This window comes from Streptomyces bambusae (assembly GCF_019400985.1).
Classification (GTDB): Bacteria; Actinomycetota; Actinomycetes; order Streptomycetales; family Streptomycetaceae; genus Streptomyces; species Streptomyces bambusae_A.
Genome location: NZ_WTFF01000010.1, coordinates 1 through 53,788 on the forward strand (window position 1 = coordinate 1; position 53,788 = coordinate 53,788).

Annotated in this window: 61 protein-coding genes, 1 tRNA gene, 3 pseudogenes and 1 riboswitch (1 of these 66 cut by a window edge); of the genes and pseudogenes, 43 read left to right on the forward strand and 22 right to left on the reverse strand. The window is 70.4% G+C overall.

The features are described from left to right. Positions 1-297 precede the first annotated feature (297 nt). Entirely contained in the window at positions 298-843 is a 546-nt protein-coding gene (locus GPJ59_RS03060; protein WP_219664765.1) for a sugar transferase, read from the forward strand. Between the two features lie 109 nt (positions 844-952). Further along, a complete protein-coding gene (locus tag GPJ59_RS03065; protein ID WP_219664766.1) occupies positions 953-3,223 on the forward strand; it encodes a (Fe-S)-binding protein in 2,271 nt (756 codons plus the stop codon). 97 nt (positions 3,224-3,320) lie between these two features. On the opposite strand, the gene GPJ59_RS03070 is transcribed toward GPJ59_RS03065, so the two are convergent. Further along, a complete protein-coding gene (locus tag GPJ59_RS03070; protein WP_219664767.1) occupies positions 3,321-3,788 on the reverse strand; it encodes a hypothetical protein in 468 nt (155 codons plus the stop codon). A 245-nt stretch (positions 3,789-4,033) separates the two neighbouring features. Here GPJ59_RS03070 and GPJ59_RS03075 point away from each other — a divergent pair, with 245 nt between their 5' ends. Then, on the forward strand, positions 4,034-4,975 hold the full coding sequence (locus tag GPJ59_RS03075; protein ID WP_219664768.1) for a Yip1 family protein: 942 nt from the start codon (positions 4,034-4,036) through the stop codon (positions 4,973-4,975). A 247-nt stretch (positions 4,976-5,222) separates the two neighbouring features. After that, positions 5,223-6,656: a recombinase family protein gene (locus GPJ59_RS03080; RefSeq protein ID WP_219664769.1), complete on the forward strand. Its 1,434-nt coding sequence runs from the start codon at positions 5,223-5,225 to the stop codon at positions 6,654-6,656. Positions 6,657-6,898: 242 nt separating this feature from the next. Here the strand turns inward: GPJ59_RS03080 and GPJ59_RS03085 are convergent, their stop codons facing one another. Then, positions 6,899-7,411 (reverse strand): phosphoribosyltransferase, encoded by a 513-nt coding sequence (locus tag GPJ59_RS03085; RefSeq protein ID WP_219664770.1) that lies wholly within the window; start codon positions 7,409-7,411, stop codon positions 6,899-6,901. After that, complete coding sequence (gene dcd, locus GPJ59_RS03090; RefSeq protein ID WP_219664771.1) at positions 7,408-7,995, reverse strand: dCTP deaminase; 588 nt, start codon at positions 7,993-7,995, stop codon at positions 7,408-7,410. The genes GPJ59_RS03085 and dcd overlap by 4 nt, the downstream gene beginning before the upstream one ends. A gap of 474 nt (positions 7,996-8,469) precedes the next feature. Between dcd and GPJ59_RS03095 the strand changes: the two genes are divergently transcribed. The 3 genes from GPJ59_RS03095 (at position 8,470) to GPJ59_RS03105 (ending at position 9,942) form a co-directional block, all read left to right on the forward strand. Beyond that, positions 8,470-8,540, forward strand: a tRNA-Gly gene (locus GPJ59_RS03095). Between the two features lie 401 nt (positions 8,541-8,941). After that, entirely contained in the window at positions 8,942-9,241 is a 300-nt protein-coding gene (locus tag GPJ59_RS03100; RefSeq protein ID WP_219664772.1) for a hypothetical protein, read from the forward strand. After that, entirely contained in the window at positions 9,238-9,942 is a 705-nt protein-coding gene (locus GPJ59_RS03105; RefSeq protein WP_308120098.1) for a restriction endonuclease, read from the forward strand. Before GPJ59_RS03100 ends, GPJ59_RS03105 begins: the two co-directional genes overlap by 4 nt. A gap of 112 nt (positions 9,943-10,054) precedes the next feature. Here the strand turns inward: GPJ59_RS03105 and GPJ59_RS03110 are convergent, their stop codons facing one another. From GPJ59_RS03110 to GPJ59_RS03125, 4 genes and pseudogenes are all read right to left on the reverse strand, one after another. Beyond that, the gene (locus tag GPJ59_RS03110) at positions 10,055-10,498 is read right to left on the reverse strand and encodes a hypothetical protein (RefSeq protein WP_219664773.1); all 444 of its coding nucleotides are present in this window, start codon (positions 10,496-10,498) and stop codon (positions 10,055-10,057) included. A gap of 29 nt (positions 10,499-10,527) precedes the next feature. After that, positions 10,528-10,677 carry a restriction endonuclease fold toxin-2 domain-containing protein gene (locus GPJ59_RS03115; RefSeq protein WP_258023779.1) on the reverse strand — a complete coding sequence of 50 codons (150 nt, stop codon included), beginning with the start codon at positions 10,675-10,677 and terminating at the stop codon, positions 10,528-10,530. A 164-nt stretch (positions 10,678-10,841) separates the two neighbouring features. After that, a complete protein-coding gene (locus GPJ59_RS03120) occupies positions 10,842-11,396 on the reverse strand; it encodes a flavoprotein (RefSeq protein WP_219664774.1) in 555 nt (184 codons plus the stop codon). After that, positions 11,393-11,872: pseudogene (locus tag GPJ59_RS03125) on the reverse strand (helix-turn-helix domain-containing protein); the annotation flags it as partial. The gene GPJ59_RS03120 and the pseudogene GPJ59_RS03125, both read right to left, overlap by 4 nt. Positions 11,873-12,180: 308 nt before the next feature. On the opposite strand from GPJ59_RS03125, the pseudogene GPJ59_RS37025 reads away from it, so the two are divergent. Then, positions 12,181-12,429: pseudogene (locus tag GPJ59_RS37025) on the forward strand (dCTP deaminase domain-containing protein); the annotation flags it as partial. Between the two features lie 50 nt (positions 12,430-12,479). Here the strand turns inward: GPJ59_RS37025 and GPJ59_RS03130 are convergent. Continuing rightward, positions 12,480-13,394 (reverse strand): LysR family transcriptional regulator, encoded by a 915-nt coding sequence (locus tag GPJ59_RS03130; RefSeq protein WP_219664775.1) that lies wholly within the window; start codon positions 13,392-13,394, stop codon positions 12,480-12,482. A gap of 71 nt (positions 13,395-13,465) precedes the next feature. Between GPJ59_RS03130 and GPJ59_RS03135 the strand changes: the two genes are divergently transcribed. The 4 genes from GPJ59_RS03135 to GPJ59_RS03150 all read left to right on the forward strand — a co-directional run bounded on the left by GPJ59_RS03135 (position 13,466) and on the right by GPJ59_RS03150 (position 16,457). Continuing rightward, positions 13,466-14,119: a maleylpyruvate isomerase family mycothiol-dependent enzyme gene (locus GPJ59_RS03135; RefSeq protein WP_219664776.1), complete on the forward strand. Its 654-nt coding sequence runs from the start codon at positions 13,466-13,468 to the stop codon at positions 14,117-14,119. A gap of 95 nt (positions 14,120-14,214) precedes the next feature. Next, a complete protein-coding gene (locus tag GPJ59_RS03140) occupies positions 14,215-14,706 on the forward strand; it encodes a DUF1772 domain-containing protein (protein WP_219664777.1) in 492 nt (163 codons plus the stop codon). 255 nt (positions 14,707-14,961) lie between these two features. Next, positions 14,962-15,165, forward strand: coding sequence for a hypothetical protein (locus GPJ59_RS03145; RefSeq protein WP_219664778.1), 204 nt, complete (start codon positions 14,962-14,964; stop codon positions 15,163-15,165). Positions 15,166-15,575: 410 nt separating this feature from the next. Beyond that, complete coding sequence (locus tag GPJ59_RS03150) at positions 15,576-16,457, forward strand: hypothetical protein (protein ID WP_219664779.1); 882 nt, start codon at positions 15,576-15,578, stop codon at positions 16,455-16,457. 283 nt (positions 16,458-16,740) lie between these two features. On the opposite strand, the gene GPJ59_RS37030 is transcribed toward GPJ59_RS03150, so the two are convergent. The 3 genes from GPJ59_RS37030 to GPJ59_RS03160 are packed head-to-tail and all read right to left on the reverse strand — an operon-like array spanning position 16,741 to position 18,044. Next, complete coding sequence (locus GPJ59_RS37030) at positions 16,741-17,118, reverse strand: ABC transporter permease (protein WP_308120099.1); 378 nt, start codon at positions 17,116-17,118, stop codon at positions 16,741-16,743. Next, complete coding sequence (locus GPJ59_RS37035; RefSeq protein WP_258023781.1) at positions 17,016-17,885, reverse strand: ABC transporter permease; 870 nt, start codon at positions 17,883-17,885, stop codon at positions 17,016-17,018. The genes GPJ59_RS37030 and GPJ59_RS37035 overlap by 103 nt, the downstream gene beginning before the upstream one ends. Before the next feature lie 9 nt (positions 17,886-17,894). Next, positions 17,895-18,044, reverse strand: coding sequence for a hypothetical protein (locus GPJ59_RS03160; protein ID WP_219664780.1), 150 nt, complete (start codon positions 18,042-18,044; stop codon positions 17,895-17,897). A 122-nt stretch (positions 18,045-18,166) separates the two neighbouring features. Here GPJ59_RS03160 and GPJ59_RS37040 point away from each other — a divergent pair, with 122 nt between their 5' ends. The 3 genes and pseudogenes from GPJ59_RS37040 to GPJ59_RS03170 all read left to right on the forward strand — a co-directional run bounded on the left by GPJ59_RS37040 (position 18,167) and on the right by GPJ59_RS03170 (position 19,471). Continuing rightward, on the forward strand, positions 18,167-18,364 hold the full coding sequence (locus tag GPJ59_RS37040; protein WP_258023792.1) for a histidine kinase dimerization/phosphoacceptor domain-containing protein: 198 nt from the start codon (positions 18,167-18,169) through the stop codon (positions 18,362-18,364). Positions 18,365-18,491: 127 nt separating this feature from the next. Next, positions 18,492-18,776, forward strand: coding sequence for a sensor histidine kinase (locus GPJ59_RS37045; protein WP_258023793.1), 285 nt, complete (start codon positions 18,492-18,494; stop codon positions 18,774-18,776). 9 nt (positions 18,777-18,785) lie between these two features. Beyond that, positions 18,786-19,471 (forward strand): annotated as a pseudogene (locus tag GPJ59_RS03170) (response regulator). A 130-nt stretch (positions 19,472-19,601) separates the two neighbouring features. Here GPJ59_RS03170 and GPJ59_RS03175 read toward each other — a convergent pair. Next, positions 19,602-20,612: a quinone oxidoreductase family protein gene (locus GPJ59_RS03175; RefSeq protein ID WP_219664781.1), complete on the reverse strand. Its 1,011-nt coding sequence runs from the start codon at positions 20,610-20,612 to the stop codon at positions 19,602-19,604. Between the two features lie 519 nt (positions 20,613-21,131). Between GPJ59_RS03175 and GPJ59_RS03180 the strand changes: the two genes are divergently transcribed. The 7 genes from GPJ59_RS03180 to GPJ59_RS03210 all read left to right on the forward strand — a co-directional run bounded on the left by GPJ59_RS03180 (position 21,132) and on the right by GPJ59_RS03210 (position 26,224). Next, the gene (locus GPJ59_RS03180) at positions 21,132-21,353 is read left to right on the forward strand and encodes a CarD family transcriptional regulator (RefSeq protein WP_219664782.1); all 222 of its coding nucleotides are present in this window, start codon (positions 21,132-21,134) and stop codon (positions 21,351-21,353) included. A gap of 110 nt (positions 21,354-21,463) precedes the next feature. Then, complete coding sequence (locus tag GPJ59_RS37050) at positions 21,464-22,039, forward strand: serine/threonine-protein phosphatase (RefSeq protein WP_258023794.1); 576 nt, start codon at positions 21,464-21,466, stop codon at positions 22,037-22,039. 430 nt (positions 22,040-22,469) lie between these two features. Further along, positions 22,470-22,673: a cold-shock protein gene (locus GPJ59_RS03190; RefSeq protein ID WP_219664783.1), complete on the forward strand. Its 204-nt coding sequence runs from the start codon at positions 22,470-22,472 to the stop codon at positions 22,671-22,673. 459 nt (positions 22,674-23,132) lie between these two features. Further along, positions 23,133-23,423 carry a CBS domain-containing protein gene (locus GPJ59_RS03195; RefSeq protein ID WP_308120101.1) on the forward strand — a complete coding sequence of 97 codons (291 nt, stop codon included), beginning with the start codon at positions 23,133-23,135 and terminating at the stop codon, positions 23,421-23,423. A gap of 603 nt (positions 23,424-24,026) precedes the next feature. Further along, positions 24,027-24,365 (forward strand): helix-turn-helix domain-containing protein, encoded by a 339-nt coding sequence (locus GPJ59_RS03200; protein WP_219664784.1) that lies wholly within the window; start codon positions 24,027-24,029, stop codon positions 24,363-24,365. 532 nt (positions 24,366-24,897) lie between these two features. Further along, a complete protein-coding gene (locus GPJ59_RS03205) occupies positions 24,898-25,662 on the forward strand; it encodes a hypothetical protein (RefSeq protein ID WP_219664785.1) in 765 nt (254 codons plus the stop codon). A 64-nt stretch (positions 25,663-25,726) separates the two neighbouring features. Beyond that, positions 25,727-26,224, forward strand: a complete 498-nt coding sequence (locus GPJ59_RS03210) for a hypothetical protein (RefSeq protein WP_219664786.1) — start codon at positions 25,727-25,729, stop codon at positions 26,222-26,224. Between the two features lie 369 nt (positions 26,225-26,593). On the opposite strand, the gene GPJ59_RS03215 is transcribed toward GPJ59_RS03210, so the two are convergent. After that, positions 26,594-27,220 carry a LysE family translocator gene (locus tag GPJ59_RS03215; protein WP_219664787.1) on the reverse strand — a complete coding sequence of 209 codons (627 nt, stop codon included), beginning with the start codon at positions 27,218-27,220 and terminating at the stop codon, positions 26,594-26,596. Beyond that, a complete protein-coding gene (locus GPJ59_RS03220; RefSeq protein ID WP_219664788.1) occupies positions 27,217-28,764 on the reverse strand; it encodes a DUF885 family protein in 1,548 nt (515 codons plus the stop codon). The genes GPJ59_RS03215 and GPJ59_RS03220 overlap by 4 nt, the downstream gene beginning before the upstream one ends. A 53-nt stretch (positions 28,765-28,817) precedes the next feature. Here GPJ59_RS03220 and GPJ59_RS03225 point away from each other — a divergent pair, with 53 nt between their 5' ends. Further along, positions 28,818-30,302, forward strand: a complete 1,485-nt coding sequence (locus GPJ59_RS03225) for an aminotransferase-like domain-containing protein (protein WP_219664789.1) — start codon at positions 28,818-28,820, stop codon at positions 30,300-30,302. A 262-nt stretch (positions 30,303-30,564) separates the two neighbouring features. Here the strand turns inward: GPJ59_RS03225 and GPJ59_RS03230 are convergent, their stop codons facing one another. Beyond that, positions 30,565-31,041 carry a cupin domain-containing protein gene (locus GPJ59_RS03230; protein ID WP_219664790.1) on the reverse strand — a complete coding sequence of 159 codons (477 nt, stop codon included), beginning with the start codon at positions 31,039-31,041 and terminating at the stop codon, positions 30,565-30,567. A gap of 259 nt (positions 31,042-31,300) precedes the next feature. Then, a riboswitch (cobalamin riboswitch) is annotated at positions 31,301-31,487 on the forward strand. Between the two features lie 228 nt (positions 31,488-31,715). On the opposite strand from GPJ59_RS03230, the gene GPJ59_RS03235 reads away from it, so the two are divergent. From GPJ59_RS03235 to GPJ59_RS37055, 8 genes are read left to right on the forward strand one after another with little or no spacing between them, the layout of a single operon-like run. Continuing rightward, positions 31,716-32,951, forward strand: a complete 1,236-nt coding sequence (locus tag GPJ59_RS03235; RefSeq protein WP_258023783.1) for an ABC transporter substrate-binding protein — start codon at positions 31,716-31,718, stop codon at positions 32,949-32,951. Next, on the forward strand, positions 32,948-34,051 hold the full coding sequence (locus GPJ59_RS03240) for a FecCD family ABC transporter permease (RefSeq protein WP_258023784.1): 1,104 nt from the start codon (positions 32,948-32,950) through the stop codon (positions 34,049-34,051). The genes GPJ59_RS03235 and GPJ59_RS03240 overlap by 4 nt, the downstream gene beginning before the upstream one ends. Beyond that, positions 34,048-35,118 carry an ABC transporter ATP-binding protein gene (locus GPJ59_RS03245; protein ID WP_219664791.1) on the forward strand — a complete coding sequence of 357 codons (1,071 nt, stop codon included), beginning with the start codon at positions 34,048-34,050 and terminating at the stop codon, positions 35,116-35,118. The genes GPJ59_RS03240 and GPJ59_RS03245 overlap by 4 nt, the downstream gene beginning before the upstream one ends. Further along, the gene (locus GPJ59_RS03250) at positions 35,112-35,861 is read left to right on the forward strand and encodes a (2Fe-2S)-binding protein (protein ID WP_219664792.1); all 750 of its coding nucleotides are present in this window, start codon (positions 35,112-35,114) and stop codon (positions 35,859-35,861) included. The genes GPJ59_RS03245 and GPJ59_RS03250 overlap by 7 nt, the downstream gene beginning before the upstream one ends. Next, positions 35,858-36,418: a DUF7676 family protein gene (locus tag GPJ59_RS03255; protein WP_219664795.1), complete on the forward strand. Its 561-nt coding sequence runs from the start codon at positions 35,858-35,860 to the stop codon at positions 36,416-36,418. The genes GPJ59_RS03250 and GPJ59_RS03255 overlap by 4 nt, the downstream gene beginning before the upstream one ends. Before the next feature lie 45 nt (positions 36,419-36,463). Further along, positions 36,464-36,733: a hypothetical protein gene (locus tag GPJ59_RS03260; RefSeq protein ID WP_219664796.1), complete on the forward strand. Its 270-nt coding sequence runs from the start codon at positions 36,464-36,466 to the stop codon at positions 36,731-36,733. Then, the gene (locus GPJ59_RS03265; RefSeq protein WP_219664798.1) at positions 36,730-37,071 is read left to right on the forward strand and encodes a hypothetical protein; all 342 of its coding nucleotides are present in this window, start codon (positions 36,730-36,732) and stop codon (positions 37,069-37,071) included. Before GPJ59_RS03260 ends, GPJ59_RS03265 begins: the two co-directional genes overlap by 4 nt. Beyond that, entirely contained in the window at positions 37,068-37,199 is a 132-nt protein-coding gene (locus GPJ59_RS37055) for a hypothetical protein (protein WP_258023785.1), read from the forward strand. Before GPJ59_RS03265 ends, GPJ59_RS37055 begins: the two co-directional genes overlap by 4 nt. Positions 37,200-37,245: 46 nt before the next feature. Here GPJ59_RS37055 and GPJ59_RS03270 read toward each other — a convergent pair whose 3' ends face one another. From GPJ59_RS03270 to GPJ59_RS03280, 3 genes are all read right to left on the reverse strand, one after another. Continuing rightward, entirely contained in the window at positions 37,246-37,644 is a 399-nt protein-coding gene (locus GPJ59_RS03270; protein ID WP_258023786.1) for a VOC family protein, read from the reverse strand. Positions 37,645-37,704: 60 nt separating this feature from the next. Further along, a complete protein-coding gene (locus GPJ59_RS03275) occupies positions 37,705-38,592 on the reverse strand; it encodes a ketopantoate reductase family protein (protein ID WP_258023787.1) in 888 nt (295 codons plus the stop codon). 145 nt (positions 38,593-38,737) lie between these two features. After that, positions 38,738-39,922: an MFS transporter gene (locus tag GPJ59_RS03280; RefSeq protein WP_308120102.1), complete on the reverse strand. Its 1,185-nt coding sequence runs from the start codon at positions 39,920-39,922 to the stop codon at positions 38,738-38,740. 46 nt (positions 39,923-39,968) lie between these two features. Here GPJ59_RS03280 and pdxR point away from each other — a divergent pair, with 46 nt between their 5' ends. From pdxR to ligD, 5 genes are all read left to right on the forward strand, one after another. Beyond that, positions 39,969-41,378: a MocR-like pyridoxine biosynthesis transcription factor PdxR gene (gene pdxR / locus GPJ59_RS03285; protein WP_219664799.1), complete on the forward strand. Its 1,410-nt coding sequence runs from the start codon at positions 39,969-39,971 to the stop codon at positions 41,376-41,378. Positions 41,379-41,581: 203 nt separating this feature from the next. Beyond that, positions 41,582-41,851: a hypothetical protein gene (locus tag GPJ59_RS03290; protein ID WP_219664800.1), complete on the forward strand. Its 270-nt coding sequence runs from the start codon at positions 41,582-41,584 to the stop codon at positions 41,849-41,851. A 198-nt stretch (positions 41,852-42,049) separates the two neighbouring features. Continuing rightward, positions 42,050-42,559 (forward strand): Hsp20/alpha crystallin family protein, encoded by a 510-nt coding sequence (locus tag GPJ59_RS03295; protein WP_219664801.1) that lies wholly within the window; start codon positions 42,050-42,052, stop codon positions 42,557-42,559. A 67-nt stretch (positions 42,560-42,626) separates the two neighbouring features. After that, entirely contained in the window at positions 42,627-43,277 is a 651-nt protein-coding gene (locus tag GPJ59_RS03300; protein WP_219664802.1) for a DNA polymerase ligase N-terminal domain-containing protein, read from the forward strand. Next, the gene (ligD, locus tag GPJ59_RS03305) at positions 43,274-44,227 is read left to right on the forward strand and encodes a non-homologous end-joining DNA ligase (RefSeq protein WP_219664805.1); all 954 of its coding nucleotides are present in this window, start codon (positions 43,274-43,276) and stop codon (positions 44,225-44,227) included. Before GPJ59_RS03300 ends, ligD begins: the two co-directional genes overlap by 4 nt. On the opposite strand, the gene GPJ59_RS03310 is transcribed toward ligD, so the two are convergent. The 3 genes from GPJ59_RS03310 to GPJ59_RS03320 all read right to left on the reverse strand — a co-directional run bounded on the left by GPJ59_RS03310 (position 44,148) and on the right by GPJ59_RS03320 (position 46,296). Further along, on the reverse strand, positions 44,148-44,435 hold the full coding sequence (locus GPJ59_RS03310; RefSeq protein WP_219664808.1) for a DUF6213 family protein: 288 nt from the start codon (positions 44,433-44,435) through the stop codon (positions 44,148-44,150). The two genes, ligD and GPJ59_RS03310, sit on opposite strands and share 80 nt — an antisense overlap. A gap of 241 nt (positions 44,436-44,676) precedes the next feature. Beyond that, positions 44,677-45,480, reverse strand: coding sequence for a GNAT family N-acetyltransferase (locus GPJ59_RS03315; RefSeq protein ID WP_219664810.1), 804 nt, complete (start codon positions 45,478-45,480; stop codon positions 44,677-44,679). A gap of 183 nt (positions 45,481-45,663) precedes the next feature. Continuing rightward, the gene (locus tag GPJ59_RS03320) at positions 45,664-46,296 is read right to left on the reverse strand and encodes a YitT family protein (protein ID WP_219664812.1); all 633 of its coding nucleotides are present in this window, start codon (positions 46,294-46,296) and stop codon (positions 45,664-45,666) included. Positions 46,297-46,388: 92 nt separating this feature from the next. On the opposite strand from GPJ59_RS03320, the gene GPJ59_RS03325 reads away from it, so the two are divergent. From GPJ59_RS03325 to GPJ59_RS03355, 7 genes are all read left to right on the forward strand, one after another. Beyond that, positions 46,389-46,874: an Lrp/AsnC family transcriptional regulator gene (locus GPJ59_RS03325; protein WP_219664814.1), complete on the forward strand. Its 486-nt coding sequence runs from the start codon at positions 46,389-46,391 to the stop codon at positions 46,872-46,874. 176 nt (positions 46,875-47,050) lie between these two features. Next, on the forward strand, positions 47,051-47,875 hold the full coding sequence (locus GPJ59_RS03330) for an alpha/beta fold hydrolase (RefSeq protein ID WP_258023788.1): 825 nt from the start codon (positions 47,051-47,053) through the stop codon (positions 47,873-47,875). Positions 47,876-48,205: 330 nt separating this feature from the next. Then, complete coding sequence (locus GPJ59_RS03335) at positions 48,206-48,631, forward strand: hypothetical protein (RefSeq protein WP_219664815.1); 426 nt, start codon at positions 48,206-48,208, stop codon at positions 48,629-48,631. Between the two features lie 134 nt (positions 48,632-48,765). Further along, a complete protein-coding gene (locus GPJ59_RS03340; protein WP_219664817.1) occupies positions 48,766-50,796 on the forward strand; it encodes an APC family permease in 2,031 nt (676 codons plus the stop codon). Continuing rightward, positions 50,793-50,939, forward strand: a complete 147-nt coding sequence (locus GPJ59_RS03345; protein WP_219664820.1) for a hypothetical protein — start codon at positions 50,793-50,795, stop codon at positions 50,937-50,939. Before GPJ59_RS03340 ends, GPJ59_RS03345 begins: the two co-directional genes overlap by 4 nt. Positions 50,940-51,231: 292 nt before the next feature. Then, entirely contained in the window at positions 51,232-51,564 is a 333-nt protein-coding gene (locus tag GPJ59_RS03350) for a hypothetical protein (protein ID WP_219664822.1), read from the forward strand. A gap of 369 nt (positions 51,565-51,933) precedes the next feature. Next, entirely contained in the window at positions 51,934-53,163 is a 1,230-nt protein-coding gene (locus GPJ59_RS03355; RefSeq protein ID WP_219664825.1) for a peptidase M6, read from the forward strand. Between the two features lie 135 nt (positions 53,164-53,298). Here the strand turns inward: GPJ59_RS03355 and GPJ59_RS03360 are convergent, their stop codons facing one another. Then, a protein-coding gene (locus GPJ59_RS03360; protein WP_258023789.1) for an RNA-guided endonuclease InsQ/TnpB family protein crosses the window boundary here: on the reverse strand, positions 53,299-53,788 show its 3' portion. The gene runs 242 nt beyond the window's last position; 490 of the gene's 732 nt are visible here — the last part of the coding sequence; the start codon falls outside the window, past its right edge; it ends in the stop codon at positions 53,299-53,301.

The following is a 53,788-nucleotide window of genomic DNA, read 5'->3' on the forward strand; positions in this document are numbered from 1 at the left end:
AAGAGAAAGGACGCAAACCGGAGCCGCCCCGGTTCTGGGGGCCGGGGGAGTGTGAAAAAGAACCGCCCCAAGCCCCCGCCCCTAAACCCCGGGGGGGGCTGGATTGTGTGCGGCCCGTCAGGCCCCTACAGCCCCGCCGGCGTTTGAGGCGCGGGGGTCCGGGGGCGGAGCCCCCGGTTTCGGGAAGGGGCGGGTAGGGGAACAGCTCCGCGCAGCGGGGGCGGGGGACCCGCCGGGCGGGGGATGTGCGCCGCGCGGCACCCCCGGCCAGGGGCAGCGCGGGGGCACCCTGCCGTCATGCACGCCCCGACGCTCCCACCACTCCCCGCCCCCCTGCGGCAGGCCTGGGCCGAGCACGGCTCGGCGAAACGGTCCCTCGACCTCGTCGGCGCCCTGGCGCTGCTCGCCCTGCTCTCCCTGCCCCTGGCCCTGCTCGCGCTGGCCCTCGTACCGAGCGGCCACCCCTTCGTCCGCGAGCTCCGCCTCGGGCGAGCCGGCCGGCCGTTCCGTACCTGGCGCTTCCGGGCCGAGGGCGACCGGGTCGCGGCGGCTCTCGACCTGTGCGCCCTGGCCGGACTGCCGCAGCTGCTCAACGTGGTGCGGGGCGAGATGTCCCTGGTCGGCCCCTGCCCCCAGGCCCGTACGGAGCACCCCGAGCGGCTCCTCGTACGACCCGGCATGACGGGCCTGTGGCAGGTCAGCGCCCGCTCGGACCTACCCTGGGAGGAGATGTCCCTGCTGGACCGGCACTACGTCGAGAGCCACTGGCTCGGCATGGACCTGGCCATCCTCGCCCAGACACCGCGCGCAGCGCTCCGACTGAGGCGGGGAAGGCAGGCCTGAGCGACACAGATCACCGCCTGCACCGCTACAGTGCGGCCGTATAAATGGGTAACCTCAGGCTTGACTCAATAAGTTACCGCTTAGTAATGGCCCGCCCGAGGAGCCCCTCATGCAACTCGCCGCGATCATTGTGTCGCTGACCCTGACCGTGGTCGGCGTTGCACTCTTCGCCCGAGCCATCGCACAGATCTACCGGTTCGTGCAGATCGGCCAGCCCGTACCCGCGGGCAGCCGCACCGACAACTGGAAGGCCCGCACGGTCACCCTGGTCCGGGAATTCCTCGGCCACACGCGGATGAACCGCTGGGGCATCGTCGGCTTCGCGCACTGGTTCGTGGCGATCGGCTTCCTGACCCTGCCGCCGACCCTGGCGCAGGCGTACGGCCAGCTCTTCCAGGCGGACTGGACGCTGCCGGTCATCGGCAGCTTCCTGCCGTTCGAGATGTACATCGAGTTCATCGGCGTGATGACGATCCTGGGCATCCTCGTCCTGATCGCGATCCGCCTGCTGAGCCTGCCCTCCCGGGCCGGCCGCAAGTCCCGCTTCGCCGGCTCCAAGGCCTGGCAGGCGTACTTCGTCGAGTACGTCATCCTCACCATCGGACTCGCCATCTACGTGCTGCGCGGCCTGGAAGGCGCGATCCACCACGTGGACTCGTACGAGGCCGCGTACTTCGCCTCGTACCCGCTGGTCGTGGCCTTCGAGGGGCTGTCCGTCAGCACCCTGCAGAACCTGCTCTACTTCACCGCCATGGTGAAGATCAGCGTCTCCCTGATCTGGATGATCACGGTCGCGCTCAACACCAACATGGGTGTCGCCTGGCACCGCTTCCTCGGCTTCCCGAACATCTGGTTCAAGCGCAACGCCGACGGCGCCAGCGCCCTGGGCGCGCTCCAGCCGATGACCTCGGGCGGCAAGGAGATCGACTTCGAGGATCCGGGCGAGGACGACGTCTTCGGCGTCTCCCAGGTCGAGCAGTTCTCCTGGAAGGGCATCCTCGACTTCTCCACCTGCACCGAGTGCGGCCGCTGCCAGTCGCAGTGCCCCGCCTGGAACACCGGCAAGCCGCTCTCGCCGAAGCTCCTGATCATGTCGCTGCGCGACCACGCGCACGCCAAGGCCCCGTACCTGCTGGCCGGCGGCGGCAAGACCATGGAGGGCGAGGAGAAGGCCTCCGAGGAGCAGCTGAAGGACGTGCCCGCGGCCGCGCTGGCCGAGGCCGAGCGCCCGCTGATCGGCACCGCCGAGGAGAACGGCGTCATCGACCCGGACGTGCTGTGGTCCTGCACCACCTGCGGTGCGTGCGTGGAGCAGTGCCCGGTCGACATCGAGCACATCGACCACATCGTCGACATGCGCCGCTACCAGGTGATGATCGAGAGCGCGTTCCCGTCCGAGGCGGGCACGATGCTCAAGAACCTGGAGAAGAAGGGCAACCCCTGGGGCCTGGCCAAGAAGCAGCGCGTCGAGTGGACCAAGGAGGTCGACTTCGAGGTCCCGATCGTCGGCAAGGACGTCGAGGACCTCACCGAGGTCGACTACCTCTACTGGGTCGGCTGCGCCGGCGCCCTGGAGGACCGGGCCAAGAAGACCACCAAGGCCTTCGCCGAGCTGCTGCACATGGCGGGCGTCAAGTTCGCGATCATGGGCGGCGAGGAGAAGTGCACCGGTGACTCGCCGCGCCGCCTGGGCAACGAGCCGCTGTTCCAGCAGCTGGGCCAGGAGAACGTCGCGATGCTGAACATGGCGTTCGGCGAGGACGAGGACGACGAGTCGACTCGTAAGCCGAAGTCGGCGAAGAAGATCGTCTCGACCTGCCCGCACTGCTTCAACACCATCGCCAACGAGTACCCGCAGCTCGGCGGCGAGTACGAGGTCATCCACCACACGCAGCTGCTCCAGCACCTCATCGACGAGGGCAAGCTGGTCCCGGTGACCCCGGTGGACGGTCTGATCACGTACCACGACCCCTGCTACCTGGGCCGCCACAACAAGGTCTACACGCCGCCGCGCGAGATCATGGACGCCGTCCCGGGCCTGCGCCAGCAGGAGATGCACCGCCACAAGGAGCGCGGCTTCTGCTGCGGCGCCGGTGGTGCGCGGATGTGGATGGAGGAGCGGATCGGCAAGCGCATCAACAACGAGCGCGTGGACGAGGCCCTGTCCCTCAACCCGGACATCGTCTCCACCGCCTGCCCGTTCTGCCTCGTCATGCTGACCGACTCGGTCAACGGCAAGAAGAACGACGGCCAGGCCAAGGAGTCCGTGCAGGTCGTGGACGTGGCCCAGCTGCTGCTGGAGTCCGTCAAGACCCCGCCGCCGGCCGAGCCGGCCGCGGACGCGGAGCCGAGCGAGCCGGAGCCGGCGCCGGCGAAGTGACGCCGGCCGCCTACGTGCGGCGCGCCTGACGGCGCAGCGAACGGCCGGTCCTGCCCCCCGTGGCAAGACCGGCCGTTCGCCGTTCACAGGTCCCCGGTCAGGCCCGGCCGGCCTTCCCGGGGACGTTCTCGGGGAGGGCGCTCTTCGGGACGGTGTACTGCCCGACCAACCGGCCGCCGAAGTCGTACACCCAGCTGTCACCACCGCGCTTGCCGTCGACCACGACGAACTTCACGCGCCGGCCGTCCTGGACGAGTCGGTAGGTCCAGCCGGTGTCGTAGGCGCTGGGGTGCCTGAGATCGAGGACGGCGAGGGTGACGAGACGGTTGCCGTTCGGCGCGGAGATCTCGACACGCTTGCCGTTCGGGCCGTCCACGAGCTTGGCGAGCCGCCCCTCCCCGACGGCGACGAGCACGGAGCTCTCCGCGGCCTTCTTCTTCGTGACGGTCGGGGAATCGGCGAACGCGGCGCCCGCGGGGAGGGCAAGGGCGATGGTGGCCGCACCGGTGACGGTGACGGTGACGGCGGCGGCTCGAAGGAGGGTGTTCCGGCGGGGGGCACGCATGTCGTGGCACTTCCTCGTGGTCTTCGGGGGCGGCTGCAACGCAACGCATCCGAAGCTACGAGCCCGATATGTGGATATCTCGTCGAGTACGTAACAGCCACCCATAGACCCCCGCACAACCCTGCAAACCGGACATGCACTGCCCTCCCCGGCATCCCCTAAGGGATGTCACAGGTCAGCCGCAAAGGGCGCATCTTCCGGCCGCCCGTCCACGACCGCCCGCCGGACCAGGTACGTTCGATCACGTGGCTGGATTCAGGATCGGACGCGGACGGGACGACAACCGCGGTCCTCAACACCCCCCGCGGCAGCAGCCGTACGGTCAGCAGCAACCGCCGCAGGCGCCGTACGGCCAGCAGCCCTACCCCCCGGCGGGCCCGCCCCCGCAGCAGCAGTGGCCCCAACAGGGCCCCGGCGACCACGGCGAGCCGGAGTACTTCGACCCGCACGGGGCCCCGCCGTACGGCCACGGGCACGGGCACGGCGGCCACGGGGCGCAGCCCCCGTACCCGTACCCTCAGCACCCGGCCGACGGCAGCGCGTACGCGAACAACCCGGGCCACACACAGGCCTTCGCCTTCGGCGAGGACCCGTACAGCCAGGGCGCGACGTACCACGCCGGCGCCGCCGCGGCCGCGCCCGTAGGCCCCCGGCTGCCCTGGAAGGCGCTGCTGCGCGGCATCGTGCTGCAGCCGGGGCCGACGTTCCTCCAGATGCGCGACTACGCCGTCTGGGGCCCCGCGCTGATCGTCACCTTCCTCTACGGGCTGCTGGCCGTCTTCGGCCTGGACGAAGCCCGCAAGGACGTGATCAACGCGACCCTGTCCCAGGCCGTCCCGATCGTCCTGAGCGCCGGAGCCGCCTTCGTCATCTGCGGGCTGCTCCTCGGCGGCGTCACCCACACGCTGGCCCGCCAACTGGGCGGCGACGGCTCCTGGCAGCCGACCGTGGGCCTGTCCATGCTGGTCATGTCGGTCACCGACGCGCCCCGCCTGCTGTTCGCCCTCTTCCTGGGCGGCGACAACATGCTGGTCCAGGCCCTCGGCTGGGCCACCTGGGTCGCGGCCGGCGCCCTCTTCACGTCCTTGATCAGCAAGTCCCACGACCTGCCGTGGCCCAAGGCCCTCGGCGCGTCGGCGATCCAGCTGATCGCCCTGCTGTCGATCATCAAGCTGGGCACGCTGTAACACCGGCACGCGCCGGGGGCACGGCAGTCCGTACGACGAACAGCACACACGACGAGGAGGGGCCGGCGTCCGTTTCCGCCGGCCCCTCCTCGCGTTCTCGCCTTCTCGCGTCCTCGGTCAGGCGTCGAGAACCTGGCCCTCCCGCTTGACCACGGGGGGATTGACGGATCTTAAAAATGGACTGAATGACGGTAGTAACCTGCTGCGGTACAGACGGACCAGGCCGCAGGCAGGGGAGGCCCCGATCATGGCGCGCAAGGTGGGCATCTACACGCGGATCTCGCGTGACGACGAGGGCGAGGCCCTGGGCGTCGCCCGCCAGCGGACGGACTGCGAGCGCCTGGCGGACCTGCGGACCTGGCAGCCGGTGAAGGTCTACGAGGACAACGACGTCTCGGCGTTCAAGCGCAACGTCGTCCGCGAAGAGTTCGAGCTGATGCTCAAGGACCTGAAGGCCGGCCTGATCGACGGAGTCGTGTCGTACGACCTCGACCGCCTGGCCCGCCAGCCCCGCGACCTTGAGCGCCTGATCGAGATCTTCGACGACCGTCCGCGGCTGGAGTTCGCGACGGTCACCAACGACGTGAACCTCGGCACGGCCGACGGACGCACGATGGCCCGGATCATGGTGGCGTTCGCCAACAAGTCGTCGCACGACACGTCGCGGCGCATCAAGCGCAAGCACCTGGAGCTGGCACAGCAGGGCAAGAGCAACGGCGGTCCGGCACCGTACGGGTGGCGGAAGGACGACCGCGACAAGGTGGACCCCGAGGCGGCAGTGCACATTCGCGCGGCACAGAAGGAAGTGCTTGCCGGGGTCCGCATCGGCACCGTCCGCACGCGGTGGCAGGAAGAGGGACTGGGCAACCCTCGCGCCGGCACCAAGCGCATGGCCCACCATCACGTCGAGCACATCCTGACCAACCCGAGGTTGGTGGGATACCGGACGTACCACGGCGAGATCCTGCACGGCGAGGACGGCAAGCCCGTCAGGGGCGAGTGGGAGACGATCAACACCCCCGAGGAGTGGGAAGCCGTCTGCGCGGCCATCGCCGAGCGTAAGCAGAGCAAGGCCGGCCAGACCCTCGCACGCAAGTACCTGCTCTCCGGCATCGCCCGCTGCGGCCTGTGCAAGAGCAAGATCCGGGGCCAGGTCAACCACAAGTGGAAGCCGGGGTCCAAGGGCGCGCAGTACACCTACCAGTGCTCCAAGGTGAACGGCGGTTGCGGCAAGGTCGGCCGCGTCGGCGAGCCCGTGGACAAGCTCATCGCACGCCTCGTACTCCAGGAGCAACGCGAGAAGGCCGCCACGACGGCCGTGCCGACCGAGGAACGCTGGCCCCGGGAAGCGGAGTTGGAATCACTCCTCCTTGACATCGCCCAGCTCATCGAGGCCGAGAAGACCAAGACGATCACCGTCTCCACGCTCCTGCAACTGCTGCCCGACAAGGAGCGCGAGCGGGACGCCCTGAAACTGGAACGAGCCCGCTTCTACAAGGAGCAGAAGCAGGCGGAGGCCAAGGGCAGCACGGCCGACCTGTCCGAAGCAGAGTTCTTCGACCTCCCCATCGAACGACAGCGAGAGATCGTGCTGCACAGCCTGACGGCTGTGATCGTCCACCCCGCAGGACGAGGCAAGCGGAAGTTCGACCCCGACTTGATCGACCCTGTCTGGCGTTGACTGAGAGAGCCCCGGTGATTCACTGGGGCCTCATCCGCTGGTGGGCAAAGATGCCGCGCGTCCTCCACCAGATCGCTCACGCCCTCCAAGGGCCCAGAACGCGCACTGCCCCGCCGTCGTGACATGCCGGCAGGGCAGTGAGGCATGGCGCAGGCAGGGACACCAACCGGTGAGCAGCCCGGCACGGGGGCACCTCCCGCAGAACCTCGGCACGGAAGGCCACAGGGCCCATACGCCAAGGGCTACAGTGCTTCCAGGTTCGGCTTGGCCGGCTCGCCCGACTTACTTACTGGAGGCAAGACGGACCAGGGGAAGTTGATCCAGTCGTCGGTCTTCTTCCACACGTACTCGCACTTCACGAGCGAGTGGGACTTCTCGTAGATGACCGCGGAGCGGACCTCGGCCACGTGGCCGAGGCAGAAGTCGTGCACGAGCTTCAGCGTCTTGCCCGTGTCGGCGACGTCGTCGGCGATCAGGACCTTCTTGTCGCTGAAGTCGATCGCGTCGGGCACCGGCGCGAGCATGACGGGCATTTCCAGGGTGGTGCCGACGCCCGTGTAGAACTCCACGTTCACGAGGTGGATGTTCTTGCAGTCCAGCGCGTAGGCGAGGCCGCCCGCGACGAAGACACCGCCGCGCGCGATGCTCAGGATGATGTCCGGCTCGAAGCCGTCGTCGGCGATCGTCTGGGCCAGCTCGCGCACGGCTCGGCCGAAGCCCTCGTAGTCGAGGTTCTCGCGTACTACGTCACTCATGCCGGTCGCCTCACCTGGGTGCGGTGGAAGTTCTGGAAGGAGCGCGAGGCGGTCGGCCCGCGCTGGCCCTGGTACCGGGACCCGTAGCGCTCACTGCCGTACGGGAACTCCGCGGGCGAGCTGAGCCGGAACATGCACAGCTGCCCGATCTTCATCCCGGGCCACAGCTTGATCGGGAGCGTCGCGAGGTTCGACAGCTCCAGGGTCACGTGGCCGGAGAACCCCGGATCGATGAATCCGGCAGTCGAATGGGTCACGAGCCCCAGCCGCCCGAGACTGGACTTCCCCTCCAGTCTGGAGGCGATGTCCTCGGGCAGCGAGATGACCTCGTACGTCGAGGCGAGCACGAACTCGCCGGGGTGCAGGATGAAGGCCTCGTCCCCGTCGGGCTCGACCATCCTGGTGAGGTCGGGCTGCTCGATGGCGGGGTCGATGTGGGCATAGCGGTGGTTCTCGAAGACCCGGAAATACCGGTCGAGCCGCACGTCGATGCTGGAGGGCTGCACCATCGACTCCTCGAACGGGTCGATGCGTACCCGTCCGCTGTCGATCTCGGCCCGGATGTCCTTGTCTGAGAGAAGCACGTCCCGAGGATACGCAGAGCGCGCCGGGCACCCCCAATCGAGCACCCGGGCGCGCCCGCCCTCCGCTACTCCCCGCTACTCTCCGCTACCGCTTCAGCGCTGTCACGGGCACGGCGTGGCGCAGCCGCGCACACCGGGGACAGCGGATGAGCCGCCCGGGGCCGAGGCGGCCGGGGCCGAGCTGCTGCATCGGAAACGAAGAGGTGCTGAAGACGTGCCCTTCGGCACAACGGACGACGGTGTGCTCCATCGAGTCCCTTTCCCCACGAGCCGTACTGCGACGAATCGCCACATTAGGGGATGATCGGGACCCGCTCCAGCCGCCGCTCCGCACCCCCACGGTACGCCCCAACCCACCACCGCACAGCCCCTCGTACCCCTCGGACAACACGAGAGCCCCTGGGCGGATTCACCAGGGGCCAGCAATGGGGTACAGTGTGCAACGATGCGGAATCCAGACAACTGGCCCGCTGTGCGGATGTAGTTTAATGGTAGAACATGAGCTTCCCAAGCTTATAGCGCGGGTTCGATTCCCGTCATCCGCTCTCGAACGAAGCCCCAGGTCAGCGACCTGGGGCTTGTTTGTTGTCTAGACCTCTCCAGCCTTGCCCTGCCCTCCGTGTGCCCCAACTCGCGGGAATGCCCTACCCAGAGGGCCTTCGGCGCACCACTTGCACCAGGTCAGCCCCAGGCCACCTCGCATCATGAGACGCATTTTCAGTGACCTGCGTCACAACCGACTGCTGTGGGGCAAATTCGCAGTCGCCGTGCGCCGACCGCCAGCGGGCGGAGGGGCGGCGCCTGATCCATGCCCGCCGATGGGGCGCAGCACGGCCAGCCGGAGGTCGCGAACGGTGATCGCAGGGTGACGCATTGTCAGTGCGCGGTGCTTTCATGGACCAGTTGCGCAGGGAGGCGTGACGCGACTGATGAGGGGGACGCAGCAGTGCCCGTGATCGAGGAGTACGTGAAGGCGGACGGCACCGTGGTCAGGAGGCACACCCGCCTCCCCGCGGGTGCGCGCCGGGAGACGGTGATCCTGGGGATGATCGTGGCCGGAGTGTTCATCTTCGGCAGCGGCAACACGGCTGCCACCGGCACGCAGCAGGGCCATGAGCTGTTACCTCAGCCCCAGGCGACCACGGTGTACCCGATCAAGTGGCCGGGGTGGGACAAGCCGGCGGTGCGACCGACACCGACGGTCTCGTACCCGATCGTCTTCCCCAGCTCGGGGAGCGGGCGGTGAGCCGCCGTCCGGCCCGACGCCGCTCGGGCGCCGGGCGCCGTCCACGGCGGCACAAGGGCGCGGTGCCGGTCGAGCTGTGGATGCTCGTGCTGATCGCGGCGATGGTCTTGAGTCTGGTGCTGGCGGTGCTGTCGTGGCTGGCCGCGCATCCCTGGGTCGTCGCTCTCCTCCTCCTGGCAGCAGCTGGTGCGGGCGCTGTGTGGCTGCATCGGCGACAGGAGGCCGCGCGGTGGGACCGGGTCCGGGCTCAGGGGCTCCGGTACGCGGTCGAGCAGCTCGACGGCCTTCACCACCGCCAGTTCGAGTTCGCCGTCCGCGACCTGATGCGCCGCGACGGATGCGGTGACGCCCAGCAGGTCGGCGGGCGCGGCGACAACGGGGCGGACGTGAAGGCGACCGACCCCTTCGACCGGCTCTGGGTGATCCAGTGCAAGCACCGCAAGGCCGGCTGGTCGGGCTCCGCCGTGGGCACCCCCGATCTTCAAGTGCTCAACGGCACCGGCCGCCAGATACACGGCGGCGACGTCCTGGTCATGCTCACCAACGGCCGCTTCTCCGCACCGGCCCTCGACTTCGCCAAGTCCCAGCACCTGCACCTGGTCGACCGCAAGCTCCTCGCCCAATGGGCGAGCGGCTCCCGCCCTCTCTGGGAACTCCTCCGCGCCGTCCCGCCACCCCGAAAGCCCACATCACTGTCCTGACCCTGCGAGAACGGCCCGGCCCTGGACCACAGCCGGTAGGGATGCGCCGGTGGGGTGGGTGCAGCATGTGCTGCACCCACCCCACCGTGGAATGTCGTTGCGACCCGTGGGTTCAGTCCAGCCCAAGGGCTTCGAGGTGAGCGAGGAAGGCCGCGACCAAGCGAGGGCGCGTGACGTCGGGGACAGGCTCGTCCAGGGCGTCTTCCTCAATGCCCCACTCGGTGTTGAAGGTAATAGCCTTGTCCTGAGGCACGACCTGGTCCCGGAGCCAGACGACGAAGTTCGCGGCTTCTTGTGCGGTGCAGTTCTTCACCGCCACTCCCTCCGGGGATAGAAGTGCGAAACCCTCCAACTCCTCTTCGTCGAAGGTGACCCCAAACTGCAGGCTGGTGTTGCGGACTGGGCCTGTGTTGCCTTCGTCGAGCTGCAGGAAGGCTTCAGGGTCTCGTGCAAGCAGGTAGGACCTGAAGCTGTCGAAGGTGAGTCCCCACGTTTCTCCGTCAATGGGTGTGAAGACGTACATCGTGCGGAGTTCGGCAAGGTCGGAGGGGTTCACGCGGGTGCTCCTTGGCGTAGAGAAGCGGATCAGGGGACGTAGCGGGCGTAGCCCTTGACGCCGTATGCGGCCATCATGACGCGCCAGTAGGAGACGGAGTCGGGATTGTTGGTGTCCACTTCGACTCCGCGCATCTCGGTGTTTCGGGGGTCGAGAAGGGCCGCTGCGTACTTGGTCACCGTCCACGACCTCACGACCCGACCCGGCACTCCCTACGCCCAGGAGATCACCGACGGCCTCACACCCGAGGTCCGCGCGCTCGCTACGCGCTTGATCACCAAGGTCTGACTCTGCTGTATCCCTTTGGGGCGGGCGCCCTTCGAAGCCAGCCCCAAAGGGATCGTCACTGCCGGCGTGCCGCTACCGCGGTGACGGGAGCCAAGAGATCGATGGCTTCCTCCCAGGGATAGCGCTCGGCCCCGCCGCCGGACTTCGGCCGGTGGGGTTCATAGTTGCCGACCAGGACGCCCATTTCGCGGAGTTCGGCGAGGCTGCGTTGGTACGCCCGGTGGGAGGCCAGCGCCGTGTTCACGTACGGCATCACCACCGTGGGGATGCCCATGCCCGGCGCCTCGCACAGGATGCCGAGGGCCAGGTTGTCCGCGAATCCGGCCGCCCACTTGTTGACCGTGTTGAAGGTGGCCGGTGCGACGGCGATGGCGTCGGCCGGCGGGAACGGCCGTGCCTCGCCGGGTGAGCGCCACGCCGAGCGGATCGGGTAGCCGGTCTGGGCCTCGACAGCAGCGACGTCCAGGAAGCCGAGGCCCTGCGGGGTGGCGATCACGCCGACGTCCCAACCGCGGTCCTGCGCGGCAGTGATCAGCCTGCCGATGTCGCCGGCGACTCCGGCGGCGCACACGACGACGTACAGGAAGGGCTTGGACTGCGGGTCGGTCACGCGGGTACTCCCAGTCGGCGGCTGAAGTGGTGGAGCTCTGGCAGCGTACGACGACGGTCCCGGGCGGCCATGTCCGCGACCAGCTCGCGGACGGCGGGACGGCGTACGTCCTGGGCGGCGCAGGTCTCGGCGATCCGCAGCGCCTGGTAGCCGTCCGCGAGTCGGCCCTGCTGGGCGTAGGCGCGGGCGGTCTCGATCCAGAGGGCGGCTCTGCGCTCGGGGACAGGGATGTGGCGGCGCATGAGCGGGCGGGCTGCATCGAGGGCGATGCCCGCGTCGCCGAAGGACACCGCCGCGCTGATCTGGTGCAGTGCGACGTTGGTCGGGCTGAAATTGGCCCAGGCATCGGGCTGGTCCAGGGCGACGTACTGCGCCACGTCCTTGGCCTCGGCCACGAACTCGCTGGTGGCTGCTCGGTCGCCGGCTCGGCTCGCGGCGGTGACTCCGCGCAGCAGGAGCAGACCGAGGACGGCGAGATGGTGAGCCCTGTAAGACCCGCGCTTGGCGGATCAGCTCACCGATGCGGTGCGCCTCGCCCCGTGTGTCGGCCATCTGCGCCACGGCCCCTTCTGCCGAGACCGATCCTGCCTGCCCAACCGAGCCTAGCCGCAAGGAACTTGGACGCTATGCACAACGTGCATACGCAATGCAGGAGCCGCACAGGACATCGCGGAGGCCGTCCATGAGCCGGTTGCCTGGTCGCACCGCACCCCTCCAGGAGGCCGCCCGCGGGCCCGCAGCCCTCCGCCTACTGGCGCGACCTCGACAGCTCGGCGGTGACTTCGTGATCCTCACCGGACCGGCGATCGCCGCCGCCCGCGACGGGGGCCACATCACCATCGACCCGTACGACCCCGTCCGTCTCTCCCCCAACGCCTACGACTGGCGCCTCGGCAGCACCCTCCGCGTCTGCCAGGGCGACTTGGACGCCGCCGCCCCCACCGCCTTCCGCGAACTCACCCTCCCCGACGAGGGCTACGTTCTGGAGCCGGTCCACCTCTACCTCGGCCACACGCTGGAGCGGACCGGCTCCTCCCGGCGCCCGCGCCGCCATTCGAGTGCTATAACGGCCCACACATTGCTTCAGGTTGGGCCCAGACCCGTACGCAGCAGGTCCAGGAAGACGGTGGCGGCGGGGCTGGAGGGGCCGTCCGTCCGCCAGGCCAGAGCGACCCGGCCGCGTAGCCGCGGCTCGGTGATCTGCAGCGTCCGCAGCCCGAAGGCCGACGCCGTACCGGCGGGGAGGGCCGGGACCACCGCGACGCCGAGACCGCGGGCGGCGAGCTGGGCGAGGAACAGCGGAGCGGCCGCCTCAAAGGCGATGCGGGGCTGGAACCCGGCCCGCGCGCACGCGCGGTCGAGCACCCCGCGCAGCCCTGTGCCGCGCGGCAGGCTGATCAGCGGGCGATCGCGGAGCTCGGCCAGCGGAATGGTGGTGCGGTCCGGGGGTGTGAGGGCGGGGTCGTCCGGGGCGACGGCTGCGACCAGGGGTTCGTCGACCAGGACCTGGAGGGAGATGCCTGGCGGGGGTTCCTCGGCCGCGAGGCCGATCACGGCGATGTCGAGTTCCCCTCGGTGCAGTGCGGTGAGCATCCGCTCCGAGGTGTCCTCGGTCAGGGCGATCTCCACGCGGGGGTGGTCCTCGTGGAAGCCGGCCAGGAGCCCGGCCAGGTCGAACCGGTGGGCTGCCGCGGCCGCGCCCGAGACGAGGCCGAGGGTGACGTGTCCGCGCAGCAGACCGGTGAACTCGTCCGCGGTCTGACGTACCGCTTCGACGGCGGTGAGCGCGGCCCGCGCGTACGGCAGGACGGCCTCGCCCACCTCGGTCAGGGTCACCGACCGGCCGGAGCGGTCGAGCAGCGGGTGCCCGAGTTCCTTTTCCAGCTGGCGGACTTGGGCACTCACCCCCGGCTGCGCCAGGTGCAGACGGGCGGCGGCTCGGGTGAAGTTGGCTTCCTCCGCGACGGTGACGAAGTACCGCAGCTGCCGAATGTCCATAACTGATCATTCTAGTTGCGAGACATGCAAACTCTTGGACTTATGGCGGGGCTACCGGGAGCCTTGAGGCCATGGGGAACACGACGGGCCGGAGACCAGCGGCGGACATCAGAGCCGCGATCGCAGCCGAACGCCGGGAGCTGGCGGCCGTACTGGACGGCCTGTCACCGGAAGAGTGGGAGGCGCCGACCCTGTGCGGGGGGTGGCGGGTACGGGAAGTCGCGGCCCACATGTCGATGGGGTTTCGGTACTCGTTTTCCAAGATGGCGTGGGAACTGATCAGGGCGCGAGGCAATCTCCACCGGATGACCGATCGATGCGCCCGTGAAGACGCGGCCACCCACTCGACGCGTGAGCTCGCCGCATTGCTGAGTGACAACGCGGATCACCCCTGGAAGCCGCCGGTCGGCGGGATCGAGGCGGCCTTGGGCCACGACGTGATCCATGGCCTGGACATCACCGTCGCGCTGGGCCTCGAGCGCCGCGTTCCCGAGGATCGCGTGCGCATCCTCCTGGAGAGCGTCGACACGAGGACCCTCAAGTTCTTCGGAGCCGACCTAAGCGGCATCGAACTCCGCGCCTACGACCTCGACTGGTCCTTCGGTACCGGAACGCCCCTGTCCGGCGCCGCACAGGATCTCCTCCTTCTCGCATACGGCCGACGGCTCCCACCGGGACACCTACGCGGTGCACCGGGCGATCGCTTCCTCGCGGCGCAGGCGTGACGGCGGCGATCCCCGCCCCCCTCGCTCAGGGCCGTCGACCGGACCTGGCCCCACAAGCACCCATGTAATGGAGCCATGCAATGGAGCCGACGAACATGCGCATCCGACTCCTCCAAGGGCTCGCCCTGCTCGCCACCGGCCTCCTCGCCGGCGCATTCGGCTACGGCGCGGCCAACCTCGTCCCCACCTTCAACGCGGTACCGCTCGACATGCGGCTGTCGTTCCACGCCGAGCTGATGAAGATGAACGGCATCACCATGCAGGCCGCGATGGCGGTGTCGACGCTGAGCTCCCTCGCTCTCGCGACCCTGACGCGCGGCCGCGCCCGGCTGATCGCGGGTACGGCAGGTCTGCTGACCCTCGCTTCTTTCCTGACAACTCGGCTCGGGAATGTGCCGATCAACGGCCGGATCAAGGAGTGGGCGCTCACCTCGGCACCGGTCGACCAGGCGGAGATCCTGCGGCGCTGGGAACTCTTCAACAACCTGCGCACGCTCACCGCCCTCACCGCGTTCGCTCTGCTGATCAGCCTCTCCCTGAGGCAACCGCCGGCCGGCCGGAAGCAGCTGCAGGCCACCCCCGCCTGAAGACGATCAGGGGGCTCGGCCGTGCCACAACGTGCCAGTAGGGGCGGTGAACAGCGGTGTACAAGAGGCCGGACCGGGCGCGCAGGACGGGACCGATAGGGAACGTTCTCGCAGGTCAGAGGCCACATGAAGGCCCAAGTGCCGGGTGATTCCCAAGCTTATGGCGCGGGTTCGATTCCCGTCATCCGCTCGTGAACGAAGGCCCAGGTCAGCGACCTGGGCCTTCGTTATTGTCTAGGCCTCTCGAAGGCTGTCGTGCCCTCCACGTGCCCCATCTCGCAGGAATGCCCAGTTCGTTCCACTCTCCTCGGCACCCGCCTCCAGGACGCGCCCGACGCCCTCCGCAAGCGCCTCGACTCCCTCGCCGCCGGCGAGCGGGGACTCGGCCGCCTCCGCGAGGCCGAGCTACGAGACCGCGCCCAGCAGCTCGCGCGGCGGAGCCGGCGGCAGGGACGATGACACGAGTGTGCCGGCATCGTGCGGCGGCACGTTCGTCATGTTGGGCAGCTCGGCTGGACTGGTCCGGTTACGGTCCGGGTCGGCGCCTCGTTCGAGGCGGTGGGGGCGTTGCACAGTGCGCGGGATCACCGGTGAGCCTGCCCCTTCGGGCCTGGTCATCGCACCCCGTCGAGTGGTCACACGCGCACCGAACTGGTTGATCGTTTCGGCGGGTGACGGCGTACGGCCACATGGGTGAGCCGGCGGTGATCTTGTTCCAGCCTCTCTTGGCGGAGGGCTACAAACCCTGGTGCGGCCCTGGTCCGGGGCTGTCATTCGATGCCGGATTCCGTGTGCCGCTGCCCGCACCCGCCCCCGGGACAAGGCTGCGGCATGCGCTCCGCCCTTTTCGATGCCAGGAACGGTTCACCATGAAGATCACGACAGCGCGGCGCCTGCTCGCCGCCGCCGCACTCGCCCTCGCCACCGCCGCGGGTGCCACGACGCCCGGACAGGCGGTGCCCGCCGCACCCGCACAGCCGGCGGCCGGCACAGCCGCAGCGTCTCTTCCCGGCTACCAGGTGTTCAACGGCGGGCCGGCCACCACGGACAACTTCGCCCGGATGTATATGGCCTGCCCGGAAGGGAAGGTCGTCGTCGGCGGCGGCGGCGAGGCCCAGGGGCCCGACGGCCTGCTCCTCGGCAGCTTCCCCAGCTACGACGGTGGCACGTACCGGTGGAACGTCGTGGCACGCCAGGACGGGCAGAGCCAGGTGACCACGACCGGGCACATCATCTGCGTCGACAGCGCCGCCCTGCCCGGATACCAGATCGTCAGCCAGCCCTCCGCCAATGTGTCCAACGGAGGCTCGCGCGAGGTCTCCTGCCCGTCGGGGAAGGTGGTCGTGGGCGGCGGAGCAGAGGCCCTGGGGCCGAGCGCGACGCTCCGCTACAGCGTCCCCATCCCGGCCGGGAGGGTCCCGTACTACATGTGGACGGCGAGCGGACGGTCGCTCTCCGAGAGCAGCGTCGGCCTCGCCGTCACCGCGATCTGCGCAGACCCCGTGCCTGGATACGAAATCATCACGGCGCCCAGCGCGGAAACCCCCAACCCCAACCGCCTCACCGTGACCTGTCCCCAGGGGAAGGCCATCCTGAGCGGAGGCCCCGGCGGTTACAACAGCGCCGTCGTCAGCGCCAGCCGTCCTGAATTCATCAGCTCCGACGCCGGCTACCGCTGGATGACGTCCGTCCGCGAACCCTCCCGCTCGACCGCCATCAGCAGCGCGAGCGCGATCTGCGCGAGCGTCTGACCCCGCCCGTTCCCGCCCCCCCGAGGTGCAAGCCGGTCATAGGAGGCCGTGCCACAACGTGCCAGTAGGGGCGGCGAACAGCGGTCACCAAGGAGGCGGACGGGCAGCCGGAACGGGGCCCGACCCCGACGTCTGCACAGGTCAGAGGCCATGTGCCCGCCCAAGTGCCGGGTGATTCCCAAGCTTGTAGCGCGGGTTCGATTCCCGTCATCCGCTCTTCTACGAAGCCCCAGGTCAGCGACCTGGGGCTTCGCCGTTGTCCCGCCGTCCTGAGGGCGGCGGGTCACTCGTTGTGCAGCACCTCGGCGATGGTGAGTCGCGCTGCCGACCTCGCCGGGATCAGCGCGCCCAGCACGGCGATCGCGACACCCGCCAGGAGCAGAGCGGACAGCTGAGGCAGGTGCCAGACCTGCTTCATGGACTCCGGGAACGAGACCACTCCGACGTGGTCCACGACCAGCCGGTGAGCGGCGATCCCCAAGGGGATCCCCAGCAGCCCGCCGGCCACGCCCAGGGCCGCGACGGACGACACGGTCATCAGCACGACCTGGCGCGGTGTCATCCCGATCGACTTGAGCATGCCCAGGTCTCGGCGTCGCTCCCGGATGTTGAGCAGGACGGTGTTGAAGACGCCGAGCGCGGCGACGACGGTGAGCAGCACGGTGAAGACCGACGCGAAGCCGACCACGGTCGTGGCGGCGGTGTTGTACGAGTGATGCAGGGCGGCACGGAGGGCCGGATCGGTCGCCCTGACCGCTTCGAGGTAGCGCTGGGCGTCGGCGCCGTGGGCGAGCCGGCCTGCACGTCGACCCGGGCGGCCCCGTCGCCCTTGCCCGCGTTCCCGTAGGCGACCATGGTGCCGGTCAGGCCGGTCGTCAGGGTCACGGTGGTGACCCCGAGGACGATGGCGGCCATGGTGAGCAGGGAGCGGCCCGGCCGGGCTAACGGCTGGCCGAGACCGAGACTCATGGCACGCGGCAGCCGAGTCCCACCGAGTCCGCGCTGGATGCGCAGTCCGCGCCCGTTCCGCGGAGCGCTGCCCGCTGTGATCGCCTGGACCGCGGACAGCCGGTGCGCGCGGACGGCGGGGATCAGGGCGGCGACGGCGACGAGGGCGGGCATGCCCACCAGGCAGACGGCGGACGGCCACCAGCTGACGCCGATGGAGGCACTGCCCGTTTCGATGCCGGAGAAGGCCACCCGCAGGATGGGGCCGGCCACCGCGTCGCCGATCAGGGTGCCGAGGGCGCAGCCGATGACCGCGGGGAAGGAGACCATCGTCAGGTAGACCGCCACCACCTGGTTCGGGGTGAAACCCAGCGACTTGAGCACGCCGATGTACCGGTGCCCGGAGACGACCGCCCCGCTGACGACATTGCCGACGATCAGTACGGAGACCAGGAGGCCGAGGAAGCCGAAGAGGGTCATGAACGGCAGCTAGGCGTCGGCCTGTGCGGAGAAGGCCCGCTTGAGGGTGAGGTAGGACTGCGCGGTGGTCAGCGAACCGGCGGGCAGTTCGGCGGTGGCCGTGGTGAGGCCGGCACGCACGTCCTGATCGGTCGCGGCGTTCGTGAAGCGGTACAGCATCTGGGCGGTGGCCGGGTGCAGTTGGGCGGGAGCGTGAGAGCGCTGCGCGGACGGCGGTCAACGCCGAGCGGGCCAGGATCGCAGCCGAGCTCCATGACATCGTCAGCCACAACGTGAGCCTGATGGTGGTCCAGGCCGGGGCCGCCCGCGAGGTCCTGGCCACCCTGCCGGAGGAGGCCGAGGCGGCAATGAGCGCTGTGGAGAGCGCCGGGCGGACCGCGATGACCGAGTTGCGTCACCTGCTCGGCCTGCTCGCGCCCGCGCAGAGCGGCGACGACGACGCACCGTACGCCAGGACCTGGCACCCCAGCCCAGCCTGAGTCGGCTCAGCCCGCTGATCGACCGGATCGCCTTCGCCGGCCTGCCCGTGGAAGTGCGGATCTCCGGAGCCCCCGCCCGCTGCCGACCGGGATCGATGTCACCGCCTACCGGATCGTCCAAGAGGCGCTGACCAACGCCCTCAAGCACGGCGACGGAGCGAAAGCCGAGGTGACCGTGCGATGCGCGGACCACTACCTGCGCGTCGAAGTCCTCAACAGCGGACCGAGCGTCCTGGCGGGGTCCGCGACCGGGCACCGCAGCCGTCCGGCCCCTGTCCAGACCCACGGAGCGGGACGCGGACTGCTCGGCCTGCGAGAGCGGGTCGCCGTGTACGGCGGCGACCTGGACGCCCGGCGCCGCCTGGGCGGCGGCTACCGCGTCCGCGCCCGGATCCCACTGGACCGGCCATGACGGCCCCCGATGGCCCCCGCGCCCCGCGTCGTGATCGCTGACGACCAGGAGCTGGTCCGCGCCGGTTTCCGCCTGATTCTGACCGCACGCGGCATCGACGTGGTCGGCGAGGCCGCGGACGGAGCCGAGGCCGTCGAAGCCGTACGCCGCCTGCGGCCCGACGTCTCCTCATGGACATCCGCATGCCGAACATGGACGGCCTGGAGGCTGCCCGCCATGTCCTCGCCCAGACCCCGGGCTGCCGAGTGATCATGCTGACCACCTTCGACCTCGACGCCTACGTCTACGCGGCCCTCGCCGCCGGCGCCAGCGGCTTCCTGCTCAAGGACGTCACCCCCGCGCACCTCGCCGCCGCCGTACGCCTGGTCGACACCGGCGACGCACTGCTCGCCCCCTCGATCACCCGCCGCCTGGTGGAGCGCCATACCTCCGGTGCCGCACGCGGCGCTCCGGGCTCGACGCCCCCTGCCGTCCACCGCGACCTCGCCGTACTGACACCGCGCGAACGCGAAGTGCTGACCCTCATGGGCAAGGGCCTGTCCAACACCGAACTCGCCCAGGAACTGACACTGAGCGAAGCGACGGTGAAGACCCATGTGGCCCGGATCTTCGCCAAGCTGACCCTGCGCGACCGGGCCCAGGCCGTCGTCCTCGCCTACGAGACGGGGCTCGTCACCCCCGGCGAATCCGCCTGACCTCGGTCTCCGGCCGCTCCGCCGCCTTCCCGTGCCCCATCCGTGCCCATCACGGCGGTGAACAGCGGGTCACCGACGGCACTCAGGAACGACAACTCAGTCTCCAAGATCCCGACCTCGTCACCCGCGATCAGCTCTGCGGCTCCTCGCGGCGTCCCACAGCGGCCGCACCGGGTATGACGAGCAGCTTGCCGGTGGTACGCCGACCCTCCAGATCGCTGTGGGCCTGAGCGGCCTCGGACAATGCGTAGCGGCCCGTTACGGTGATCTCAAGCGCCTTGGAGCGCACCCACTCGAACACATCGGCGGCCCGTCGGAGCAGTTCGGACCGATCGGCGATGAAGTCCCCGAGGCTGGGCCGGATCAGGGTCAGCGATCCGCCGTGGGCGAGCCGAATCGGATCGAACGGCGGCACGGCACCACTTGCCGCGCCGAAGAGTACGAGATGGCCGCGGGCTCGCAGGCTGGCGAGGCTCGCGTCGAAGGTGTGCGCGCCGACGCCGTCGAAGACAACCGGCAGTCCCTGACCGCCGTTGAGCCGCCTCACCTCGGCTGCGAGGTCGTCGACCGCGGAGGAAAGGATCACCTCGGCGGCCCCGGCACGCTTCGCCAGCTCGGCCTTCGCCGTGGTCGACGTCGTGCCAATCACCCTGCCGCCGAGATGGGTGATGAGCTGGGTCAAAAGCAGCCCCATGCCACCAGCAGCCGCATGCACGAGCACCGTGTCGCCCCCCTGAACCGGGTAGGCGTCCTTGACGAGATAGTGCGCGGTCATGCCTTGGAGGAGCACGGCGGCGGCTGTCTCGAAGCCGATGTCGTCGGGCAGCGGCACCAGCCGGGAGGAGTCCACGACGGCCCGCTCGGCATACGTGCCCGGAATCTCCACCCAGCCGACCCGGTCCCCGACTGCGACGTCAGCGACGCCGGGTCCGACTTCGACGACCGTGCCGGCGCCCTCAGCGCCCGGGGTGAAGGGCAGCGGGAGGCTGTACCGGCCTTCGCGGTGGTAGACGTCGAGGAAGTTGACCCCGGATGCGGCGACCTCCACGACCGCCTCGCCCGGACCCGGCCGCGGCTGGTCCACCTCGGCCTCCTGCAGCACCTCGGGACCGCCCACTTCGTACACCTGAATCGCTCGCATGACCCTCCAATCGTCGGCTCATCCCCCAGCAACCCCGTTGATGGTGATCCGATTCCCGGCAAGCAGACCAGCCCACCGCCCCGGCCACAGCCCTGTCCCGCGACCCGCACCACACCTGGTGACCGGTCCCGCCTGCAAAGCGGCCGGCGGCCCCCTGCCGAGCCGGCCCCGGCCTCACGATGACGGTCACGAATCCGCCCACCCCGCCACACGGATGGGGCCCGTGCCCCATCCGTGCCCTTCAGGGCGGTGAGCAGTGGTCGACGCGGGTATCTCAGGGCCAGCGAGAAACTCCACATGAGGGGGCGTTTTCGCAGGTCAGAGACCAGATGATCGAGATGTGGTGCGGTGATTCCCAAGCTTATGGCGCGGGTTCGATTCCCGTCATCCGCTCCACTGCAAAGTCCCAGGTCAGAGACCTGGGACTGTTGTCTTTCATCGAGATCATTCTTCGCCACCTCGCGCTGTGGACGTGAACGGCCGCAGTGAACGGATACGCGTGGGCGCATACTGGCGGCAATGACAAAGCCAAGTGCACCGAAGCGCCATTTGCCCACCAGCCCCTTCAAGGCCCCGGTCACGCTGCCTCCCAAGCAGTTCGCCGTAGGCGACCTGGTCACACACGACGTGCACGGCCTCGGCCGGGTCATCGGCATCGAGGACGGGATCGCGGCGGTCGTGGATTTCGGCTCGACTCAGGAGCGGATCCTGAGTCCCTACTCCAAGATGAGCAAGCTGTAGGCGCGGAAGGAGCTGCGCATGCGCCCGGCGGCATGAGGGGCGCCCGTTCGCCGTTCGTCCCGGGTTGGTAGGCGAGGCCGTAGTGTCCGAAGACCGCTTCCTCGCGCCGCCTGAACAGCCCCGCCACCCTCCCTGCCGGCTTCGACGGAGACCAGCCCCAGGTCAGCGAGGTGGCCCTCCCGCCCGAGGACCGGATCCCCTGCTTCACCGACGGCCTGATCGAGGAACACGAGGCCAGGAAGGAGGAGTTCGGCGAGAACAAGCTGATCGGCTGGGTCCATCGACTGGGCCAGACCGACCGAGGCGTACGGGCCGTGGCACGCGATCTGTCCTACACACAGACGGGCCCGCGGGCCGACCACCACCGACGCCGCCGCCCTCGTCCTCGTCGAGTGGCGCGGACGAGGGTGACGGAGACTCGGCGCGTCCGGCCACCCGCCAGGCACGCCTGGCACTCACACCGCGCACTTCCCTGGCCGGGCTGCTGGACGGCGCCTGTGGCCGTACTCACGCGATCTCGCCACCGAGTGCCGCCCCTGGTGGACGCGCTGCGGGACCGCTTCGGGCAACCTCGGCCGCTGCGACCTGCTCGTGATTCCCCCGGAGACCGAACCCGCCTCCGCCGCAAGGCTGATGTCCGACGAGGACGCCACCGGCCGCCGCCTGCGGGAGGCCCTGGCCGGTGAGAACGCCTGGGAGACGGAGGGCGGGGTCTCATCGCAGCCACCTTCCCACCCCCGCCCCGTCGTCGGAGCACGCATGATCCCCCTGCCGCGGAGCATGTGGAGGTGACGGCTGCCGGTCTGTCGTCCCCCCGATCTCTCCACGCCGCGAACGAGTATCTGTGCCGGCGGGATGAGAAATGCGAGGGGTCGCGAAGTCAGTCTTTTTGACGTCTAGAAATAGTGGCGCCATCGAACCGGGAACAATCGAGTCCGCATGCTAGTCTCGATTTCAGTTGCAGTTGTGGTTCCCGAAACTTCAAGTGCCCCCAGTCAAGCCCGTCGGCCCCTGGGAGTGCTTTTTCGTCTCCGGTCTCTCCGGCGGGGTAATCATCACGGCGACACAGCATCCGCGCAGTGCGGATGCCGATGAGCCCCCAGAAAGAGATATGACATGAGCAGTGGCACCGTGAAGTGGTTCAACGCAGAAAAGGGCTTCGGCTTCATCGCGCAGGACGGTGGTGGCCCCGACGTGTTCGCCCACTACTCGAACATCGCCGCCCAGGGCTTCCGCGAGCTGCAGGAAGGCCAGAAGGTCACCTTCGACATCGCGCAGGGCCAGAAGGGCCCGACGGCCGAGAACATCGTTCTCGCCTGACCCTGACGCGCACGACGTGGCTGGGGCCCGCATCCCTCGGGGTGCGGGCCCCAGCCGCATTCTTCTCTCCGCCGACTCGGATTTCATATCCATTCGAAGTCTTCTCGGAATTCTCCACGTCATTCGATCGCCGGGGAATTCATGGATGTTCACCGCGTCGATGCGGTCCCACATGAACAGCACGGGCACGGCGCGCCGTATCCCGGACATCCGTGACGGCAATGGCGGACAGGGGCCGGGGGGATTCGCGCCGGCTCCGTCGATCATCCCCACGCTCTCCCCCGTGACGGCTTTCGCCGATCTCGACATGCCGAGACGATTGCTCGCCGCGCCCGGCGCCGAAGGCGGGGGCTCGACGCGATACTTCCGACCCCGTCATGCGCTCCGGATCCCAGCCCCGGCGACCAGAACCCTGGTACCGGGGCCGACACTCCTCTCTCTCCCACCCAGGAGCCGCATGTGACATCGACTCAGGCACAGCTCGACCCCGCGCACACCGCCGCCGGCAGCCCGCCCGCGCCCCCGGCCGGCGAGGCAGAGCCGCATGTCTGGGCCGACATGACCGTCGAGGTGGCTCTGGCGGTCATGAGCGGCGCACGCACCGGGCGCCTCATCGTCCGGGACGACGACGGCCGGCCCACCGGCCTCGTCACCCGGGCCCAGCTCAACGGCTTCCGCGCCACTTCCGCCTACACAGACCGGGTACAGCTGCGTGACCTGCGCCCTGCGGGCTTTCCGTCCCGTCCTTGACGACGCGGGCCGAGGCCGAGCACACCCACCCGCCCCACCGCTGTACCAGCCGATCCCGTCTCTCCTTGCCCGCGAGGTCGTCCGTGCCATGACCCGGCTCGGCTTCACCTGACGTACCCGCTCCGCGGCCACGGACGGCCCGGTCCGGCAGGCGTCCACCCTGCCCGGCACGTCCACGGCGGCCTGACCCTGCGGCGGGCGCACATCCCGTACGAGACGCGGAAGCCGACTGCGTTCACGCCGACCTCCGGCTGTCGTTCGGCCGCTCTCGCGAGCGGGAGACGCTCGCCCCGGCGGAGTCACGCGGCGGAGGACCTTCGGACGTCGGCCGTGATGCGGGCACGCCCGGGATCACGGCACGGCTCCGTGGTACCGGTGGTACGGATGGGAGCATTACCCTCGGTGAAGGCGTCGGGCCCCCGACGCACACCGGAAGGTTGGGCGGAGAGCATCCGTGCCCGAGCGGACACGGCACCGCGAGGATTGTGCCGGCGTGTGGCTCCGCGTACGGACCACCACCGGATCACGGTCCTCCTCGGGCGCTCTGGTGTCCGAAGGCGCCAGAGCGCAGGTCTCCTCGGCCCCTCCCCCAGAGAGGTGAGAATGACAGCAGACGATGCCCTCGGCCGTCTCGACGATGACGACTACCCCGCCTACACCATGGGCCGGGCCGCCGACATGATCGGCACGACCCCCGGGTTCCTCCGCGCTCTCGGGGAGGCCCGCCTCATCACGCCGCTGCGTTCCGAGGGCGGCCACCGGCGCTACTCCCGCTACCAGCTGCGCATCGCCGCCCGCGCCCGGGAACTTGTCGACCAGGGCACGCCCATCGAGGCCGCCTGCCGCATCATCATCCTTGAGGACCAGCTCGAAGAAGCCCAGCGCATCAACGCCGAATACCGCCGCGCGGCGGCCGAGGGAGAGCCTCCGGCCGAGGGCTGAGCGGCGCCTGCGCCCGCAGCGACTCGGCTTCTGCCCAGTGGACCGGGCAGCACCGTGGCCGGACGCGCCGTCCGCCGCCATCGACCACGTGGTACCCATCGCCGCCGGCGGGCCCGACACCTTGGCCGACGTGTCCGCCGTAGCCGCCCGATTCCTCGGCGATGGAGGCCCCGCCCAGCCGAGCTGATCCATCCGTGCCTCGTCCGTGCCCCATCCGTGCCCTTCGGAGCGGTGAACAGCGGTCATCACAGGTGCGAGCGGAACCTCTCGACAGGCCCGACGGAGAAGCTTGTCCGCAGGTCAAAGGCCGTATCGGCGGTCAGAGCGGCGGTGATTCCCAAGCCTGTAGCGCGGGTTCGAAGGTGGGGGAGGTCTGCGCCTACTTCGGGGTTCACCGCCTCCGGCCCCTCTGACGACGGCCGCGGGCGGTGGATCACCACAGCGATCTCGCCGCACTACGCCGAGCTTCGGCTTCTACGCCGGCTGCAAGCCCGGTGAGCCCTGCGAAACGCAGCTGGCCCAACCCAACGACATGTGGAAGAACTACGCCGACCTCATCACCGCCGGTGACTATGCGGGTACCAACGCCTATGACCTCATCGTCAAGTGGGTGGACGGGGAAGTCACCCTCTACCCGGACGTCAGTGAGGGCACCAAGCTCCCTACAGCACTGGATCAGCACCTTCCCAACGAGATCACGCTCGCGGCACCGCACTCGGTATGGGAGTACGCCCGCGGCTTCGCCACCGGCAAGTACGGCGGTAACCAGTGGCCCGACGACCTCATCGTCCGCTGGAATGACGGAGAGGTCACCAAGTACATCGACATTGACGGCAACGGCCTGCACGCCGAAGAGCAGCTCGTCGGCCCGAACGACGCATGGAAGACAGCAAGCCTCATCACCGGCGGTGACCTCGACGGGGACAGCAACGGCACCGACCCCAACCACGACCTGCTCGTCGTATGGGCCAGCGGAACGGTGAGCGTCTTCCCCGACGTGAACTCCGGACGCCTGCAGAACGAGCAAGTCGTCGAATCAAGCTCCACCTGGACCCACGCACGTGTCATCGCCCTCGGCGAGTACGGCATGAACGACTGGGAGGACGACTTGTTCGTCCGCTGGTCGGACGGCGAGGTCACCACGTACGGGAACGCCCAAGCAGGCGCCGTCGGCCGCGAGTACCAGCTCGTGCCCCCGCCGGCGGCCGGCTTCGCAGCCACCGCGCAGGGCGCCGTCCGACCGGACGACCCCTGTGCGAAGGTGTGTGGACCGGGGCTGTACCGCCGTAGCCACTAGAACGAGCAGCCGTGGCGCCCGCCGTCATCGGGCGGGCCCCACGGCCGGAACCGAGGACGCCGTCATGCGCATACCGAGGCCCGTCATTGCCTTAGCCATCGCCGCTGCTCTCACCGGCTGTACGAGCACTGAAACGCCCCCGTACGAACCGGGAACGGAATGGGAGCCTGACGACGCCCTGCAAAGGGCACAAGCGGCCTTGAAGGACGCCGACACGCCGACACGCCGCTTCCGATCGGGCGCCCCGCACGTGGCCTCGGGCGTCAATGAAACGCTGGAGACCAGCGGCAACAAGCCATACCGCTTCGACATCGTGTGCGACAGCGACGACGTACCCAAAGTGACGCTCCTCCTGACCCGCGGCACGTCGAAAAGACAGTTCGACGTTGCCTGCACAGGTGCCGACGTCCTCCGCGTCAACTTCCCCGCAGGACCGCCTGTCACCGTGACCGTCGCACCGGCATCAGGCAAGGCCGAGCCCCAGGGGTTGCTCGTCTGGAACCTCAAGGCCCTCGAGCCCGCCAACGTACACGGCTGCGCTGACGACATCGAGGGCTGCTGAGGCCGCACCGTAAACGATCTTCCATTCCAAGCGGAACAGAGGCGACAGCCCACGCTTGCAGGCGCGAAGCGGGCCAGGCTCAAGCCGGCCACCGCCCAGAAGCTCCGCCCCACGAGTCCCCCACAGACCCTCGTCGTCGCTCACTGCCGGGCGCGTGCCCCATCCGTGCCCTTCAGGGCGGTAAACAGCGGTCGTCACGGGCACAAACGGGGCCTCGCGAAAGGCTCGGTGAAGGGAGCGTATCCGCAGGTCAGGAGCCATACAGGCGTTGCGGGAAGCGGTGATTCCCAAGCTTATGGAGCGGGTTCGATTCCCGTCATCCGCTCTTCTGCGAAGCCCCAGGTCAGCGACCTGGGGCTCGTTTGTCATCTAGAGCACCAGGGCTGCCAAGCCGAGGTGGACGCCACCGGTCAGGCAGGACAGACCGCGGTCGCGGCGGGGGGTGCCGCGGAGTCGGCCGGTGAGTGCGGCGCCGACGAGTGCGTAACAGAGGTCCAGGACAAGAGCGATGGCCAGGAAGACCGCACCGAGGAGAAGCATGTGGGTCCGGGTGTCCGCCGGGGTCAGGCCGGTGGGCAGGAATTGCGGCAGGAAGGCCAGGAAGAAGAGGACGACCTTGGGGTTGAGCAGGTTGACGAGGACCGCGTCGAGATAGAGCCGGAGCAGCCGGCGTCGAGCGGGACGGCCGGCGGTGTCGGCGGCGTCGACAGCAGAGGACGGCCGGCGGCGCAGCGCTCGTACGCCCAGGTAGGTGAGGTAGCCGGCGCCCGCGTAGCGCAGGACGGCGAGGGCGGACGGGTGGCCCGCGATGAGCGTCGCCAGTCCGCAGGCGGCGGCGATGACGTGGAGGAGCGTGCCCGTCTCCACACCGAGAGCCGAGACGATGCCGGCCTGCCGTCCGTCCCGCGCGCTGCACGTGATGATGTAGATCAGGTTGGGTCCGGGTACGGCCACCAGGATCAGGGAGGCGAGGGCGAAGGCGGCGAGTGAGGTCATCCGCGTTCCAGTGCCGTGTGCAGCAGGCCCAGGGGCGGGGCACCGAGGTCGAAGAGGGCTCTGTGGAAACGACGGAGTGAGAAGTCGCCGCCCCAGCGTGCCCTTGCCTGCTCGCGCAGGTCGAGAACGGCGAACTTGCCCCAGGTGTAGCGGCCGTAGCTGGGTTCGAACAGCCCGCGCTCGGCCTCGTGCAGGGCTGCGGGCCCGGCCAGCGAGACGTCCTCGGTGAACCGCGCCGCTGCGTCGGACAGGGTCATGGCTCCGGTGTGGAGTCCGATGGCGCAGGCGAAGCGGGTGACTCTGCGCAGCCCGTCCTGGGCGACCGCGACGGCGACGCGCGGGTCGCCGTCGCGGAAGCCCTGCTCCAGTGCCAGCTCCTCGCAGTAGTGGGCCCACCCCTCGATGAAGGCGTCGGAGTGGAGCGTGCGGCGGACATCGGTCGCCGCACGGCGCAGCGCCCTGAAGTGGCTGGCGTGCCCGGGTGCCACCTCGTGGACGGCCATGTTGGGCATCAGGGTCCGGTTGAAGCCGGTCGACAGCCACTGCTTGCTCTCCGCCCTCGTCCAGCCCCTGTCCGGGAGGGTGACGCGGAAGTCGGCGGCCGCTTCGGCCTCGTGGGGCGCGGACGCGAAGAGGCCGGCCAGCGCCCGGCGCTGGGAGTCGGGCATCGGCCGAACGGCCACCTCGACGTCGTGATGGGGCACGAGATCACGCTGGGCCGTCCACGCGATCGTCTCGTCGACGAGTGCCGCGAACTCGTCCAGCAGGCTGTCGGCGTCGGGGTGGTCGGCCTGGAGGGCCCGTACCGTGTCGGCGGGCGCGGCCGCGGGGTCGATACGGCGGAGCGACTCGTCCAGCAGGGCGCGCAGCCGGTCCCGTTCCGCGTCGACCCGCGCGGACATCGCGGTGAGGTCGAAGGTGCAGGCTTCGGCCGCGCCGAGGAGCCGGGCGAGGGCGGGGCCGCCGAGTGCCGCCGACGGCGCTCCTTCGGCGGCGGCCAGTTCCAGGTGGGTCATGAGGCGGGCGTGCGCCCGGCCGGCGGCCGTATGGACGGGGCCGCTCCGGGGGTCGAGAAAGGTGCTCAGGCCACGGGCGAGCGGCAGTGTCGCCTTGGCCAGCGCGGCGGGGACGCGGTCCAGCGCCTCGACCGCCGCGTCCACCGCGTCCGGCCACCGGCGCAGGTGGGCCGACCGGGCCGCGTCCCGCTCGGCCGCGGGCGCGTACGGGCGGTCGTACCCGGTCAGGTCCAGGTTCTCGATGTGCCACACGGGGTTGCTCCGGTGCAGTTCGAGCTCGCCGAAGCGGACCCGGAGGGCTTCCTCCGCGGCCGCCGCATGTGCCTCGTCGTGCGGGTCCGGACAGGGCTCGGTACCCGCGGGGCCGCCGAGGGCGGCGAGGCCGCGTCGTACTCCGTCCGGGGACAGGTCCTGGACGGTTCCGTCGTACTCGTGCCGTCCCGCGCCGTCTCGCGCGGCGGAGACAGAGAGGTCGCAGATGGCTGCGAGCCGGGGGTCGAGGGGCGAGAGGCGTGAGGTGGATGTCATGCCGTTAGCCTCTCGTCACGGCGGCGCGTGCTCCCGTGCCAATGGAGGGGAATGTGGACCGGAATCGTCAGGCCCCCGGGCTGGACGAGCTGATCGACCTGCTGGGCGACTGGAGTTCAGGCGAGGGGCCGCTGTACCGGCGGCTGACCGATGCGGTCGGCCGAGCCGTACGGTCCGGGGACCTGCGGACCGGGGACCGCCTCCCGTCCGAGCGGCGGCTCGCCGACGCCCTCTCGGTCAGCCGGGCGACGGTCGTGGCCGCGTACGACGCGCTGCGCGGGTCGGGCCTGGCCGAGACCCGTCGGGGCAGCGGCACGCAGGTGTCGGGAGGGGCCGTGGCACACCGGCTTCCGGTGGACGGGCGGGTACGCGGCGGTCAGGCCACCGCAGTGGTCCAACGGCTGATCACACAGCCGCCGGACCTCATCTCGCTGGGGCAGGCGGCCGAGGCCGGCGGCCCGGACCTGACCCGAGCACTGCTCGACATGGTCCGCGAGGACCTGCCCGGGCTGATCAGTGATGCGGGCTACCACCCGGCCGGGCTCCCCGCGCTGCGTGAGGCAATAGCCGCTCACCACACGGTGCACGGGCTGCCGACCGAGCCCGGCCAGGTGGTGGTGACCACCGGTGCCACGCAGGCCGTCGCCCTGAGTGCCCAGCTGTTCCTCGGGCGCGGGTCCACCGCCCTCGTGGAATCCCCCGGATGGCCGGGCTGCCTGGACGTCCTCAGAGCGGCCGGCTCCCGGCTGGTCGGCGTCCCCCTCGACTCCGACGGGGTCCGGATCGACCGGCTCGCCGCCGCGCTCGCCGAACACCGGCCCGCGCTGCTCTACCTCATGCCGACCTGTCACAACCCCACCGGCGTCCTGATGTCCGCCGGCCGTCGTCGCCGGGTGGCCGAGCTCGCCGCCGAACACGGCGTCATCGTCCTGGAGGACAGCGCCCACGCGGCGGGGCTCGCCCCCGGTCAGGCTCCGCCACCGATCGCCGCGAGCCCCGCCGGGGGAACCGTGCTGACGGTGGGTTCGCTGGCCAAGGCCGTCTGGGGCGGTCTGCGGATCGGCTGGATCCGCGCGCCGCAGGACACGGTGGCACGCCTGGCCCGGCTCAAAGCACTCGACGACCTGGGCAGCCCGCTCCTCGACCAGGCCCTCGCCGCCCGGCTCCTCCCCACGCTCCCGGCTCTCGCGCCCGAACGGGCCCGCATCCGCCGCGAGCGGCTGGCCACCATCACCCGGCTGCTTGCCGAGCACCTTCCGGACTGGCGCTGGCAGGCACCCCAGGGTGGCTCCGTTCTGTGGGTCCAGCTGCCCGGGGGCACGGACGCCCGGCTCTACGCGCGCGTGGCACTGCGCCACGGCGCGGAGGTCATCCCGGGCGCCACGATGGACGCGACGGGCGCCCACGACGACTACGTCCGCCTGCCCTTTTCCTTCGCCCCGGAGACCACTGCAGCACTGGTCGACCGCCTCGCGGCGGCCTGGGCCGCGCTGTCCCGGAGCGCCGGCCCCCGCTGCGCCACAACGTGCCAGTGGTAACGGCGCATCAGATTGGGCGCCGTCATCATCACTCTCGGCCACCGGACGCCGATCCGCCTCGCGCCGACGCCCGACCCGCAGTCCGTCGACGCGAGCCGGCCGCGGACAGTGGCGTCGATGTCACCGGCGAGCTTGCGCTGGTGCTCCTTGGTGGAGTGCTGGTGGATCAGGGCGCACGCTCGGACGCCTGCCGGGAGGGAAGATCGTGATTGTCCCGGCCCGCCCGGGGACAGGAACCACCGTCGCGATGAGCCCTCGCCGGTCAGGCGTGCTCGTCCGATGGCTGCTGGGCCGGCTGGACCGACCAGCTCGGCGGCTCGTCGTGGCCTGAGTCCTCGTCGCGCTCCGCGTCGGCGGCTGTCGCATGGATCTTGCTCGACGCGTGGTGGACCGGCGCGTACACGGCGTAGAGCTGCAGGGTCTCGTCACCGATGTTGGTGACGTTGTGCCACGTGCCGGCAGGTACGAAGATCGCCCAGCCGTCCTCGACCTCCCGGTCGAAGTCGAGTCGATCCTTCGTCCGGCCCATCTGGACGCGGCCCCGGCCTGCGTCGAGTCGTAGGAACTGATCAGTCTCCGGGTGCGCCTCCAAGCCGATGTCCTCACCCACCGGGATCGACATGAGGGTCAACTGGAGGTACTTCCCGGACCAGGCGACCGCGCGATAGTGCGTGTTCTCGAGCGTCGCCTTCTCGAGGTCGAAGCTTTGAGGGTCCGGCCCGACGTCCTTGATGATCATGCTTCTCTCCCGGTCACCGAAGGCGGTACGCGGCACCCGGCCGCGACCCCTGCCACATTCCGCCGTGCGGAATCTTCGGACCAGCACGACTCATGCCGACCTAACGCCAGACCTCGGACCCAGGTCACTCGTCGGGCTCGGTCGGATTCCGCAGCGGTCGACGCGCTCGGGGCGGGCCGGCGGGCGTGCCGACCGTACATCGCTCAGGGCGCCAACTGCTGTGGCTGGTCGCACAGGTGTGGGGCTGGCGTGGCCGTGGCCGGTTCTGCGATGCTTCGGTCCGACAAGCGACGGCGGAACGAGGAAGCCGGTGAGATTCCGGCACGGTACCGCCACTGTGTAGGGGGAGCGACTCCACCCATGGCCACCGCCCCGTCCGGGGGTGGGAAGGCCGGAGAAGCTGTGATCCCGAGTCAGGAGACTCACGCCGTCGCACCTCGATGTACGGGGCGGATTTCCCCAGGAGAGGCGGTGGCACCCGTGTGCCTGCGTATGTGTGGCGGCAGCTCTGCGCTGCCCTTGGCCCGTCGGGGCCGACCTGCCCGGGCTGACGCACGGGCCCGTTCCCCCAGGTTCTGACGGCCTTCCCCCCTCAGCGGCTTCCTTCCCGTACGCCGCATCACGCGTACCGGCATGCCGGTACGCACTACCCGCGCACGTCACCAGGAGTCACCTTGTCCGTACGATCCGTCATGCCCGGCCGCCGTCAGGCCGCTGCGGCGGCCCTTCTCACCGTCGCCTTCGCTCTCACCGCGTGCGGCGGCGGCTCCGGCTCGCCCGTCGACGCCAAGCCCCAGGCCGCCGCGGAAGGCTGCATCAAAGACTTCGACCCGGCCAAGGACTACTTCCCGGTCAAGTCGACGGTGAAGCACGCCAAGAACTTCACGCTCCGGTACGAGAAGAGCTATCAGGTCCTCACCGTCAACGAGCCGTTCCCCAAGGGGAAGCCCGAGTCGTACGTGCTGGTCAAGTGCGGTGCGCCGAAGCCGGAGCTGACCGGTGAACTGGCGTCCGCGCAGCAGGTCACCGTTCCCGTCAAGAGCCTGTACTCCGCCTCCACCACCCACCTTCCACTGCTGACCGAGACCGGCACCCTGGACGTCCTGACGGGTGTGGCGAGCACCACCAACATCTCCTCCGCCCAGGTGATCGAGCGCGTGAAGGCAGGAAAGGTCACCGAGTACGCCAAGGACCGGACCATCGACGCCGAGACGGTCATCGGTGCCAAGCCGGACGTGCTGATGACCCAGGGCACCGACGATCCGCAGTACCCGAAGCTGCGCCAGGCCGGCATCGCCGTGGTCGCCAACGCCGAATGGCTGGAGCCGAGCCCGCTCGGCCGCGCCGAGTGGGTCAAGGCAATGGCCGCGCTCACCGGAGCGGAGAAGCGCGCCGGCGAGGTCTTCGACACCGTCGAGGGCGACTACCGGAAGGTCGCCGAGAAGGGCGCGCAGGCGGTCGAGGCGGGCAAGCCCGTCGAGGTGCTGCCCGGCACGATGTACCAGGGCACCTGGTACATGCCCGCCGGCGGCAGCTACGCCGCCCAGCTGATCAAGGACGCGGGCGGCACCTACCCCTGGGCCGGTGAGGCGGGCACCGGCAACCTCCAGCTGAACTTCGAGGCCGTGTACGCCAAGGCCGGCGAGGCCCCGGTCTGGATCGCCGACCAGAAGTGGAAGTCCACTGCCGACGCGGTGAAGGCCGACAGCCGGTACGGGCAGCTGAAGGCCCTCACCGGCGGTGCGGTGTGGACGAACACCAAGGCGCTCGGACCCGGCGGCGGCAACGACTACTTCGAGCGCGGTGTGCTGCGCCCGGACCTGGTCCTCGCCGACCTCTTCGCGCTGATCCACCCGGACCAGGCGAAGGACCACACCTTCACCTTCTACACGCAGGTTCCCAAGGCATGACGACGCACCTGGCAACCGCGCCGTCCCCCGTCCCGGACGCCCCGCGGGCGGTACGGCCCCGGCGGCGGCGCCTCGCCGTCGTCCTCGCCCTGGCGGCCGGTACCGCCGCGCTGTTCGTCCTCACCGTCGCGACCGGCTCCCACCGGGTGCCGGTCGCGGAGGTGGCGCGGATCCTGCTCGGCGGCACCGCCGACGACCCGAGATGGACCGTGATCGTCGAGCAGGTCCGGCTGCCGCGCGCGCTGACCGCCGCAGCCGTCGGCGCCGCCCTCGCCGTGGCCGGCGTACAGATGCAGACCCTGTTCCGCAACGCGCTGGCCGACCCGTTCTCCCTCGGGGTGAGCTCGGGCGCGAGCATGGGCGTCGCCGCCGTGGTGGTCGGCACCGGCGGGGTGGCCGGCAGCTTCACCGGAAACCTGGCCGGGCTGGGGCGTGTGGGCGTCGTCCTGGCCGCCTCGCTCGGCGCCGCCGCCGTGCTGGCCCTCGTCCTTCTCCTCTCGCGGTGGGTGCAGTCGGCCGTCACCCTGCTCGTCATCGGCGTCATGATCGGCTCTGCGGCCACCGCGGTGGTCGGCGTGATGCTCGTCTACGCCCGCCCCGAGCGCGCCCAGCAGTTCGTCATGTGGGGCCTGGGCAGCTTCAGCGCCACGACCTGGCCCGACCTCCACGTCATGCTGCCCGTCATCGGCGCGGGCCTGCTGACCGCGCTGCTGACCGCCAAACGCCTCAACGCCCTGCTGCTCGGCGAGGACTACGCCCGCACCATGGGCCTGAACGTACGGCGCAGCCGCGATCTGGCGCTGCTGGGCACCTCGCTGCTGGCGGGCGCGGCAACCGCGTTCTGCGGCCCGGTCGCCTTCCTGGGCCTGGCCGTCCCGCACCTGACGCGGGTGGCGCTGGGGACCTCCGACCACCGGGCGCTCATCCCCGCGTCGATGCTCGCCGGGGCCTTCCTCGCGCTGGCGTGCGCGCTGCTGAGCCAGCCGCCCGGCACGGACTCGGTGCTGCCGCTCAACGCCATCACCTCGCTCTTCGGCGCCCCCGTCGTCATCGCGTTCCTGATCCGCAGCCGCCGCGGCGTACAAGGAGTGGCCTCATGACCGACACGCTGACCGAACCCGTCACGGACACGTCCGGCGGGCCGGACCGTCCCGGCGGCCTGGCCACCCAGGGGCTCTCCGTCGGCTACCGCGCCCGGGCGCTGCGCGGACGCGGGGCAGGCCGGGCCGTGCTGTCGGGGCTCGACCTCCGGGCGCGGGCCGGGGAACTGACCGTACTGCTCGGCCCCAACGGCGCGGGCAAGTCCACGCTGCTGCGCACCCTGTGCGGGCTCCTGCCGCCGCTCGACGGCCGGATACGCATCGGCGGGGCCGACCTGGCGCACCAGCCGCCGGCCGCTCTCGCCCGGCGGCTGGCGGTCGTCCTGACCGACCGGGTGGACCCCGGGCTGCTGTCCGTACGGGAACTGGCCGGGCTCGGCCGCCACCCGCACACCGGGTTCACCGGCCGTCTCACGGCCGCGGACCACGCGGCCGTCGAGTGGTCACTGAAGGCCGTGGGCGCGGAGCATCTGGCGGGCCGGCCGGCCACCGAACTCTCCGACGGCGAACGCCAGCGCGTCCTGACCGCCCGCGCCCTCGCCCAGGAACCCGAGGTCGTCCTCCTCGACGAGCCGACCGCCTTCCTCGACGTCCCCTCACGCGTGGCCCTCACCGTGCTGCTGCGCGACCTCGCCCGGGACAAGGGCCTGACCGTCGTGATCAGCACCCACGACCTGGAGCTGGCCCTGCGCGTGGCCGACGCCGTCTGGCTCGTCGACCGCGGCTCACGCGTCCACGCGGGAGCGCCCGAAGACCTGATCCGCAGCAGAGCCGTCGCCGCCGCCTTCGACGCCGCCCATCTCGCCTTCGACCCGGTCTCCGGCACCTTCGGGCTGCGCCGCACCGCGCGGGCCGGCGTGGCGGTGGAGGCACCGCCGGACGTGCTGCCGCTCCTCGAACGTGCCCTTGCCCGGGAGGGACTGGCCGTCGCGGACCCGGGCGACGCGGCCGCCGCCGCACGGGTGGGCTGTGACGGAGCGGACCGGTTCACCCTCACCGGACCGGACGGGCGGGTCGTCCACACGCACAGCTTCCACGAGCTGACACGGACGGTACGGACATGGTGAGCGCGGTCATCACGTCCGACACCCTGGCCCGGATCTCCGCGATCGGCCCCTACTTCGCGGTGGCCACCGGCCCCCGCCCCGAGGCTGGGGGTACCTCCCAGGCCGAAGGCTCTGGGGGAGGCTTCCGCCCGCTGACCGACCTGTACGCCGACCCGGGCGTGCTGGAGGAATGCGTACGGACCGTCTCCGGGCGGCTGGGCTCCGGCCGGCCGAGGGTGGCCGCGTCCACCCTGCACCTGGGCACTGCCTCCCGGCTCTGGTCGATCGCCCTGGCCTGCGCCGCGCTCACGGGCCGCGTGCCCGATCTGGGTCCGGCCCGGCTGTGGTGGCGCCTGCCCGCCGCCGGGCCGCTCGACCTGTGGCTGCCCGACCTGCGGGAGGTGGGCCGGGAACCGCTCCCGGCCCTGCACCACACCGTCGGCGTACAGAACCTGGACCCTTGGGCCGACGCCGTACGGCGCGTGTCCGGCGTCTCCCCGCACACCCTGCGCGGCAACGCGGCCTCGGCACTCATCGGCGCCCACCGCGTCCTGCTCGCCAGGGAGCCGCACACCCCGTACCCCGTGGTGCCCCTCGTCCGCGGACTGCTGGACCGGCCGCCGCTGGCGGGTGCCGGCACGTACCGCGTCGCCCCCGCCTCACCGCTCGCCTTCCGGCGCCGCAGCTGCTGCCTGTACTACCGCGTGCCGGGCGCGGGCACCTGCGGCGACTGCGTCCTCGACCCCAAGGAGAAGACCTCATGACCACCACCGAGCCGACCGTGATCGAAACCCCCGGCGGCGGCACCCAGCACGTCTGGCCGCTCCCGGCCGACGAGGCCACCCTCCTCGACCTCGTCACCACCGTCTTCACCGACCACTGGCAGCACATCCACTTCGGGCCCATCATCGAAGGCGCCGCCTGGGAGGTCGGCGCCCCGGGCGCCCCCACCGCCATCACCATGAACGACGGCTACGCCACCGTCGACTTCGGCGCCTGGCACTTCCACCTGTGCATCGGCGAGCACACCGCCTCCGGCCCCGAACTCGGCCGGATCCGCCGCTGCTCCCGTGCCGAGCTCTACCGCAGCCTCGGCGCCGACGGGGCCCCCGTCAGCTGGGGAGCCCGCCTGTTCAACGGCCGCGACGAGCAGATGATGACCATTCTGCTGCCCAACCCGTTCCTCACCGACCGCCAGGAGATCCTCGACGCCCCCGACTTCACCCGCCTCACCGCCTGGGACACCCTCCGCGACCGCTTCCTCGGCCTCTCGCCCGACCCCCTCGACCGCACCGGCAAGGGGTTCCGCCACAGCGGCTGACGTACGGACGGCTCCCGCTTGCGGCGTGGGGTCCACACTCCTCCCATGACCGACAAGCCCCGCACCCGAGCTCCGCAAGCCGCCCTGACCGATACGCAGAAGCTGGAACTGGACCGGGCGGAGAAGGCCGCCGACGACGCCGTCGCGCACTTCCGTGAGACCGCGGGGCGTATCGCCGTAGACCTCGGCCGCGGCGGAGCGCCGGCCGTCGCCAGGCACATGGAGTGGACACCCCAGTACGCGTCCACCCTCGCCGCCGCCTACAAGGCCAAGCAGGCCGCCCAGGGCAGCGAGACCGAGGAGGTGGCGGCATGACGACCGCCCCCAGGCCGTCCGGTATCCCGCCCATGCCAGAGCGGAACACGAAGGCGCTGCGCGCCGCGATCGCCGAGCACACACCGCAGCTCCTCGCCGACTTCGACGCCCACTGGAAGTGGGCTGTCGGCGACGCGCACGACATCGCCCCGGTACCGGCGTTCCTCGCCCAGTGGTGGGCCGAGTTCGCCATCGCCCGCGATCCCTCACTCGACCGGCACATCCACGACCTGGAAAGCCGGGCAGCCGACGCGTCGACGAACGCCGAGGCCACGCAGCTGCTCGCGCAGGCCGCGCACCTTCGGCGCGAGGCGGGGAAGGCGGAGCCCGGCCAGTGAGCGACTTCATGGGGCCGCCCTGGCAGATGGACCGGGTCGATACGGCCCGGACCGCCCGCGACTCCCTTCCCAGGCCGGTACGCGACCTGATCGACGCCATCCGAGCCGAACTGGTCACCGCCGAGTGATGACGACCTCGTGTGCGACCCGCCGGACGAGGAATGCGAACTGCGGTTACGGACCGACGTACTCGAAGACGCCGCCGTACGGGTGCCGCAGCACCGCACGACGGCCGTTCGGGGTGGGCTGAATGGGCATCACTACGTCGGCTCCTCCCGCCTTCGCCTCCTCGACTGCGGCGTTCAGGTCGGCGACAGCCAGCGTCGCCGTCACGCCGGCGACACGCTGCACCGCCTCATCAGGCCCGGCGAACAGGAGGAACGGTCCGACGCTTGCCAGGTCGACCCCGGCAAAGGCGAACCGCGATGCGGTGCTTCCCGCCAACTTCTCGTAGAACGGCACAGCCGCGTCCAGATCCTCGACACGCTGACGTACGACCACTGATTCGACAGCCATGGTCAACATGATCACATCATCATGCGCGTCAGCGAAGGTCATCTTGTTGACCAGCAAGTCCCATAGCTGCCCGCCGGGTTCGAGGCCGCGTGGATCTTCTGCGGAGCGGCTGCGCGCCTACTCGCTCGCCGTGGGAGCCAGCTCTGCGACGAGGCGTGCGGTCATCGGTGTCTCGATCCTGTGCGTGGCCGCGGCCCGTAGGACGGCCCCGCCGATGGCGTCGAGTTCGATCGGGTGGCCGTTCTCCGCGTCGCGCTGCATCGAGGACTTCATCGTCTCGGGCGCCCGGTCGAAGAAGGAGAGCACGGCCTCGGTGGTCACCGGTGCGCCCGCTGCGCGCGCCACGGCGGTGATCTCGTCGAGGACGGCGAGCAGTTCCGACCGCCGTTCGTCGCGGATGACACCCACCGTGGCCTGGTGGCGCGTGGTCAGCAGGGCGAACGGAGCGAGGAAGGAGAGCTTGTCCCAGAGCATCGCGCTCTCGTCGGTGCGCAGGGTCACGTCGAGGCCGGCGTGACGTAGGCGGGATGCGAGGGCGTCGAGCGGGGCGGCCAGTTCGAGGGCGGCGAAGGGGCTGGTGTGCGCGATGCGCCCGGGCGCCGTGCGGGTGGCCTCGACCCTGATGGTTCCGGCCACGACCTGGCCGGCCGGATAGCGTCGGCGCAGCGCTGCGACGTGGTCGAGTCCGTTGAGCAGCGGTACGACGACACCGTCGCCGAGGACCTGCGGCGGAACACGGTCGAGGGCGGCGGGCAGGGCGGTCTGCTTGACGGTCACGAGCGTGACGTCGACCGGTTCGCGCAGCGACGTGTCGGCCTCGACCGGAGCGGTGAAGTCGCCGTACCGCGCGCTCCGGACGCACAGACCGTCACGGCGCAGCACAGCGGCGGTCTCCTCTCCGGCGAGGCAGATGACGCGGTGCCCGTCGCGGGCCAACAGCGCGCCGAGCAGGCCGCCGACCCCGCCGGGTCCGAGGATGGCCACCGTCATGGGGGTGCTGGTCATGTGAGCTCCTGTTCGTGGGAGACCGTGCCCGTGGGGCGGTCTCCTTCGGTGAAGGCTGTGGCGAAGGCTGTCAGGTCGTCGGCGAACGCGCGACGACGCGTACGGGTGGCGGGGTCGCGGCCGCGGCGGCACGGGGCCGTCCCGGTCATCGGCGGGCGCCGTCGGCCAGGCGGTCGCGCCAGGCCGGGACGAGGGCGGTGAGCATCAGCGCGGCGGTGAGGGCGAAGGCCCAGGGGTAGCCGGTCCGGGCGGCGAGGATGCCGAAGCCGACGGCTCCGACGGCCATGCCCGCGTCGTAGGCGACGTTCCACAGGGCGCTGACGGTGCTGTAGCCGGACTCGGGGACGCGCGCGTACATCAGCGACAGCGTCGCGTTCTGGGTGGCTCCGAATCCGACCCCGAACAGGGCGACGCCCACGACGACGGCGACCGGGCTGTGGGTCAGAGCGGTCAGCAGCGTCCCCGCGGCCGAGACGACCAGGCCGGGCACGACGAGTGAGGCCGGTCCGTGCCGGTCACCGTGCCGGCCCGCGGCCCAGCGGGCCACGGTCGCCGCCGCGGCCTGGACGAACAGGGCCACGGCGACGACTCCGGCGGAAGCCGACGGGACGGCGAGGGGCAGGAAGGTGACGATGATTCCGGCAGCGAGCGCGGTGGCCGAGAAGACGACGACGGGCCGCAGGAGGGCGGCCGTCCGGAACCCGGCCAGCACCCCGATCGACCGCTCGGAGGCCGACTCGCGGTCCGGCACTCCCAGCACCGAGACGATGGCGGCCAGCGCGGCCACCGCGCCGGCGGCGCACACCGGTCCGTACCCGGCGTGCGCCGCCCACCACACCCCCAGCGGCAGGGCCGCCAGCGACGGAACCCCGGACACGACGCCGACCAGCGCCAGCCCCTCACCACGGCGCTCGGGCGGGATCAGCGACGCCGTCAGGGCCCCGCCCGCGACGACCGTGACCCCGAAGCCCAGACCGCGCACGACACAGACCGCCGTGATCCACACCGTGCTCCCGGACACGGTCAGCACCAGCGCGGGCGCACCGAGCAGGACCAGCGCCGCCACCAGCGGCGGGCGGTATCCGAAGCGGGCCACGAGCCGGGGAGCGGCCAGCCCGCCTCCGACCGTCGCGAGCAGCAGCGCACCCGAGGCCAGTCCCGCGGCATGACCGCCTCCGTACGCCTCGGCGTAGCGGGGAACGACGGAGAGCAGCAGGTAGAAGCTCGTCGAGGCGCCGATGACGGAGACGAAGCGCAGCAGCAGGGGACGCGTCACCAGCGCCGGCCGCGAGCCGGCGCCCTCGGCCTGAGAGTTGATCACTTTGGTCACACGGCGAAGCTAGGGGCCGGGTGGACCGCCAGTAAGATCCAATTCCATGCCTCTGGAGTGGTCCGGTCTGTCGCCCGATCTGCTGCTGGTCATCGACCGGGACAGCAGCGAGCCGCTGCGGTCCCAGCTGGAACTGCGGCTGCGGGACGCGATCCGGACCGGGCGGCTGCAGATCGGCGAACGGCTGCCGTCCTCCCGCGAACTCGCGCGGATGCTCGGGGTTTCGCGCGGCCTCGTGCAGGAGTGCTACGCGCAGCTCCAGGCCGAGGGCTACCTCGTGACACGCGTCGGCTCGGCCACCCGGGTCGCCGCCGGAGCGGGCGTCCCGTCGGCGCCCACGTCACCGACCCCGGCATCGCCGTCACCCCTGGTCGCCGACTTCAGATGCGGCGTCCCCGACCTGAGCAGCTTCCCGCTCGCCGACTGGCTGTGGGCCACGCGCGAGGCGGCACGCACCATGCCGACGGCGGCGCTCGACTACGGCGACCCGCGCGGAAGCGCGGCACTGCGCGAAGTCATGGCCGGGTATCTGCGGCGGGTGCGCGCCGCCGCGGCGGACCCGGAACGGATCGTGATCTGCTCCGGCTACGCGCAGGGCCTGGCTCTGGCCCTGTCCGCCCTGGCCAGGACGGGTATCCGTACGGTGGCGTACGAGGACCCCGGCTCACCGGCCACGATCTCCTCCGCCGCGGCCTCGGCGGGCATGTCGGCCACCCCCGTACCGGTCGACGAGCGTGGGATCGACGTACGGGCACTCGCCAGGACCGACGCCCGCGCCGTCGTCCTGACCCCCGCGCACCAGTGGCCCACCGGCGTCGCCCTGGCGCCCGAGAGGCGGCTCGCGCTGATCGAGTGGGCCAGGAGGCGGGACGCCGTCGTCATCGAGGACGACTACGACGCCGAGTTCCGGTACGACCGGGAGCCGGTGGGCGCGCTGCAGGGACTCGCCGCAGACCGCGTGATCTCCATCGGCACCGTCAGCAAGTCCCTCGCGCCCGCGCTGCGCATCGGGTGGATGCTCTGCCCGCCCGCGCTCACCGAACTGATCATCGAGCACAAGCAGTTGAACGACCGCGGGTCCCCCACGCTCGATCAGCTCGCCCTCGCGCGACTGATCGAGTCCGGCCGCTTCGACCGGCACCTGCGCCGGATGCGGACGACCTACGCGGCACGTCGTACCGCCCTGGTGGCAGCGCTCGCCGAACACGCCCCTGCCGTCGTGGTGACCGGTCTCGCGGCAGGCTTCCACGCGGTGGCACACCTCGACGGACCGGCCGACGAGCAGCAACTCGTCTCCGCCGCCCGCGCCCGGTCCGTCGGCCTCTACGGCATGAGCACCTGCCGCTCCTCGCACGCGACGGAGCCGGTGCAACTGATCCTCGGGTTCGGCAACGTCGGCGAACGCGCCGTCACGGCAGGCATCGCGGCGGTCGGCGGCCTGCTCAGGGGCCGATAGCCCGCGTCACGTGCCGGTTCCCCCGCCTGCAGGGGACACTCTGTTCGGGCGGCCGCCTCACAGGGCCGCGCCACATGTCCTGCTCTCCAGGTGAACGGAGAAGTTCGTTGGAAGCCGAACCCGCTGGATCGCAAGGAACGCTCCTCTGGTCCGGGCAGCTCGGTCGCCTGCGGGCGGAGCTCTGCCAAGTCGGCGACCATCACATGCTCGCCATCGGCGAGCGGCGGATCGTGTTGAAGCCCGATGCGGTGGTGCGGCACCGCACCGGCTGGCTGGGACGGCGACTCACCATCGAGCAGCCCGGCGAGGCGTCGTTCACCCATCGTTACCGGCTGCCGTGGGCCTCCCAGCTCGCCCCGCTGTGGGAGGCGACCTACGACCGCTGGTCCGCAGAGGCCGACGACCCCGGACTCGTCCTGACCGAGCTGCTCGGTGGCACCGACGACTGGCGGGAGGCCCCGGCCGGCAATTGATCCCGTGGTGGGGCGAGGAGAGCCGGCGGATGCGGCCTGGAAGCGGACAGCCCTCGGCAACGCCAGTTCGCCGCCGTCCGGGGTGCGCATGACAGTGGGCGGAGCGGGAAGGCGCAGGGGCGACAGCGAGTACGCGGTCCTTCGTTTTCACGTCAAGAAGGCCGCGCACGGAGTGTTACGAAGGAAGTGGAGAGTGTCATGAACTTCCCGGTTCGACGAGGTTCCGGCGACACGATGTGGCGCCGCCACGGCTGGGGCACGATGGATCCCTGGCACGACTTCGAGTCCATGTGGGACCAGATGGGCCGCTTCCTGGAGCAGGCCGCGACCCCCACCATGGCCGCCCACGGCTGGACGCCCATGGCCGAGGAAGAGGAAACCGACGACGCGTACATGATCAAGGCCGAGATGCCCGGCATCCCCCGCGAGAACATCGCCGTGGAGCTGGACGGCAATGACCTGTGCATCACCGGCGAACTCGACGAGAAGTCCGAAGGCAAGATGCTGACGCACCGCAAGGGCAAGTTCTCGTACCGCACCACCCTGTCCGGCGGCGTCGACAGCGACAAGATCGAGGCCAGCCTCGACAGCGGCGTCCTGACGGTCCGCATCCCCAAGTCGGGCGAGGCCAAGCCGCGCAGGATCGCCATCGGAGGCGGCGGCGACGAACCGCCCGCATCGCCCTCATCGCCCTCATCGCCCTCATAAGGATCGCGACGCCGTGCCGGTCGCGTGGACCACGTACTTTGCCCCGTACAGCCGCAGGAGGCAGCCCATGGCGAAGGCGAAGAAGGGAGCGGCGCTGGCGGAGTACCACCGCCGCCGGGACTTCTCGAAGACCGCCGAGCCGCGGGGCGGCGACTCCGGCAGCAGTGGCCGGCCGCCGTCCTTCGTGGTGCAGATCCACGACGCGACGGCGATGCACTTCGACTTCCGGCTGGAGGTGGACGGGGTGCTGAAGTCATGGGCGGTCCCCAAGGGGCCGTCCAGCGATCCGCACGACAAACGGCTGGCCATGCCCACCGAGGACCACCCGCTGGAGTACCGGGAGTTCGAGGGCGAGATCGCCGAGGGCGAGTACGGGGCCGGGACGGTGATCGTCTGGGACGAGGGTACGTACCGCAACCTCTCCGCCGACCGGCGCGGTAGCGAGGTCCCCTTCGAGCAGGCACTCGCCGACGGCCACGCCTCGTTCTGGCTCGACGGCCACAAGCTCCACGGAGGCTGGTCGCTCACCCGGTTCCGCCCCGGCAGCGGCGGGCAGCGGGAGGCGTGGCTGCTGGTGAAACGCGACGACCAGCGCGCACACAAGGACGGCGGCCCCGACCCCCGGCGGGCCCGGTCGGTGCGCACCGGCCACACCTTGAAGCAGGTCAGCACCTTGAAGCAGGTCGACAAGGAGCAAGCCGCCGGGAGGAAGCGGTGAGCGCGACGAGGAAGATCCGGGCGGGCCGGCGCACCGTCGAGGTCAGCCGGCCGGAGAAGGTCCTCTTCCCCGAGGACGGCATCACCAAGGCCGACCTCGCCGAGTACTACCGCACCGTCGCCCGGCGCATGCTGCCGCATCTCCGTGGCCGCCCGCTGATGCTGGAACGGCACCCCGACGGCATCGGCGAGCCGGGCTCCGGATTCATGCAGAAGGACATCCCCGAGCACTTCCCGGACTGGATCCACCGCGCCGAGCTGCCCAAGGAGGACGGGACCGTCACCCATGTGCTGTGCGAGGACACCGCGACCCTCCTCCACCTCGCCGACCAGGGGTGCGTCACCCCGCACCGGTGGCTCTCCCGGGCCGACCGGCCCGACCACCCCGACCGGCTGGTCTTCGACCTCGATCCGCCCGGCGACGAGTTCCCGCTCGTACGGGAGGCCGCGGGCCGGCTCCACGAGTTGCTGGAGGAGCTGGAACTGCCCTCGCTGCTGATGACCACCGGCTCACGCGGCGTGCACGTCCTGGTCCCGCTGGACCGGCGCGCCCCCTTCGACGACGTACGCGCCTTCGCCGCCGACGTCGCCGGCGTCCTCACCGAGCGCCACCCCGACCGGCTCACCACCGCGGCGCGCAAGAAGGACCGCGGGGACCGGCTGTACGTCGACATCCAGCGCAACGCCTACGCCCAGACCGCCGTCGCGCCCTACGCCGTCCGGGCCCGCCCCGGCGCACCCGTCGCGGCGCCGCTCTCCTGGGCGGACCTGGAGGATCCGGATCTCGACGCACGCCGCTGGACCCTCGCCGACGCCGACCGGCTCGTCAAGGACGACGACCCGTGGAGCCCCGCCCCGCGAGCCCGCTCCCTCAGCCCGGCCGTGAGCCGCCTCCAGGACCTCGCCCGACACCCCCGCCCTCACCCTCACCCTCGCCGCCGATCGGCATGAACCCGATGCACTCGACGTCGATCTGATCGGCCAGCTCGCACAGCACACCGGCCAGCGCCCGCATCGTCCTCGCATCGAGATCCGTGTCACCAGCCTCTTCCGACTGAAGCCACCCGGCCGCGACACGGCGCAGCAGATCGGTGAGCTCGTGGGCGGGGATCAGCAGAGGGCCACCCGAGGCGGAGACCACCGGTATCGAAGCACTCATCGTGAACCAGCCTCACCGCCCCGTACGGGCCTCAGACGCTCGCTCGGCGTCGGCCTTCAGGTACTGCCCGGCCCAAGGCGTCGTCGGGCCCGACGGTCACGGGCTGGGCGCTGCCTGCCTCCGCACAGCGGCTACCCGGTACGGGGACCGGTACGCACTCCGCCGCCCGGATGGCGTTCCTTCGGCCGGCGACGCCCGCTGCCGCCCGCGGAGTGGGGCGGGGACCAGCGAGCCGGCGGGCTTACCGCGACGGTGCCACGGGAACAGAGGCCCACCAGGTCGAGGGGGCCACGGCCGTATAGCCCAGCGACTCGTACAGCGGCCTGCCCAGCTTCGAAGCGGTGATGGTGAGCGGCAGGTCCGCCAGGTGGGCGAGGGAGCCGAGCATGACGGCCCGCCCCACACCACGCGACCGGAACGCCGGCGACGTGCCGACCCAGTAATGGCTGCCGATGCCTTCGTCCACGACGCTGACGCAGGCACCCGCGGGCACACCATCGTACGAGGCGACGAATACGTCCACGCCCGGCTGCTCGATCAGCGGCATCGGGAACAGCTCGCCGGGGCGGTAGGGCTGGAATCCGGCCAGCTCGAAGCCCTCGATCACGATCCGCTCGGCCGCCTGGAGGTCCTCGGGCCGCCGTACCCGGATCACCTCCAGCACCGGTTCGCCGACGTGCCCGGGCGGGCGCAGCATGACCGGCATCTGCCAGCTGCGCATGCCCAGGTGGCTCAGGTCGGTCGAGCTGAACGGATCCTCCGCGTTCACCGGGCCTGCGGCTCGGCGAGCCAGCTCGCTCAACTCGGCCAGTTCGCCCGGGTCGAGGTCGGACTCCTGAATCAGGATCCGCAGGCCGGCGCGCGCGTCGCCGTCGACCGCGACGAATCCGCGGCGCCGGATGACCTCATGCCCCCGGCACCGGCCGGTCGCGATCCAGAAAGCGGCGGAGTTACGGGCCTGACGCATCGGCGCCTCGGCCACGGACACGGACATGGGCACGGCCACGGCCATGGGCTGGTCGGCCGAAGTGGATCTTGTTGTCATTGCGCCCAAGGTACTGCTCGATCGCCCCATCACACGGGCCAATTCCATGCGCGCCGACTGGGCCACCTTCGGGCCGGGCCACCTGGCGAGCACTGGTACGTCCGGGACCTGCGCAGCGCTTCCTGAATGCACCGGGTGGTTCCACCGGCACGGGTCGTACGTCCGGATGGTCCGGGAAACCTGTCACGACCCGGTGTAGCGCCCCGGCCGGTGGTTGAGGGCGAGGACGACGTTGAGGACGACGGCGCCGGACGCGGAGAGGAGGACCTTGGCGGGGGAGACGACCGCGAGGGACGCGGCCACGACGATGACGTCGAGGGCCATCTGGACATATCCGGCGCGCAGACCGAACCGCTCCTGCATGATCAGGGCGAGGATGTTGAAGCCGCCGAGGCTGGACCTGTGCCGGAACAGGACGAGGAGCCCCACACCGGCGAGCAGGTTGCCGACGAGCGCGGCGTAGACCGGGTCGATGTCGATCTGGGTGATCTCGGCGGGGTGGAGAGAGGCCATCAGGGAGACGAGGCCGACCGACAGCGCGGTGCGGATCGTGAAGTCCCACCCCTTCTTCCGGACGGCGAGCGCGAAGAAGGGCAGGTTGACCGCGAGGAAGACCACCCCGAACGGAACGTCGACCGCGTAGCTGAGCAGGAGCGCGAGGCCGGCGGTGCCGCCCGTGACGGTGCCACTGGTGCGCAGGAGGAAGAGTCCGAAGGATGCGAGGAGGGTTCCGGTGAAGATCCCCAGAACGTCCTCGATCAGACCGTGCTTCGTCCGGCCGGCGGCTGTCGGGGTCGCGGTGGCTGAATCGGTCATGGCGACCATGGTCGAAGCGAACCGGACGGATTCACAAGCTCCGGGCTTTGAGCTGGGACGGATGCACGCCCGAAGGGAGAATCCAGGGCAGAATGACAAGCGTGACGACGATCGACCCGCTCAGTGCCCAAATCCTGCTGGCTCTCGACGATCACCCGAGCGCCACGATCTTGCAGCTGGCGAAGGTTCTCGGGGTGTCCCGCAACACCGTGCACGCACGTCTTCAGCGGATGGAGCGCGCCGGCCTGCTGCTCGGATTCAGCCAGCGCGTGTCACCGGCATCCATGGGCTACACGCTCGTCGCGTTCGTGTCGCTCGCGATCAGCCAGAGCGAGGGGGCCAGCGCGATGAGCCATCTCGAGGACATTCCGGAAGTGATCGAGGTGCACGCGACCACCGGCGAGGCCGATCTGCTCGCCAAGGTCGTCGCGCGGGACACGGCGGATCTGCACCGCATCAACCAGACCATCCTCGGCATCGACGGGGTGGTCCGCTCCAGCACCGCCGTATCGCTCTGGGAGGCGATGCCGAACCGGACCCGCGCCTTGCTCGAGTCGGTCGCGCGCTCCGGCTCCTGACCTCAGGAAGGCCGAGGAGCCGGGCCCGGGCACGGGGCAGCTTCGGCTCCCTCGCCGCCGGTGGGCCGGACCGGTGATGTCGGGCCCGCCCAGGCCCTCGGCAGTTGTGCGCGCCGGGCGGGCGGTGACTCAATGGCCATGGTGGCGGCCACCGCCTGCCGGTGAGGAGAGGGAGCATGTCCCAGGTCGAAGTGAACGGCGTCGAGCTCTTCTACGAGGTGGGCGGGGACGGCGATCCGCTGGTCCTGGTGCACGGCTCCTGGGGCGACCACCACAACTGGGCTCCCGTCCTGCACGCCCTCGCGCTCAGGTACCGGGTCCTCGTCTACGACCGGCGGGGGCACAGCCAGAGCGAACGTCCGCCGGGGCCCGGAACCCGGTTCGAGGACGAGGAGGACCTCGCGGCGCTGATGGAAACCCTGGGGTTCGCGCCGGCGTACGTCGCGGGAAACTCCTTCGGCGCCTCGACCGTACTCGGCCTGGCCGCCCGGCGCCCCGAGCTCTTCCGCGGTCTCATCGCCCACGAACCCCCGCTCATGGGCGTCGTGGCCGACGACGCCGAGCTCCAGCCTCTGATGGCGGCCGCCGGAGAGAAGATCGAATCCGTCCTCGAACACCTCCGGTCGGGCGAAACCCTCGCAGGTGCGCGCCAGTTCGTGGACGAGGTCGCCTTCGGGCCCGGGTCCTGGGAGCAACTGCCCGACCGGATCCGCGAGACGTTCATGACCAACGCCCCCACCTTTGCCGACGAACAGGCCGACCCCGGTTGGGCCGACCTCGACCTCGTCCGCCTCTCCGGCTACACCGGGCCCGCCCTGCTGACCAAGGGCACCGACAGCCCGCCCTGGTTCGCCGCCATCACCGCCCGGCTGTCCCGCGCACTCCCTCAGGCACAGACTCACACCTACGACGGGGCCGGTCACATCCCCCACGTCACCCACCCGGACGACTACGCGAACCGCGTGACCACCTTCATCGAAACCAACCGGCGCCCTTCCTGACGGCCGGCCGGCGCCGAGCGGCGCCGCCGACCCGACCCACGCCGAGGCGGGACGGGCCCGTCCGGGGCCGTCCCGCCTCCGCTGCCGTGGAGCGGGTCGTACCGGCCCCGTCAAAGTCCCGTACGTGACACGTCAGGATCACCGTCCGACGGTCCTCAGGCGTCTAACGTCGGCGGCATGGGACGAGGTTTCACGGGGCCCGCATCCCGTGACAACGCAGCGAACTCACGGCAGCCGGGAGCGCCCGGGCCTCCCGGAACCTGGGCGGAGGACGTCCACTGGGCCGGTGAACGGCGCACTGCGGTCGGGGCCGCGGCGCTCCTGCTCGCCATGATTCTCGCCATCGACGCTGCGGCCGGGTCACTCACCTGGCTGCGGTCCACCGGATGGACCGCACTGGCCGTACTGGTCTTCGTGATCCTGCTCCCGCCCCGGATCTCCGCACGACCAGGCGCGTTGTCGGCCCGCGGGCTCCTCACCGAGCGTGCCGTCCGCACCGACGCACTGGTCTCGGTCCGGTGGCACGACGGGATCGCGCAGCGCATGATCCTGCGTGACGCCGATGGACGACGCATGGAGATCGACCCGAACGTCCTTGTCCGCAACCCCGCGCTGTGGCACCGGGTCGACACGGACTCCCAGATCAGCCTGGAGCGCGGCACGCTGCTGTGCGGCGCCACGGCATTGCGCCAGCTGGCCCAGCGGGTCGACCGCGAGACGGCCCGGACGGTCTTCCAGATCTCCGAGCTCGACTGAACGCGCAAGCAGGGCGCGCAAGCAGGGCGCTGCCGCTGTTCGCGACCCCGGCCTGATCCCGGCCTGATCGTCCCGACGCCTCTCTTCGGCGCACCCGCCGCGCGCGTACGGCAGCGGTTGCATACGCTCGGCCCGTGTTCAACGTGACCGGTCTGCTCAAGCGCCTGCTGATCGGCCAGGCCAAGCGCAGCGAGGAGCTCGGCGAGACCCTGCTGCCCAAGCGCCTCGCCCTGCCCATCTTCGCCTCCGACCCACTGTCCTCGGTGGCGTACGCAACGCAGGAGATCCTCCTCGTCCTGACCCTGGGCGGACTGGCGTACCTGCACTTCACGCCGTGGATCGCACTCGCGGTCGTCTCGCTGATGACCGTGGTGGTGCTGTCGTACCGGCAGGTCGTCCACGCCTATCCCAGCGGCGGCGGCTCCTACGAGGTCGCCTCGGTCAACCTCGGACCCTCGGCCGGTCTCGTCGTGGCCGCCTCACTGCTCGTCGACTACGTCATGACGGTGGCGGTGTCGGTCGCCTCGGGCGTGGACAACATCATCTCGGCGGTGCCGGCCCTGGCCGAGCACCGCGTCGGCCTCGCCCTCGGCTTCGTCGCCCTGCTGACCGCCATGAACCTGCGCGGCGTCAAGGAATCCGGACGCGCCTTCGCCACCCCCACGTACCTGTTCATCGGCGGCGTCCTGATCATGGTCGGCACCGGCCTCTTCCGATACCTCATGGGCGACGCGCCCGTCGCGGAGAGCGCCGCCTACGGAATCGAACCGGAGCCGGCCGACGCCAACCTGGCCGGCTTCGCGATGCTGATGCTCGTCCTGCGCGCCTTCTCCAGCGGCTGCACGGCGCTCACGGGCGTGGAGGCGATCTCCAACGGTGTGCCCGCCTTCCGCAAACCCAAACCCCTCAACGCCGCCCGGACCATGGCGGCCATGGGCATCATCGCCATCACCATGTTCGTCGGCGTCACCACCCTGGCGATCATCACCAAGGTCCACATCACCGACGACCCCTGCCGACTGACCGGGCTGGCGGACTGCGCGTCGTACACCCAGCGCACCGTCATCGCGCAGCTCGCGGCCTCCGTCTTCGGCGGCCCGGACAGCTTCGGCTTCTACTTCATCCAGGCCGCCACCGCCCTGATCCTGATCCTGGCCGCCAACACGGCGTACAACGGCTTCCCGCTGCTCGCCTCGATCCTGGCCCAGCACCGCTATCTGCCGCGCCAGCTCCACAACCGCGGCGACCGGCTCGCGTTCTCCAACGGCATCATCGCCCTGGCCGTGGTGGCCGGCGCCCTGCTGTACGGCTACAAGGCGAACGTCACCGCCCTGATCCACCTCTACATCCTGGGCGTGTTCACCTCCTTCACCCTCTCCCAGGCGGGCATGGTCCGGCACTGGAACCGCGAGCTGCGCACCGAACAGGATCCCGCCGTACGCCGCCGCCACCAGCTCACCCGGACCATCAACGGCGTCGGTGCCTGCGTGACCGGACTGGTCCTCGTCATCGTCCTGGCCACGAAGTTCACCCAGGGCGCCTGGCTGGCCGTCCTCGCGGCGGTCGTGCTGTGGGTGACGATGCGCGCCATCCGCCGCCACTACGACCAGGTCTCCGCCGAACTCGCCTCCACCGACCCGCGGGCCGAGATCGCCCCGCCCTCCCGGGTCATCGGCATCGTGCTGGTCTCCACCATCCACAAGCCGACCCTGCGGGCCCTCGCCTACGCCCGCGCCATCCGACCCGACCGGCTCGAAGCCCTCACCGTCGCCGTCGACCGCGAATCCGTGACCGACCTCAAGAGGCAGTGGGAGGAGTACGAGATCGAGACCCCGCTCAAGGTCCTCGACTCCCCCTACCGCGAGATCACCAAGCCGGTCGTGAACTACGTACGCTCCATCCACCGCAACAGCCCGCGCGACGTGGTCAGCATCTTCATCCCCGAGTACGTCGTCGGCCACTGGTGGGAGAACCTCCTGCACAACCAGTCCGCCCTCTGGCTCAAGAGCCGGCTCCTCTTCACCCCCGGCGTCATGGTCACCAGCGTCCCCTGGCAGCTGACCTCAGCCGGCCGCGCCGACCACCCCGCACCCCGCGCCCCCGGCGCCTACCGCCGCGGCGAACCCGTCCGCGAAGCGGCCGGCACCAGGACCACGACCGAGTGACGCGTCAGGACGACGCCGGTGCGCGCGAACTCGGCATCTCCGTACGGACCTACCGCGGCCACATCGCTCAGCTGCTGCGCCGCCTGGGCGCGACCAGCCGTGCCCAAGGAGTACTCGCGGCCCGCGACCGGGGATGGCTCTGACCTCGTCCTACGACGGCTGCGCCGGCGGCTGACCCGCCCAAGGTCCAGTCCCGCAGGCCCGGCTCCCGGAACGCGCCGCCTTCCTGGCCGGTATCGGCGAAACCGGCGACCGGGTCCGCCGGCGCCGGCCGGCCCGGCGAGGTGCCGGGCACACCATTCCGCCACCCGAGTGGTCATGCACACCACAGAAACGATCAGGCTCGCGCCGGGGGCAGGCGCCACGAGTTTCCCGTGGAACGTTGGTGCCGCGCCCGCCGGAATGGCCGGCGGGACGAGAGAACGGAGCGAAGCCATGAGCACGACCACAGGGCTGCCCAATGGCGTGGTAGTGATCAGCCCCCCTGAGGGTTCGCCCTGTCCCCCGAAGACGCTCGGCCTTTGGCGGCACTACGACCGCGGGGGCGAGGGGTACGGAATCGGCGCCGGCCACAAGGTGGACCTCAGCCTTCTGCCCCTTCCCAACGGCGACAGCATGTCCAGGAACGTGTCGTCCTGGGAGAACCGCACGGACAGCAACGCGAAGCTGATCAGCAAGAACGCCACGCGCATCCTGAGGGCCGGCGACAAGCTCGAAGAGCCCAGGGAGCACAACGACACGGTGGAACGAGTCGAGTGGGAAGTCTGACCCCGCCCGTCTGACGCGTGGGGCGGGCCGGCATCCGTACCGGCGCCCGCCCCACATCCATGCGCTCCGACCCGGATTCGCCCGGGCCGGCCGAACCCGAGGGCGCCTCGGTCTCCTCGAACCCGCCTGCCGCATCGTGTCACCGATCGCAGTCGGAGCGGCACAATTCCGCGCCCATAGTGCGCTGTTATGGAGATCCAGTAGCCTTTGGCACCGCCGCCGCAGCGGCATACTCCCCCCAACATATCCGCCGCCGGAAGCAACGGAATATCCGAATGTCATGCCCGCGTCACCCCGCGCGGGCTCTCTCCCCACTCCGAGGTACACCTCACCGCCACGGAGGTGTCCCTCTCCCCACGGAGGCACACCATGAGATCCCCACTCGCGGCGCGGCGCCGGCTCGGTGCGGCGCCCGTACTCCTCCTGTCCGCCCTGCTCACACTGCTCACCCTGCTCGCCCTGGTCATCGTCCCCGCCGCGCACGGGTCCGACGAAAACACCTCGGCGTGTGCGCTCCGGGGGACGACCGGCTACACCGACGAGGGCCAGCAGACCGACTACAACCGGTTCCAGAAACCGGTGGGCACCAAACGCGTGGGCGTCATCTACGTCGACTTCCCCGACGCCGTCGGGACCACCACGCCTCTCGATCGCTACTACGACCAGATATCCGGCGCCGCCGACTGGATGTGGAAAGCATCCAGCGGCAAGACCTGGCTGGACATGCGGGCCCCGTACGGCAACTGGGTGCGCATGCCGAAGAATTCCACCGACTACAACTGGGCTCGCGGGTTCAGCTGGGACACGCACCGGGTATATCTGAAAGACGCGCTCGCCGGCGCTGCCGGCGCAGGCGTCAACCTCGCCGACTACGACATGTTCTACGTCGTGCCGACCAGCACCGCGGCCGCGATCACCCACACCCCCACCTGGGTCCAGGACCCCGCCAACCCGACCTGGGTCTGGAACAGGGCGACGAACGCCTGGGTGATGATCAAGTGGGCGGTGACCTTCGGACAGGACATGTGGCACTGGGGCCACAAGGTCGCCGACCACGAGACCGGCCACACCTTCGGCCTGCCCGACCTCTACGCCTTCAACGGCGCGCAGCACCAGTACGTCGGCGGCTGGGACGTCATGGGCTACGTGAGCGGCCCGGCCCCGCAGTTCCTCGGCTGGCACGCGTGGAAGCTCGGATGGATCACCGACAGCCAGGTCTCCTGCCTGTCCGCGAACGGCACGTACGCCACGAACCTGAACGGGGTGGAATACGGCGGCAGCGGCTACAAGCTGGCGGTGATCAGGACCAGCGCCACCACGGCCTACGTCGCCGAGTCCCGCAAGGCCGCCAACAACGACGCAGGCGCCTGTGCCACCGGCGTACTGATCTACAAGATCGACACCTCGGTCGCCAGCGGCAGCGGACCGGTCCGCGTGGTGGGCAACCCCAAGGCCGCCGCACCCACCGGGAACTGCACCAGCCTGGACATGCAGACCTGGAAACCCGGCCAGACCTTCCAGGACGACACCGCCCGCATCCGCATCCACGTGAACGGCTCCGACGCGTACAACGACACCGTCTGGACCTACAAGTGGTGACCGCTTGACGCTTCTCCCCCGTAAACGGGGGAGATTCCCACCGTGCCGCCGCTGTTTCCAGCACGTGCGTAGTGGTTCCTGCTTCATCACCCGCTGCCCGGCGTGCCGGGTCTTACATGGGCTCCACGAGGCGTTTTACGTGTCCGGGCGTCCCTCGGCCACGGTGCGCCGTCCTTCACGGCGGATGTTGAGTTCGGCGTTCTCGTCCCGGTCGTGATGTGCCCCACAAGAGCACGTCCACTTGCGGATCTTGAGTCCTTCCAGTCCCTTGGGGCCTTCGATGCTGCCGCAGGCCGAGCACAGCTGAGTGGACGGGAAGTACCGGCCCACCTTGGCGAAGTCGCGCCCGTACCGGTGGCATTTGGCTTCCAAGGTGCGGGCGAACATGCCCAGCGACTGATCGTGGGCGGACTTGGCGCGCTCGCCTTTGGCCATGCCCTTCACGTTCAGGTCCTCCAGATACACGGCTTGGCTCTCGCGCGTGATCTGGGTGGTTTCCTGCTCGATGAAGTCGCGGCGCTGGTCCGCGATCCTGGCATGTACCTTGGCAATGGCCAGCTTGGCCTTGCGCCGGTTGTTCGAGCCCTTCACACAGCGCGACAGCTTGCGCTGTGCGCGACGCAGC

Excerpts from the sequence above, each read along its gene's own strand:
- GPJ59_RS03060 (WP_219664765.1), top strand. The coding sequence starts at position 298 with ATGCACGCCCCGACGCTCCCACCACTCCCCGCCCCCCTGCGGCAGGCC.
- GPJ59_RS03065 (WP_219664766.1), top strand. The coding sequence starts at position 953 with ATGCAACTCGCCGCGATCATTGTGTCGCTGACCCTGACCGTGGTCGGC.
- GPJ59_RS03070 (WP_219664767.1), bottom strand. The coding sequence starts at position 3,788 with ATGCGTGCCCCCCGCCGGAACACCCTCCTTCGAGCCGCCGCCGTCACC.
- GPJ59_RS03080 (WP_219664769.1), top strand. The coding sequence starts at position 5,223 with ATGGCGCGCAAGGTGGGCATCTACACGCGGATCTCGCGTGACGACGAG.
- GPJ59_RS03085 (WP_219664770.1), bottom strand. The coding sequence starts at position 7,411 with ATGAGTGACGTAGTACGCGAGAACCTCGACTACGAGGGCTTCGGCCGA.
- GPJ59_RS03130 (WP_219664775.1), bottom strand. The coding sequence starts at position 13,394 with ATGGACATTCGGCAGCTGCGGTACTTCGTCACCGTCGCGGAGGAAGCC.
- GPJ59_RS03135 (WP_219664776.1), top strand. The coding sequence starts at position 13,466 with ATGGGGAACACGACGGGCCGGAGACCAGCGGCGGACATCAGAGCCGCG.
- GPJ59_RS03140 (WP_219664777.1), top strand. The coding sequence starts at position 14,215 with ATGCGCATCCGACTCCTCCAAGGGCTCGCCCTGCTCGCCACCGGCCTC.
- GPJ59_RS03150 (WP_219664779.1), top strand. The coding sequence starts at position 15,576 with ATGAAGATCACGACAGCGCGGCGCCTGCTCGCCGCCGCCGCACTCGCC.
- GPJ59_RS37035 (WP_258023781.1), bottom strand. The coding sequence starts at position 17,885 with ATGACCCTCTTCGGCTTCCTCGGCCTCCTGGTCTCCGTACTGATCGTC.
- GPJ59_RS03160 (WP_219664780.1), bottom strand. The coding sequence starts at position 18,044 with ATGCTGTACCGCTTCACGAACGCCGCGACCGATCAGGACGTGCGTGCC.
- GPJ59_RS37040 (WP_258023792.1), top strand. The coding sequence starts at position 18,167 with ATGGTGGTCCAGGCCGGGGCCGCCCGCGAGGTCCTGGCCACCCTGCCG.
- GPJ59_RS03175 (WP_219664781.1), bottom strand. The coding sequence starts at position 20,612 with ATGCGAGCGATTCAGGTGTACGAAGTGGGCGGTCCCGAGGTGCTGCAG.
- GPJ59_RS03180 (WP_219664782.1), top strand. The coding sequence starts at position 21,132 with ATGACAAAGCCAAGTGCACCGAAGCGCCATTTGCCCACCAGCCCCTTC.
- GPJ59_RS03190 (WP_219664783.1), top strand. The coding sequence starts at position 22,470 with ATGAGCAGTGGCACCGTGAAGTGGTTCAACGCAGAAAAGGGCTTCGGC.
- GPJ59_RS03200 (WP_219664784.1), top strand. The coding sequence starts at position 24,027 with ATGACAGCAGACGATGCCCTCGGCCGTCTCGACGATGACGACTACCCC.
- GPJ59_RS03205 (WP_219664785.1), top strand. The coding sequence starts at position 24,898 with ATGTGGAAGAACTACGCCGACCTCATCACCGCCGGTGACTATGCGGGT.
- GPJ59_RS03210 (WP_219664786.1), top strand. The coding sequence starts at position 25,727 with ATGCGCATACCGAGGCCCGTCATTGCCTTAGCCATCGCCGCTGCTCTC.
- GPJ59_RS03215 (WP_219664787.1), bottom strand. The coding sequence starts at position 27,220 with ATGACCTCACTCGCCGCCTTCGCCCTCGCCTCCCTGATCCTGGTGGCC.
- GPJ59_RS03220 (WP_219664788.1), bottom strand. The coding sequence starts at position 28,764 with ATGACATCCACCTCACGCCTCTCGCCCCTCGACCCCCGGCTCGCAGCC.
- GPJ59_RS03230 (WP_219664790.1), bottom strand. The coding sequence starts at position 31,041 with ATGATCATCAAGGACGTCGGGCCGGACCCTCAAAGCTTCGACCTCGAG.
- GPJ59_RS03240 (WP_258023784.1), top strand. The coding sequence starts at position 32,948 with ATGACGACGCACCTGGCAACCGCGCCGTCCCCCGTCCCGGACGCCCCG.
- GPJ59_RS03245 (WP_219664791.1), top strand. The coding sequence starts at position 34,048 with ATGACCGACACGCTGACCGAACCCGTCACGGACACGTCCGGCGGGCCG.
- GPJ59_RS03250 (WP_219664792.1), top strand. The coding sequence starts at position 35,112 with ATGGTGAGCGCGGTCATCACGTCCGACACCCTGGCCCGGATCTCCGCG.
- GPJ59_RS03255 (WP_219664795.1), top strand. The coding sequence starts at position 35,858 with ATGACCACCACCGAGCCGACCGTGATCGAAACCCCCGGCGGCGGCACC.
- GPJ59_RS03260 (WP_219664796.1), top strand. The coding sequence starts at position 36,464 with ATGACCGACAAGCCCCGCACCCGAGCTCCGCAAGCCGCCCTGACCGAT.
- GPJ59_RS03265 (WP_219664798.1), top strand. The coding sequence starts at position 36,730 with ATGACGACCGCCCCCAGGCCGTCCGGTATCCCGCCCATGCCAGAGCGG.
- GPJ59_RS03275 (WP_258023787.1), bottom strand. The coding sequence starts at position 38,592 with ATGACCAGCACCCCCATGACGGTGGCCATCCTCGGACCCGGCGGGGTC.
- pdxR (WP_219664799.1), top strand. The coding sequence starts at position 39,969 with ATGCCTCTGGAGTGGTCCGGTCTGTCGCCCGATCTGCTGCTGGTCATC.
- GPJ59_RS03290 (WP_219664800.1), top strand. The coding sequence starts at position 41,582 with ATGCTCGCCATCGGCGAGCGGCGGATCGTGTTGAAGCCCGATGCGGTG.
- GPJ59_RS03295 (WP_219664801.1), top strand. The coding sequence starts at position 42,050 with ATGAACTTCCCGGTTCGACGAGGTTCCGGCGACACGATGTGGCGCCGC.
- GPJ59_RS03300 (WP_219664802.1), top strand. The coding sequence starts at position 42,627 with ATGGCGAAGGCGAAGAAGGGAGCGGCGCTGGCGGAGTACCACCGCCGC.
- GPJ59_RS03310 (WP_219664808.1), bottom strand. The coding sequence starts at position 44,435 with ATGAGTGCTTCGATACCGGTGGTCTCCGCCTCGGGTGGCCCTCTGCTG.
- GPJ59_RS03315 (WP_219664810.1), bottom strand. The coding sequence starts at position 45,480 with ATGACAACAAGATCCACTTCGGCCGACCAGCCCATGGCCGTGGCCGTG.
- GPJ59_RS03320 (WP_219664812.1), bottom strand. The coding sequence starts at position 46,296 with ATGACCGATTCAGCCACCGCGACCCCGACAGCCGCCGGCCGGACGAAG.
- GPJ59_RS03325 (WP_219664814.1), top strand. The coding sequence starts at position 46,389 with ATGACAAGCGTGACGACGATCGACCCGCTCAGTGCCCAAATCCTGCTG.
- GPJ59_RS03330 (WP_258023788.1), top strand. The coding sequence starts at position 47,051 with ATGTCCCAGGTCGAAGTGAACGGCGTCGAGCTCTTCTACGAGGTGGGC.
- GPJ59_RS03335 (WP_219664815.1), top strand. The coding sequence starts at position 48,206 with ATGATTCTCGCCATCGACGCTGCGGCCGGGTCACTCACCTGGCTGCGG.
- GPJ59_RS03350 (WP_219664822.1), top strand. The coding sequence starts at position 51,232 with ATGAGCACGACCACAGGGCTGCCCAATGGCGTGGTAGTGATCAGCCCC.
- GPJ59_RS03355 (WP_219664825.1), top strand. The coding sequence starts at position 51,934 with ATGAGATCCCCACTCGCGGCGCGGCGCCGGCTCGGTGCGGCGCCCGTA.